Annotated in this window: 49 protein-coding genes and 1 pseudogene (2 of these 50 only partly in view); 31 read left to right on the top strand and 19 right to left on the bottom strand. The window is 73.9% G+C overall.

The window, feature by feature from the left end; translation table 11 throughout:
* From ACH4FX_RS33475 to ACH4FX_RS33460, 4 genes are all read left to right on the top strand, one after another.
* Positions 1-582 carry the final stretch of a sensor histidine kinase gene (locus ACH4FX_RS33475; RefSeq protein ID WP_398485198.1) on the top strand. 759 nt of this gene lie to the left of the window's left edge, so only the last 582 of its 1,341 coding nucleotides appear in the window; its start codon lies beyond the left edge, outside the window; its stop codon occupies positions 580-582.
* Complete coding sequence (locus tag ACH4FX_RS33470) at positions 579-1,259, top strand: response regulator (RefSeq protein WP_398485197.1); 681 nt, start codon at positions 579-581, stop codon at positions 1,257-1,259. Before ACH4FX_RS33475 ends, ACH4FX_RS33470 begins: the two co-directional genes overlap by 4 nt.
* A gap of 297 nt (positions 1,260-1,556) precedes the next feature.
* Positions 1,557-2,723, top strand: a complete 1,167-nt coding sequence (locus ACH4FX_RS33465) for an alpha/beta hydrolase (RefSeq protein ID WP_398485196.1) — start codon at positions 1,557-1,559, stop codon at positions 2,721-2,723.
* A gap of 146 nt (positions 2,724-2,869) precedes the next feature.
* The gene (locus ACH4FX_RS33460; protein WP_398485195.1) at positions 2,870-4,108 is read left to right on the top strand and encodes an acyltransferase; all 1,239 of its coding nucleotides are present in this window, start codon (positions 2,870-2,872) and stop codon (positions 4,106-4,108) included.
* Positions 4,109-4,176: 68 nt separating this feature from the next.
* Here the strand turns inward: ACH4FX_RS33460 and ACH4FX_RS33455 are convergent, their stop codons facing one another.
* Both ACH4FX_RS33455 and ACH4FX_RS33450 read right to left on the bottom strand, forming a co-directional pair.
* Positions 4,177-5,205: an aldo/keto reductase gene (locus ACH4FX_RS33455; protein WP_398485194.1), complete on the bottom strand. Its 1,029-nt coding sequence runs from the start codon at positions 5,203-5,205 to the stop codon at positions 4,177-4,179.
* A 6-nt stretch (positions 5,206-5,211) separates the two neighbouring features.
* Positions 5,212-5,685, bottom strand: a complete 474-nt coding sequence (locus ACH4FX_RS33450; RefSeq protein WP_398485193.1) for a MerR family transcriptional regulator — start codon at positions 5,683-5,685, stop codon at positions 5,212-5,214.
* A 230-nt stretch (positions 5,686-5,915) separates the two neighbouring features.
* Here ACH4FX_RS33450 and ACH4FX_RS33445 point away from each other — a divergent pair, with 230 nt between their 5' ends.
* A complete protein-coding gene (locus ACH4FX_RS33445) occupies positions 5,916-6,734 on the top strand; it encodes a serine hydrolase domain-containing protein (RefSeq protein WP_398485192.1) in 819 nt (272 codons plus the stop codon).
* Between the two features lie 47 nt (positions 6,735-6,781).
* On the opposite strand, the gene ACH4FX_RS33440 is transcribed toward ACH4FX_RS33445, so the two are convergent.
* Complete coding sequence (locus tag ACH4FX_RS33440) at positions 6,782-7,498, bottom strand: pirin family protein (protein ID WP_398485191.1); 717 nt, start codon at positions 7,496-7,498, stop codon at positions 6,782-6,784.
* A 31-nt stretch (positions 7,499-7,529) separates the two neighbouring features.
* On the opposite strand from ACH4FX_RS33440, the gene ACH4FX_RS33435 reads away from it, so the two are divergent.
* The 5 genes from ACH4FX_RS33435 (at position 7,530) to ACH4FX_RS33415 (ending at position 12,528) form a co-directional block, all read left to right on the top strand.
* A complete protein-coding gene (locus ACH4FX_RS33435) occupies positions 7,530-8,726 on the top strand; it encodes a PucR family transcriptional regulator (RefSeq protein ID WP_398485190.1) in 1,197 nt (398 codons plus the stop codon).
* 89 nt (positions 8,727-8,815) lie between these two features.
* Entirely contained in the window at positions 8,816-9,757 is a 942-nt protein-coding gene (locus ACH4FX_RS33430; RefSeq protein WP_398485189.1) for an ACP S-malonyltransferase, read from the top strand.
* Positions 9,758-9,770: 13 nt separating this feature from the next.
* The gene (locus ACH4FX_RS33425) at positions 9,771-10,817 is read left to right on the top strand and encodes a ketoacyl-ACP synthase III (protein ID WP_398485188.1); all 1,047 of its coding nucleotides are present in this window, start codon (positions 9,771-9,773) and stop codon (positions 10,815-10,817) included.
* 118 nt (positions 10,818-10,935) lie between these two features.
* Positions 10,936-11,184, top strand: a complete 249-nt coding sequence (locus tag ACH4FX_RS33420) for an acyl carrier protein (protein WP_398485187.1) — start codon at positions 10,936-10,938, stop codon at positions 11,182-11,184.
* Positions 11,185-11,262: 78 nt separating this feature from the next.
* Positions 11,263-12,528 carry a beta-ketoacyl-[acyl-carrier-protein] synthase family protein gene (locus ACH4FX_RS33415; protein WP_398485186.1) on the top strand — a complete coding sequence of 422 codons (1,266 nt, stop codon included), beginning with the start codon at positions 11,263-11,265 and terminating at the stop codon, positions 12,526-12,528.
* 72 nt (positions 12,529-12,600) lie between these two features.
* On the opposite strand, the gene ACH4FX_RS33410 is transcribed toward ACH4FX_RS33415, so the two are convergent.
* On the bottom strand, positions 12,601-13,476 hold the full coding sequence (locus ACH4FX_RS33410; RefSeq protein ID WP_398485185.1) for an NAD(P)-dependent oxidoreductase: 876 nt from the start codon (positions 13,474-13,476) through the stop codon (positions 12,601-12,603).
* A gap of 63 nt (positions 13,477-13,539) precedes the next feature.
* The gene (locus ACH4FX_RS33405; RefSeq protein WP_030597503.1) at positions 13,540-14,034 is read right to left on the bottom strand and encodes a DUF3145 domain-containing protein; all 495 of its coding nucleotides are present in this window, start codon (positions 14,032-14,034) and stop codon (positions 13,540-13,542) included.
* A gap of 326 nt (positions 14,035-14,360) precedes the next feature.
* On the opposite strand from ACH4FX_RS33405, the gene ACH4FX_RS33400 reads away from it, so the two are divergent.
* Both ACH4FX_RS33400 and ACH4FX_RS33395 read left to right on the top strand, forming a co-directional pair.
* A complete protein-coding gene (locus tag ACH4FX_RS33400; RefSeq protein WP_398485184.1) occupies positions 14,361-15,266 on the top strand; it encodes an SGNH/GDSL hydrolase family protein in 906 nt (301 codons plus the stop codon).
* 225 nt (positions 15,267-15,491) lie between these two features.
* Entirely contained in the window at positions 15,492-16,226 is a 735-nt protein-coding gene (locus tag ACH4FX_RS33395; RefSeq protein WP_398485183.1) for a DUF4097 family beta strand repeat-containing protein, read from the top strand.
* A gap of 54 nt (positions 16,227-16,280) precedes the next feature.
* Here the strand turns inward: ACH4FX_RS33395 and ACH4FX_RS33390 are convergent, their stop codons facing one another.
* Positions 16,281-18,896, bottom strand: a complete 2,616-nt coding sequence (locus ACH4FX_RS33390) for a beta-glucosidase (protein ID WP_398485182.1) — start codon at positions 18,894-18,896, stop codon at positions 16,281-16,283.
* A gap of 133 nt (positions 18,897-19,029) precedes the next feature.
* Between ACH4FX_RS33390 and ACH4FX_RS33385 the strand changes: the two genes are divergently transcribed.
* From ACH4FX_RS33385 to ACH4FX_RS33370, 4 genes are all read left to right on the top strand, one after another.
* Entirely contained in the window at positions 19,030-19,692 is a 663-nt protein-coding gene (locus tag ACH4FX_RS33385; RefSeq protein WP_398485181.1) for a TetR/AcrR family transcriptional regulator, read from the top strand.
* A 48-nt stretch (positions 19,693-19,740) separates the two neighbouring features.
* The gene (locus ACH4FX_RS33380; protein ID WP_398485180.1) at positions 19,741-21,117 is read left to right on the top strand and encodes a pyroglutamyl peptidase; all 1,377 of its coding nucleotides are present in this window, start codon (positions 19,741-19,743) and stop codon (positions 21,115-21,117) included.
* Positions 21,114-21,869, top strand: coding sequence for a carbon-nitrogen hydrolase family protein (locus ACH4FX_RS33375; protein WP_398485179.1), 756 nt, complete (start codon positions 21,114-21,116; stop codon positions 21,867-21,869). The genes ACH4FX_RS33380 and ACH4FX_RS33375 overlap by 4 nt, the downstream gene beginning before the upstream one ends.
* Before the next feature lie 99 nt (positions 21,870-21,968).
* The gene (locus ACH4FX_RS33370) at positions 21,969-22,715 is read left to right on the top strand and encodes a hypothetical protein (protein WP_398485178.1); all 747 of its coding nucleotides are present in this window, start codon (positions 21,969-21,971) and stop codon (positions 22,713-22,715) included.
* Positions 22,716-22,848: 133 nt separating this feature from the next.
* Here the strand turns inward: ACH4FX_RS33370 and rbsK are convergent, their stop codons facing one another.
* The 6 genes and pseudogenes from rbsK to ACH4FX_RS33340 all read right to left on the bottom strand — a co-directional run bounded on the left by rbsK (position 22,849) and on the right by ACH4FX_RS33340 (position 30,664).
* On the bottom strand, positions 22,849-23,748 hold the full coding sequence (gene rbsK, locus ACH4FX_RS33365; protein ID WP_398485222.1) for a ribokinase: 900 nt from the start codon (positions 23,746-23,748) through the stop codon (positions 22,849-22,851).
* Positions 23,749-23,755: 7 nt separating this feature from the next.
* Positions 23,756-25,848: pseudogene (locus tag ACH4FX_RS33360) on the bottom strand (substrate-binding domain-containing protein).
* Positions 25,838-27,469: a sugar ABC transporter ATP-binding protein gene (locus tag ACH4FX_RS33355; protein ID WP_398485177.1), complete on the bottom strand. Its 1,632-nt coding sequence runs from the start codon at positions 27,467-27,469 to the stop codon at positions 25,838-25,840. Before ACH4FX_RS33355 ends, ACH4FX_RS33360 begins: the two are co-directional and overlap by 11 nt.
* Entirely contained in the window at positions 27,466-28,542 is a 1,077-nt protein-coding gene (locus tag ACH4FX_RS33350) for a LacI family DNA-binding transcriptional regulator (RefSeq protein WP_398485176.1), read from the bottom strand. The genes ACH4FX_RS33355 and ACH4FX_RS33350 overlap by 4 nt, the downstream gene beginning before the upstream one ends.
* Positions 28,543-29,117: 575 nt before the next feature.
* Positions 29,118-29,546, bottom strand: a complete 429-nt coding sequence (locus ACH4FX_RS33345) for an organic hydroperoxide resistance protein (RefSeq protein WP_398485175.1) — start codon at positions 29,544-29,546, stop codon at positions 29,118-29,120.
* Positions 29,547-29,641: 95 nt separating this feature from the next.
* Complete coding sequence (locus ACH4FX_RS33340; protein WP_398485174.1) at positions 29,642-30,664, bottom strand: NADP-dependent oxidoreductase; 1,023 nt, start codon at positions 30,662-30,664, stop codon at positions 29,642-29,644.
* A gap of 87 nt (positions 30,665-30,751) precedes the next feature.
* On the opposite strand from ACH4FX_RS33340, the gene ACH4FX_RS33335 reads away from it, so the two are divergent.
* From ACH4FX_RS33335 to ACH4FX_RS33325, 3 genes are all read left to right on the top strand, one after another.
* On the top strand, positions 30,752-31,225 hold the full coding sequence (locus ACH4FX_RS33335) for a MarR family winged helix-turn-helix transcriptional regulator (RefSeq protein WP_398485173.1): 474 nt from the start codon (positions 30,752-30,754) through the stop codon (positions 31,223-31,225).
* A 71-nt stretch (positions 31,226-31,296) separates the two neighbouring features.
* A complete protein-coding gene (locus ACH4FX_RS33330) occupies positions 31,297-31,935 on the top strand; it encodes a disulfide bond formation protein DsbA (RefSeq protein ID WP_398485172.1) in 639 nt (212 codons plus the stop codon).
* A gap of 40 nt (positions 31,936-31,975) precedes the next feature.
* Positions 31,976-32,779, top strand: a complete 804-nt coding sequence (locus ACH4FX_RS33325) for a maleylpyruvate isomerase family mycothiol-dependent enzyme (protein ID WP_398485171.1) — start codon at positions 31,976-31,978, stop codon at positions 32,777-32,779.
* On the opposite strand, the gene ACH4FX_RS33320 is transcribed toward ACH4FX_RS33325, so the two are convergent.
* Positions 32,766-34,388, bottom strand: coding sequence for an MFS transporter (locus ACH4FX_RS33320; protein WP_398485170.1), 1,623 nt, complete (start codon positions 34,386-34,388; stop codon positions 32,766-32,768). The two genes, ACH4FX_RS33325 and ACH4FX_RS33320, sit on opposite strands and share 14 nt — an antisense overlap.
* Positions 34,389-34,547: 159 nt before the next feature.
* On the opposite strand from ACH4FX_RS33320, the gene ACH4FX_RS33315 reads away from it, so the two are divergent.
* Positions 34,548-35,531, top strand: coding sequence for a GntR family transcriptional regulator (locus tag ACH4FX_RS33315; RefSeq protein WP_398485169.1), 984 nt, complete (start codon positions 34,548-34,550; stop codon positions 35,529-35,531).
* Here the strand turns inward: ACH4FX_RS33315 and ACH4FX_RS33310 are convergent.
* Both ACH4FX_RS33310 and ACH4FX_RS33305 read right to left on the bottom strand, forming a co-directional pair.
* Entirely contained in the window at positions 35,497-36,732 is a 1,236-nt protein-coding gene (locus ACH4FX_RS33310; protein WP_398485168.1) for a PucR family transcriptional regulator, read from the bottom strand. The two genes, ACH4FX_RS33315 and ACH4FX_RS33310, sit on opposite strands and share 35 nt — an antisense overlap.
* 14 nt (positions 36,733-36,746) lie before the next feature.
* Positions 36,747-36,890 (bottom strand): hypothetical protein, encoded by a 144-nt coding sequence (locus ACH4FX_RS33305; protein WP_398485167.1) that lies wholly within the window; start codon positions 36,888-36,890, stop codon positions 36,747-36,749.
* 276 nt (positions 36,891-37,166) lie between these two features.
* Between ACH4FX_RS33305 and ACH4FX_RS33300 the strand changes: the two genes are divergently transcribed.
* From ACH4FX_RS33300 to ACH4FX_RS33260, 9 genes are all read left to right on the top strand, one after another.
* Positions 37,167-38,114 (top strand): DUF3068 domain-containing protein, encoded by a 948-nt coding sequence (locus ACH4FX_RS33300; RefSeq protein WP_398485166.1) that lies wholly within the window; start codon positions 37,167-37,169, stop codon positions 38,112-38,114.
* Positions 38,115-38,329: 215 nt separating this feature from the next.
* Complete coding sequence (locus ACH4FX_RS33295) at positions 38,330-39,511, top strand: glycosyltransferase family 4 protein (RefSeq protein WP_398485165.1); 1,182 nt, start codon at positions 38,330-38,332, stop codon at positions 39,509-39,511.
* A gap of 7 nt (positions 39,512-39,518) precedes the next feature.
* On the top strand, positions 39,519-40,244 hold the full coding sequence (locus ACH4FX_RS33290) for a class I SAM-dependent methyltransferase (RefSeq protein ID WP_398485164.1): 726 nt from the start codon (positions 39,519-39,521) through the stop codon (positions 40,242-40,244).
* Positions 40,241-44,713, top strand: a complete 4,473-nt coding sequence (locus ACH4FX_RS33285; RefSeq protein WP_398485163.1) for an alpha-(1->3)-arabinofuranosyltransferase family protein — start codon at positions 40,241-40,243, stop codon at positions 44,711-44,713. The genes ACH4FX_RS33290 and ACH4FX_RS33285 overlap by 4 nt, the downstream gene beginning before the upstream one ends.
* Positions 44,710-46,203: a condensation protein gene (locus ACH4FX_RS33280; RefSeq protein ID WP_398485162.1), complete on the top strand. Its 1,494-nt coding sequence runs from the start codon at positions 44,710-44,712 to the stop codon at positions 46,201-46,203. Before ACH4FX_RS33285 ends, ACH4FX_RS33280 begins: the two co-directional genes overlap by 4 nt.
* A gap of 68 nt (positions 46,204-46,271) precedes the next feature.
* On the top strand, positions 46,272-46,988 hold the full coding sequence (locus ACH4FX_RS33275) for a class I SAM-dependent methyltransferase (protein ID WP_398485221.1): 717 nt from the start codon (positions 46,272-46,274) through the stop codon (positions 46,986-46,988).
* Positions 46,966-47,952, top strand: a complete 987-nt coding sequence (locus ACH4FX_RS33270) for a hypothetical protein (protein ID WP_398485161.1) — start codon at positions 46,966-46,968, stop codon at positions 47,950-47,952. Before ACH4FX_RS33275 ends, ACH4FX_RS33270 begins: the two co-directional genes overlap by 23 nt.
* Positions 47,949-48,185: a Trm112 family protein gene (locus ACH4FX_RS33265; protein ID WP_398485160.1), complete on the top strand. Its 237-nt coding sequence runs from the start codon at positions 47,949-47,951 to the stop codon at positions 48,183-48,185. Before ACH4FX_RS33270 ends, ACH4FX_RS33265 begins: the two co-directional genes overlap by 4 nt.
* 37 nt (positions 48,186-48,222) lie before the next feature.
* Positions 48,223-48,849 carry a hypothetical protein gene (locus ACH4FX_RS33260; protein ID WP_398485159.1) on the top strand — a complete coding sequence of 209 codons (627 nt, stop codon included), beginning with the start codon at positions 48,223-48,225 and terminating at the stop codon, positions 48,847-48,849.
* Here the strand turns inward: ACH4FX_RS33260 and ACH4FX_RS33255 are convergent.
* Positions 48,829-51,261, bottom strand: a complete 2,433-nt coding sequence (locus ACH4FX_RS33255) for an ATP-binding cassette domain-containing protein (protein WP_398485158.1) — start codon at positions 51,259-51,261, stop codon at positions 48,829-48,831. The genes ACH4FX_RS33260 and ACH4FX_RS33255 overlap by 21 nt on opposite strands.
* 63 nt (positions 51,262-51,324) lie before the next feature.
* On the opposite strand from ACH4FX_RS33255, the gene ACH4FX_RS33250 reads away from it, so the two are divergent.
* Both ACH4FX_RS33250 and ACH4FX_RS33245 read left to right on the top strand, forming a co-directional pair.
* The gene (locus tag ACH4FX_RS33250; protein ID WP_398485157.1) at positions 51,325-52,383 is read left to right on the top strand and encodes a helix-turn-helix transcriptional regulator; all 1,059 of its coding nucleotides are present in this window, start codon (positions 51,325-51,327) and stop codon (positions 52,381-52,383) included.
* Between the two features lie 129 nt (positions 52,384-52,512).
* Entirely contained in the window at positions 52,513-53,544 is a 1,032-nt protein-coding gene (locus ACH4FX_RS33245; RefSeq protein ID WP_398485156.1) for a rod shape-determining protein, read from the top strand.
* Positions 53,545-53,667: 123 nt separating this feature from the next.
* Here ACH4FX_RS33245 and ACH4FX_RS33240 read toward each other — a convergent pair whose 3' ends face one another.
* The 3 genes from ACH4FX_RS33240 to ACH4FX_RS33230 form a co-directional block, all read right to left on the bottom strand.
* A complete protein-coding gene (locus ACH4FX_RS33240; RefSeq protein WP_398485155.1) occupies positions 53,668-54,264 on the bottom strand; it encodes a histidine phosphatase family protein in 597 nt (198 codons plus the stop codon).
* A complete protein-coding gene (gene trxA / locus ACH4FX_RS33235) occupies positions 54,257-54,673 on the bottom strand; it encodes a thioredoxin (protein ID WP_398485154.1) in 417 nt (138 codons plus the stop codon). The genes ACH4FX_RS33240 and trxA overlap by 8 nt, the downstream gene beginning before the upstream one ends.
* Before the next feature lie 118 nt (positions 54,674-54,791).
* Positions 54,792-56,968, bottom strand: the 3' portion of a protein-coding gene (locus ACH4FX_RS33230; RefSeq protein ID WP_398485220.1) for a molybdopterin-dependent oxidoreductase. The gene runs 532 nt beyond the window's last position; the window shows 2,177 of its 2,709 coding nt (coding positions 533-2,709); the start codon falls outside the window, past its right edge — the gene reads right to left on this strand; its stop codon occupies positions 54,792-54,794.

Raw genomic sequence — 56,968 nt, 5'->3', positions numbered from 1 at the left:
GCGGACAGCGCGCCGTACCGCATCAGCGGCATACCGGAAGCGGCCCAGGAGGAGTTCAGCACGATCGCGGCCACCGCGCGGGAGTCGCTGGCCGAGATGCGGCGGCTGCTGGGGGTGCTGCGCAGCGAGGAGACGGAACGGCACGGCGGTCCGGAGAAGGCGCCGCAGCCCGGCCTCGCACAGCTGCCGAAGCTGGTCGAGGGAACGGTGCGGGCCGGAGTGCCGGTGGAACTGGTGCTGCCCGACGAGCCGGTGGCCCTGGCGCCCGCGACGGACCTGTCGGCGTACCGCATCGTGCAGGAGGCGCTGGCCAACGTCGTGCGGCACGCGCCGGGCGCGCACACCCGCGTCTCCGTCACGGCCGACGAGGACGGCGGCCGGCTGACCGTCCTGGTCGTCAACAGCGCCCCGCCGCGCCCCGCCGCGCCGCTGGAGACCTCCGGTACCGGTCACGGCCTGGTCGGTATGCGCGAGCGCGTACGCCTGGTGGACGGCACCCTGGACACCGGCCCCCTGCCCGACGGTGGCTTCCGTGTCGCCGCACAACTGCCCATGACAGCAAAGGACCGTAACCCCGCATGACCACTCGGGTGATCATCGTCGACGACCAGGCCATGGTGCGCGCCGGCTTCGCCGCCCTGCTCGCCGCGCAGAGCGACATCGACGTCGTCGGTGACGCGCCGGACGGCGTGCAGGGCGTCGAACTGAGCCGCCGTACGCACCCGGACGTGGTGCTGATGGACGTCCGGATGCCGGAGATGGACGGGCTGGAGGCGGCCCGGCGGCTGCTGGACCCGCCGTCCGGCGTCGTGCACCGGCCGAAGGTGCTGATGCTCACCACGTTCGACGTGGACGACTACGTGTACGAGGCGCTGCGCGCCGGGGCGTCCGGGTTCCTGCTCAAGGACGCGCCGCCGGCCGACCTGATTTCGGCGGTGCGGGTGGTGGCGGCGGGCGAGGCGCTGCTCGCGCCGTCCGTGACGCGGCGGCTGATCGCCGACTTCGCCCGGCAGCGGCCCGCGCCGCGCAAGGACCGTACCGCGCTGCGGCTCAACGGGCTGACGCCGCGCGAGACGGAGGTGCTGGAGCTGATCGCCCGCGGGCTGTCGAACCAGGAGATCGCCGAGTCGCTGGTGCTCGCCGAGCAGACCGTGAAGACGCACATCGGCCGGGTGCTGGCCAAGCTGGGGCTGCGCGACCGCGCCCAGGCGGTGATCTTCGCGTACGAGTCGGGGCTGGTGTCGCCCGGGGCGAACTGACCGGCGGCGGGAACACGGGTGGGAGCGCGGGAGGCTGACGCGCCCCCGCCCTTTTTCGTTCCCGCCTTCTCGCGCTCCGCCACCGGCACGTGCCGTCGCCGCGCTGGTCGGCATGGGTGAGGATGGGGACAGCCCCCGTACGGCACCTGGGGGTGGCCGGTCGTGCTGGAGGACGAGCGCGGCCGGGACCCCCTACCCCGGTATCAGCGGGCAGTTGGCTCCGGGGTGTGACGTGCCGTCACCCGTCCGCTTCCTACGTTTCCCTCCGCCACACCAACGGAAGAGGGAGACCCCACCATGTCCAAGCTGCGCCGGTTCACGCAACGCGGTAGGCGCACGCTCGTCGCGGTCGCGCTGGCGGCGGCGGTCGTCGGCGGTACCGGCGGCTGGGCGGTGGGCTCCACGCAGGAGGCCGTCACCGGGCCCGCGCCCGGCGCCGCGGCCTGGCGCGCGGACCACTTTCTCGGCAAGCGGCTGCCCGACCCGGCGACCGTCGCCCCGGCCGAGGTCGCCCGGTTCTTCCGCTCGCTGAGCGAGGCGGAGCGGCAGGAGCTGGCGGCACGTCACCCGCTGACCGTGGGCAACCTCGACGGCGCGCCGCTCGCCCTGCGCTACCAGGCCAACGCCCGGGCGCTGAAGGCGGAGCGCGACCGCCTGCTCGCCCGCGCCACGGACCCCGCCGGGACCCTCCAGGACCACCGGGAAGCGCGCCGGCTGGCCGACCGCTACACCGAACTGCTGCGCCCCGGCCGGCAGATCCTCGCCTTCGACCCGCGCGGCCGGGGCCAGGTGGCCGAGGTGTTCGGGGACCTGGCGGCGGCGCAGCGCACGTCCGTGTTCGTGCCGGGCTCGGACATCGACCTGTCCTCGTCCGACCGGGCGCGCGACCCGTACGGCACGCCGTCCGGCATGGCCAAGTCGCTGCGGGCCCGGATGGCCGCCGAAGCGCCCGGCGTCCGTACGGCCGCCATCGCCTGGACCGGCTACACCACCCCGATGGGCCTCGGCCCGGACGCCGCGACCGGCCGCCTGGCGGAGGCCGGCGCCCCGCGCCTGGCCCGCTTCCTGGACGGTCTGGCCGCCGTCGGCGTCCCGGCCCCCGCCCTGCTGTGCCACAGCTACGGCTCGGTCGTCTGCGCCCTGGCCGTACCGCGGCTGGACCAGGGACGGATCGCCGACCTCATCGTCTTCGGCTCCCCGGGGATGCGGACGGACAGCGTGGCGGCGCTGCGCACCACCGCCCGGGTGTGGGCCGCCCGCGACGCGTCCGACTGGATCGGCAACGTGCCGCACGTCGAGTTCCTGGGCCTGGGCCACGGTACGGACCCGACCGACCCGGAGTTCGGCGCGCGCCGGGTGCCGGCGCGGACGGCCGAGGGCCACACCGGCTATCTCGCGCCCGGCACGGACTCGTTGCGCAACTTCGCCGACATCGCGCTCGGCCGCTACGCCCAGGTGCGCTGATGGGCACCGGACACGCACACCGCGGCCCGGCCCCGACCGTCCGCACCTTGCCGCGGCCCCGCCCCGCCGCTCCGCACCTCACGCGGCCCGGCGCCCGCCCCTCCCGAACTTCCCGTCCTGCCGGACCACCTCGGAAAGAGGTCCTCATGGCCACCCCGCTCCCGGCCCCGCTCCTGGCCCCGGTCCGCAAGGCCGTCCGCGCCATCGAGGGCCGTACGCCCGCCCACCGCGACCGTGCCATCGACGGTCTGCGTGCCCTCGCGCTGCTCGCCGTGCCGACCGGTCACTGGCTGCTCGGCGGCTTCACCCTCGACGCCGGCGGCGCGCTGCACAACGCCAGCCCGCTGTCCTCCTTCGCCGCCCTCGCCCCGGCCGGCTGGGTCCTCCAGATGCTCGGCATCTTCTTCCTGGTCGGCGGCTACGCGTCGGTGCTGTCCTTCCACCGCGCCGCCGGGCGCGGTGAGTCCACGGGCCGCTGGCTGCGGGCGCGCCTCGCCCGGCTGGGCCGTCCCGTCCTCGGCGTCACCGCCGTCTGGGCAGCGCTGATCCCGGTCCTGTCCGCGCTCGGCGTGCCCGAGGCCACGCTCCGTACGGGGGCGACCCTGGTCATCCAGCCGCTGTGGTTCGTCGGGGTCTACGCGGGCGTCACCGCGCTCACCCCGTACTGCGTGCGCGCGGCCCGCCGGATGGGCGCGTGGGCGGCGGCGCCGCTGCTGGCCGCCGTCGCCGTCGTCGACTTCCTGCGGTACGGGCCGTACGCCGACGCCATGCCGTCCTGGCTGAGCCTGCTCAACCTGCTGCCGGGCTGGATGTTCGCCTACCAGCTGGGCGTGGCCTGGGGCGAGCGGCGGCTCGGCCGGCGTGCCGCCTGGACGCTGCTGCTCGGCGGCACCGCGCTGTTCGCCGCGCTGCTGCTCTTCTTCCACTACCCGACGAGCATGGTCGGCGTCCCGGGCCAGGACCGCACGAACTCCCACCCGCCGTCGCTGCTGGTCCTCGCGCTGGCCGCCGCCCAGTCGGGCGCGGCGGTCCTGCTGCGCGACCGGATCGCCCGGCTGCTGCGCCGCCCCGCCCTCTGGGCGCCCGTGGTGGTCGTCAACCTCTGCGCGATGACGGTCCTGTGCTGGCACCAGACGGCGATGTTCTCGGCGGCCGTGCCCGCGTCGTTCCTCGGTGCCGTGCCCGGTCTCACGATGGCGCCGGACACCGTGGGCTGGGTCCTCGCCCGGCTCGCCTGGCTGCCCGTCTTCGCCGTCCTCCTGGTGCTGATCGGCCGGGTGACCCGCCGTTTCGAGGCGCCGTGGACCGGGATGACGGCGGTCCGGCGGGCGCTGGCGGGGGTCCTGGCGGCGGCGTTCGCGGTGTTCGCCCTGGGGCTGGCCTGAGCCGGGCCGGGAAGGCGTGGCGGGCGGTGCCGCCCCGGGGGACGGCACCGCCCGCCACGTGCCCGCCGTTACTCCCGGCCCGCCGAGGTGGACGTCATGTCCGCGTACCGGTCGCCCGCGACCTTGCCCGCGACCGGCTCCAGCCGCGCCAGCTCCTCCTCGCTGAGCACGATGCGCGTGGCGGCCGCGTTCTCCTCGATCCGGCTGCGCTTGCGGGTACCCGGGATCGGCACCACGGCCAGGCCGTGCACCTGCGCCTGCTGCTGCACCCAGGCCAGCGCGACCTGTCCGGGCGAGGCCCCGTGCGCGGCGGCGACCTCGCGCACCGGCTCCAGCAGGGCCGCGTTGGCCCGCGCGTTGTCGCCCGTGAAGCGGGGCTGCTGACGGCGGAAGTCGTCCGCGGCCAGCTCCTGGTCGGCGTTGACGAACGAGCCGGTCAGGAACCCGCGGCCGAGCGGCGAGTACGGCACGAAGCCGATGCCCAGTTCGCGGGCGGCCGGCACCACGCCGTTCTCCACGTCCCGGCTGAACAGCGACCACTCCGACTGCACGACCGCGATCGGGTGCACGCCCTGCGCCGCCCGCAGCTCACTGCCGGTGACCTCGCTCAGGCCCAGGTGCTTGACCTTGCCCTCGGCCACCAGCTCGGCCATCGCGCCGACGGTCTCCTCGATGGGGACGTCCGGGTCGCGCCGGTGCATGTAGTACAGGTCGATCTCGGTCACGCCGAGGCGGCGCAGGCTGGCCTCGACGGCCTGGCGGATGTAGGGGCGGTCGTTGCGGATGCTCCGTTTCGCCGGGTTCATCGGGTCGTCCGGGTCCGGGGCGATCGCGAACTTCGTCGCCAGCACGACCTCGTCCCGGTGGGCCCGGACGAACGGCGCGATGAACTCCTCGTTGTGCCCCATGCCGTACATGTCGGCGGTGTCGAAGAGTGTCACGCCCAGTTCGAGCGCCCGCTCCAGCGTCGCCCGCGCCTCGCCCGCGTCCTCCGTCGGGCCGTACGCGTAGCTCATGCCCATGCAGCCGAGGCCCTGGACGCCGACCCGCGGTCCGGAGGTGCCCAGCCGGACGGTGCCGATCTTCTCAGTGGTCATACGGTCTCAGACCCTTTCGGACGCCCGGCGGGCGTCAGCGTAAATTCCGATTTTGTGGTCGAGGACCTGGAGGGTGCTCTGCAGCTCGGTGATCCGCTGCCGTACGTCCTCGCGGTGCGCGGTCAGCAGCCGTTCCCGCTCGGGGAAGGTGTGGGCGCCCTCGCGCACCAGCTCGGCGTAGCGGACCATGTCCGCGACCGGCATGCCGGTCAGGCGGAGCTTGGTCACCAGGTCCAGCCAGTCCAGGTCGCGGTTGGTGAAGCGGCGCTGGCCCGTGTGCGTACGGTCCACGTGCGGCATCAGCCCGATCCGTTCGTACCAGCGCAGGGTGTGGGCGCTCAGGCCGGTGTGCTCGGCGACCTCGCTGATCGTGTACTGGTCGCGGCCGGTGGGCCGCGGGTGCAGCACCGTGCCCTTGCAGCGGGCGAGCCTCGCCGGCTCCCGGTCCGCCACCGTCCTGTCCGTCGCCGTCACCGTCATGCCGCGCCTCCCGTAGTCGCCGGATGTCCCCGGTACCGGGCCGCTTTCTCCCGGACTTCTCTCACGACGCCTTCAACGCTAGAGACTTGGAGTGCACTCCAAGCAAGCGAAGTCTTGACCCGGTCTTGGGGAGATCGGAAGGACCGGGGGGAGTGGGCCGGGCCCGGCGGCCACCCGCCCCCTCCCCGGCCCGGCCCGCCCGCGCCACCGGGGGCGTTAGGCTCGGTGCCATGTCCTTGCAGAGCCTTCGGATGATCGAGAACTGGCCGGTGCCGACCGCGGCCGCCGCCGTCGTACGGACCGACGGGACGGTGGCCGGCACATACGGCCCGCAGGAGCACCGCTTCCCGCTGGCCTCGGTCACCAAGCCGCTCGCCGCGTACGCCGCGCTGCTGGCCGTCGAGGAGGGCGCGGTCGAGCTGGACGAGCCGGCCGGTCCCCCGGGATCGACCGTGCGCCATCTGCTCGCGCACACCTCGGGGCTGGCCTTCGACGAGGACCGGGTGCAGGCCGCGCCGGGCGAGCGGCGGCTGTACTCGAACGCCGGATTCGAGGCGCTCGGCGACCACATCGCCAAGGCCACCGACATCCCCTTCCCGCAGTACCTGCGCGAGGCGGTCCTCGAACCGCTCGGCATGACCGCCACCGACCTGCCGGGCTCGCCCGCCAAGGACGGCGTCTCGACCGTCGCCGACCTGGTGCGGTTCGGCGCCGAGCTGCTGGCGCCGCGGCTGCTGGCGCCGCAGACGCTCGCCGAGGCGACGTCGGTGGTCTTCCCCGGCGTACGCGGCGTGCTGCCCGGCTACGGCATGCAGAACCCGAACGACTGGGGCCTGGGCTTCGAGATCCGCGACGGGAAGTCCCCGCACTGGACGGGTGCCGCCTCCTCGCCGCGCACCTTCGGGCACTTCGGCCAGGCGGGCACGTTCCTGTGGGTGGACCCGGACGCGGGCGCGGCCTGCGTGGCGCTGACCGACCGGGCCTTCGGCCCCTGGGCGATCGAGGCGTGGCCGCCGCTGACCGACGCGGTCCTCGCCGAGCTGCGCTGAACGCGCACGGCGGCGTGGCGGCCCCGGGGATACGCCCGGCCGGCCGCTCAGCCGTACGACGGTTCGCCCGGCATCTCCCAGATCAGGCACTCCGCGGCCCCCTCGGCGGCCAGCTCCAGGTCCGCCGCGTCCGTGATCCGCGCCGCGTCCCCGGCCGCCAGGCGCTCGCCGCCCAGCCGGACCGCGCCGCGCACCACGTGCACGTAGACCCGCGGCGCGTCCGGCACCGCCGACCGGGCGCCGTCGGTCAGCCGCCGCAGATGCAGCATCGCGGCGGCCCCGGGCACCGCGTACGGCGTCCCGTCGGCGATGCCGCGCACCACCTCGTACGCCGGTGCGCCCCCGAAGGCGGTCGGCGCGAGCCACATCTGCACGAAACGCAGCGGTGCGGCGCCGTCGTTGCGCTCCTCGTGCCGCACGCCGTCCGCCGCGCTGAGCCGCTGCACGTCGCCGGGGCGCACCACGGTCTCGTGGCCGGTGGTGGAGTCACGGTGGGTCAGCTCCCCCTCGACGACCCAGGTCACGATCTCGGTGTCGCGGTGCGGGTGCTCGTCGAAACCCGCGCCGGGCGCCAGACGTTCCTCGTTGCAGGCGATGAGCGCGCCGAAGCGCAGGTTGTCCGGGTCGTAGTGCGGGCCGAAGGAGAAGGCGTGCCGGGTCTCGATCCCGGCTGCCGCGTCGCCGCCCGGATACCGTTCGTCGCCTCTGTGTACGTGGATCACCCGACCACCGTAGTCCCCGCCCCCGAGAGCCCACCGCGCCATCACACCGCCCCGATAAGGCAGGCTTGTCCCCGTGTCTGAACCCGCATCGCGCGACCCGCACCCGCACCCGCATCCGCACACCGCGACGCTCCGTCGCCTGGAGAAGTCGTCCGGCAAGCTGGCCGCCAACGCCATCGCCCGCATGGACGCGCAGCTGCCGTGGTACCGCGCCATGCCGCCGGAGAACCGCTCCTGGATCGGGCTGGTGGCCCAGGCGGGCATCGCGGCCTTCACCGAGTGGTTCCGGCATCCGGAGACGCCCCAGGCCATCAGCACCGACGTGTTCGGCACGGCGCCGCGCGAGCTGACCCGGGCGATCACTTTGCGCCAGACCGTGGAGATGGTCCGTACGACCATCGAGGTCATGGAGGCCGCGATCGACGACGTGGCGGCCCCGGGCGACGAGGGGGTGCTGCGCGAGGCGCTGCTCGTCTACGCGCGGGAGATCGCCTTCGCCACCGCCCAGGTGTACGCGCAGGCCGCCGAGGCGCGCGGCGCCTGGGACGCGCGGCTGGAGTCGCTGGTGGTCAACGCGGTGCTCTCCGGGGAGGCGGACGAGGGCGCGGTGTCGCGGGCCGCCGCGCTCGGCTGGAATTCTCCCGAACATGTGTGCGTTGTGCTGGGTACGGCCCCGGACGGGGACAGCGAGCTGACGGTGGAAGCCATTCGCCGGGCGGCCCGGCACGCCAAGCTCCAGGTGCTCACGGGCGTCCTGGGCAGCCGCCTGGTGGTCATCGCGGGCGGCTCGGACGATCCGCTCAAGGCGGCGAAAGCCCTGATCGGACCGTTCGCGGCGGGCCCGGTGGTGGCCGGTCCGGTGGTCGCCGACCTGCTGGCGGCGACGCGCTCCGCGCAGGCCGCGGCGGCGGGCCTGAAGGCCTGTGCCGCTTGGCCGGACGCCCCCCGTCCCGTATTGTCCGACGATCTGCTCCCGGAGCGGGCGATGGCCTCCGACCCGGCGGCGCGTGAGCAGCTGGTGGAGGAGATCTACAGACCGCTGGAGGAAGCGGGCTCGGCTCTCCTGGAGACCCTGAGTGTGTATCTGGAACAGGCCAGCAGCCTGGAGGGCGCGGCGCGGATGCTCTTCGTGCACCCCAACACCGTGCGCTACCGGCTGCGACGTGTGACCGACGTCACCGGCTGGTCACCTTCGGACGTACGCTCCGCCTTCACGCTGCGCATCGCGCTGATCCTGGGGCGTCTGGCCGACGGTGACAGCCAACTCTAGACTTTTGTAGAACACCAACAATTCCCCTGATGGTTCTTCGTCCCTGTCCCCACGGGCGGGCGGGACCTCCCACAAGAGAGAGTGTGAGGGTGCTCGTACTCGTCGCTCCCGGCCAAGGCGCTCAGACGCCCGGCTTCCTGACCCCCTGGCTCGACCTCCCCGGAGTCGAGGACCGGCTTCGCGCGTGGTCAGCCGCCATCGACCTGGACCTGGTCCACTACGGCACGAAGGCCGACGCGGACGAGATCCGCGACACCGCGGTGGCGCAGCCGCTGCTGGTGGCGGCTTCCCTGATCTCCACCCGGCAGCTGTTCGCGGCCCCGGAGGACTTCTCCCGGCAGGTCGGCGCCGCCGCCGGGCACAGCGTCGGCGAGCTGGCCGCGGCCGCCCTGACGGGCGTGCTGTCCGAGGACTCCGCGCTCAGGCTCGTACGCAAGCGCGGCCTGGCCATGGCCGAGGCCGCCGCCGTCACCGAGACCGGCATGGCCGCCCTCCTCGGCGGCGAGCAGGACGTGGTCCTGCCGCACCTGGAGAAGCTGGGCCTGACCCCCGCGAACGTGAACGGCGCGGGCCAGATCGTCGCCGCCGGCACCGCCGAGCAGCTGGCCGCGCTGGCCGCCGACAAGCCCGAGGGCACCCGCCGGGTCGTCCCGCTGAAGGTGGCCGGCGCCTTCCACACCGTCCACATGGCCCCGGCCGTGACGGCCCTGGAGGAAGCGGTCGGGCAGCTCACGCCCGCCGACCCGCACACCCGGTACGTGTCCAACAAGGACGGCCGCGTCGTCACCGACGGGCAGGACGTGGTGCGCCGCCTGGTGGGCCAGGTGGCCAACCCGGTGCGCTGGGACCTGTGCATGGAGACCTTCAAGGAGCTGGGCGTCACCGGCATCATCGAGGCCAGCCCCGGCGGCACCCTCGTCGGTATCGCCAAGCGCGCCCTGCCCGGCGTCAAGACCCTCGCGCTGAAGACCCCTGAGGACCTCGACGCGGCCCGCACGCTGATCGCCGAGCACTCTGCCCCGGCCGAATAGGAGCCCCGAGAGCATGACCTCGAAGATCAAGCCCGCCAAGGGCGCCGCGTACGCGCGCATCATGGGCGTCGGCGGCTACCGCCCGACCCGTGTGGTGCCGAACGAGGAGATCCTCAAGCACATCGACTCCTCCGACGAGTGGATCCGCTCGCGCTCCGGCATCGCCACCCGGCACTGGGCCGGTCCGGACGAGACCGTGTCGGCCATGTCGGTGGAGGCGGCCGGCAAGGCCATCGCGGACGCCGGCGTCACCCCCGAGCAGATCGGCGCGGTGATCGTCTCGACCGTCTCGCACTTCAAGCAGACCCCGGCGATCGCCACCGAGATCGCGCACAGGATCGGCGCGGGCAAGCCCGCCGCGTTCGACATCTCCGCGGGGTGCGCCGGATTCGGTTACGGTCTCACGCTCGCCAAGGGCATGGTCACCGACGGCAGCGCCGAGTACGTGCTCGTCATCGGCGTCGAGCGGCTGTCCGACCTGACCGACCTGGAGGACCGGGCCACCGCGTTCCTCTTCGGCGACGGCGCGGGCGCCGTGGTCGTCGGCCCCGGCAAGGAGCCCGCGATCGGCCCGACCGTCTGGGGCTCGGAGGGCGACAAGGCCGACACGATCAAGCAGACGTTCGCCTGGGACGTCTACCGCCGCACCCCGGTGCCCGGCGGCGACGGCCCCGAGGCCCGGATGGAGCTGGACGCGATCCGCTACCCCGCCATCACCCAGGAGGGCCAGGCGGTCTTCCGGTGGGCGGTGTTCGAGATGGCCAAGGTCGCCCAGCAGGCGCTGGACGCGGCCGGGGTCAGCCCGGACGACCTGGACGTCTTCATCCCGCACCAGGCCAACATGCGGATCATCGACTCGATGGTGAAGACCCTCAAACTGCCGGAGAACGTCACGGTCGCCCGCGACGTGGAGACCACCGGCAACACCTCGGCCGCCTCGATTCCGCTCGCCATGGAGCGGCTGCTGGCGACCGGACAGGCCAAGAGCGGGGACACCGCGCTGGTCATCGGCTTCGGGGCGGGTCTCGTCTACGCCGCGACGGTCGTTACCCTCCCCTAGGCAAGATCTGCGCAGCGCCACCCGCTCGAACGCGTTCCGGCGGCTGTACGGAGCTTGAACCACAACCCGGAACTGCATATGTGCCAGTTCCCCGACACATCACCGAAGGAGCGCCATCATGGCCGCCACTCAGGAAGAGATCGTCGCCGGTCTCGCCGAGATCGTTAACGAGATCGCCGGGATCCCCGCCGAGGACGTCAAGCTGGACAAGTCCTTCACCGATGACCTGGACGTCGACTCGCTGTCCATGGTCGAGGTCGTCGTCGCCGCCGAGGAGCGCTTCGACGTGAAGATCCCCGACGACGACGTCAAGAACCTCAAGACGGTCGGCGACGCGACCAAGTACATCCTCGAGCACCAGGGCTGATCCAGGCCCGGCGCATGTCGCCACCCCGCGGTGGCGCCGTCGATTCTCAACCCCTCTACCTGTGGAGTAAGAATTCCCGTGAACGCGACCAATCGCACCGTGGTCGTCACCGGTATCGGCGCAACCACACCGCTGGGTGGCGACAGTGCCTCGACCTGGGAGGGGATGCTGGCCGGCCGGTCCGGTGTCAGCGCCCTCGACCAGGACTGGGCAGCCGACCTCCCCGTCCGCATCGCCGCCTCGGCGGCGGTCGACCCGGGAGAGATCATTCCCCGGGCGCAGGCCCGCAAGCAGGACCGCTCGGCGCAGTTCGCGCTGATCGCGGCCCGTGAGGCGTGGGCGGACGCCGGTTTCGAAGCCAAGGCCGGCGAGGACGGCGCCGTGGACCCGGACCGGCTCGGCACGGTCATCGCCTCCGGCATCGGCGGCGTGACCACCCTGCTGAACCAGTACGACATCCTGCGGGAGAAGGGCTCGCGCCGCGTCTCCCCGCACACCGTGCCGATGCTGATGCCCAACAGCCCGTCGGCCTACGTCGGCCTGGAGGTCAACGCGCGGGCCGGTGTGCACACCCCGGTCAGCGCCTGCGCGTCCGGCGCCGAGGCCATCGGCTACGCCGTCGAGATGATCCGTACGGGCCGTGCCGACGTCGTCGTCGCGGGCGGTACGGAAGCCGCCATCCACCCGCTGCCGATCGCCGCGTTCGGCAACATGATGGCGATGTCGAAGAACAACGACGACCCCGAGGGCGCGTCCCGTCCCTACGACGCGGACCGCAACGGCTTCGTGCTCGGCGAGGGCTCCGGCGTGATCGTCCTGGAGTCGGCCGACCACGCCGCCAAGCGCGGCGCGCGCGTCTACGCCGAGGCCGTCGGCCAGGGCATCTCCGCCGACAGCCACGACATCGTGCAGCCCGAGCCGTCCGGCAACGGCATCGCGCACGCCCTGCAGAACCTGCTCGCCCGCACCGACCTCAAGGCCGCCGAGATCGTGCACGTCAACGCGCACGCGACCTCGACGCCGCTGGGCGACCTGGCCGAGCTGAAGGCGCTGCGCAAGGTCTTCGGCACCGACGCCGACCACATGGCGATCTCCGCCACCAAGTCGATGACCGGCCACCTCCTGGGCGGCGCGGGCGGCGTGGAGACCGTCGCGTCGATCCTCGCGCTGTACCACCGGGTGGCGCCGCCGACGATCAACATCCAGAACCTCGACCCCGAGGCGGACGCGGACATCGTCCGGGACGTCAAGCGCGAGCTGCCCGCCGAGGGCACCATCGCGGCGCTGAACGACTCGTTCGGCTTCGGCGGTCACAACGTGGTGCTGGCCTTCCGGACCGTCTGACGGACCGGGCCGTCGCACCGGTGAAGGGGTCGCGCCGTCGGGCGCGGCCCCTTCCGCATGCCTGCCGCCGGGTCAGCCGGGGAAGCTGGCGAAGTACGCCGCCGCGCCGTCCTCGTCGCCGTGTCCCTGCTCCTCCGCGCGCCGGAAGCGCTCCGCCGCCGCCTGGGCGAGGTCCAGCCGTACGCCGGCCTGCTCGGCGGCTTCCGCGATCAGCCGGGCGTCCTTGCGCGCGGCGGACACCGTGAAGCTCGCCGGGTACTCGCCGGACAGGATCAGCTCCGACTTCATCCGGAGATAGGGCAGGTCGAGCGGCCCGCCCGCGACCGCCTCCAGGAGGGCGCGCGGGTCCACGCCGAGCCCCTGCGCGAGGGCGAGCGCCTCCCCCGCGCCGTTGATGACGGTGAGCACCCAGCTGTTGACGGCCAGCTTGAGGCGGCTGGCGGTGCCCGCCGCCGCGTTCTCGCCGGTCCACAGGGTGCGCTGTCCGACGATGCCGAGGACCCGCCCGGCCCGTTCCCGCACCTCCTGCGGCCCGGCCGCGAGCACCGTCAGCAGGCCCCGCTCCGCGGGTTCCCTGGTGCCGAGCACCGGCGCGTCGACGAAGTCCAGGCCGTGTGCGCGGGCGAAGGCGGCGAGCGGGGCGACCCCGTCGGCGCCGACGGTGCTCATCTGGAGCCAGAGGGTTCCGGCGCGCAGCGCGGGGGCGCTCTGCCTGATCGCGTCCAGGACGGCCGGTCCGTCCAGCAGGACGGTCAGGACGGCGTCCGCGCCGTCCACCGCCTCGGCCGGGGTGTCCACGACCCGTACGCCGTCGGCGGCGAGCGGGTCGGCCTTGGCGCGGGTGCGGTTCCACGCGCGGACGCCGAGGCCCGCGGCGGCGAGGTTGCGGGCCATCGCCGAGCCCATGATTCCGGTGCCGAGCACCGCCACTGAGATGTTGTCAGGCATGTCCGCACGCTACGGCTTGGAGCGCACTCCAGGACAAACGCGGCGCGGCGCCGCGGCGGGGCCTCAGACGACCTGGTGCAGCCAGCGGACCGGGGCACCCTCACCGGCGTACCGGAAGGGCTCCAGTTCGTCGTCCCAGGGCTTGCCGAGCAGCTTGGCGACCTCGGCCGCCAGCTCGGTCTCGCCGCCCGCCGAGCGGGCGAGCGCGGCGCGCAGCCGGTCCTCGGGGATGAGGATGTCACCGTGGATGCCGGTGACGGCGTGGAAGATGCCCAGTTCGGGGGTGGCGCTGTAGCGCTCGCCCTCGGCGGTGGCGCAGGGCTCGGCGGTCACCTCGAAGCGCAGCAGGTGCCAGCCGCGCAGCGCCGAGGCGAGCTTGGAGGCCGTGCCGGCCTCGCCCTGCCAGGAGAACTCGGCTCTCCACGTCCCGGGGGACGCCGGCTGGCGGATCCAGTCGAGGTTGACGCGCACACCGAGCACGCCCGCGACGGCCCATTCGACGTGCGGGCACAGCGCGCGCGGCGCGGAGTGGACGTACAGAACTCCACGTGTCGTCACCGGGACCTCCAGTACGGTTCGAGGTTCGCCTTCCCCAGCGGCCTCGTGCCCGTTCCGGTCGCGGCCGGGACAGCTGCGAACATTCTGCCCCAGTGATCACGTCGGCACCAGCATCCGAGGTTACCTACAGTAAACACCATTAGCCCCAATTTGCCGCAAAAGGGACAGTAAATGACGTGATGTAATGCGAGTGTGCCGACTGTGCCGGTGCCGTCGGGCGAGGACCCTACGGGCCACGGCACAAGCTACCGCGCAGCAGCCGCCGGGGGGTGACGTACCGTCGGTACCGGAACAGATATCACTCGCACGCCGGAGGGGGACAGAGGATGACAAGGGTCAATCGGCCCTTTCGGCCAATCAGGGCCCGTGCCGCCGCGCTCGCCGCCGGCACGGCGGCCGCGCTCCTCGTCTCCCTGGCCGGGTGCGGCGACCCGGGCGACGGCGGCCGGACGGGCGGCCGGACGGCATCGAGCCCCTCCCCCGCGCCCGCTTCGGCGTGGCGCACCGACCCGGCGTCCGTGGCCGCGCTCGGCGACTCGATAACCGTCGGGTTCGACGCCTGCTCCGCGCTGTCCGACTGCCCCGCCGTGTCCTGGGCCACCGGCACCGATCCGCAGGTGAACAGCGTCGCCCGGCGGCTGGTGAAGGACCCCGCCACGCACAGCTGGAACTTCGCGAAGACCGGCGCGCTGATGCGCGACCTGCCCGCCCAGGTCGACCGGGCCGTCCGCCAACGGCCCGAGCTGGTCACCGTTCTGGTGGGCGCGAACGACGCCTGCCGCAACGACGTCGGCGCGATGACCACGGAGACCGCCTTCCGCGCCGACTTCGAGGCGTCGCTGCGCAAGCTGCGCCGGGCCCTGCCCAAGACGCAGGTGTACGTCGCCGCCGTGCCCGACCTGATGCGGCTGTGGTCGCAGGGACGGCAGAACCCGCTGGGCAAGCAGGTGTGGCAACTGGGCATCTGCGGGTCGATGCTGCGCGACCCGGACGACCTGTCGAAGGCGGCGGACACCCGGCGGCAGACCGTGCGGGCGCGGGTGCAGGCGTACAACAAGGCGCTGGAAACGGTCTGCGAGCGGGACGCGCTGTGCCGCTTCGACCGCTCGGTCTTCGACTTCCGCTTCACCGGCGCCGAGTTGAGCGCCTGGGACTGGTTCCACCCCGGCCGGGAGGGTCAGCGGGAGCTGGCGCGGATGGCCTTCGAGGAGATCACCCGTAAGGGGACGTAGCGGACTGGACGGCGCGGCGCGCCGAGGTCGGACGGACCGGACGGCAGGGTTCCGTACGGCCTGGGGGCACCCCTTAAGGGAGGCCGCCGGGAGATCATTCCTGCTGGGGATCCGTACGGGTCGCGGGCCGCGGGAGGATGAGTGCCTGTCCGAACGGCGGTGCGCGGCGGCCCCGTACACCCCTCGGCACCCACCCACACCGCTCTCGTCCCGGGGGGACCCGTCATGACCGGACGCCGCGCCGCCACCAGGCCCGGACACCGCACCACCCGTACCGCCCTGGCCGCGGCGGCGCTCGTCACGCTGGCCGTCGCCGTCACCGGCTGCGAGCTGACCGAAAAGGTCACCCAGAGCGAGCGCACGTACACGGTGGACGGCCGGACCGCGAAGCTGGACGTGTCGACCCCGGGCGGCGACATCAGGATCGTCGCCGACGACGCGGCCGGCGACCGGGTCAAGGTGACCGAACGGCTCGAATACGGCAAGCACAAGCCCGACACCCGGCACTCCCTCCAGGACGGCAGCCTCAAGCTCACCGCGGACGACTGCGGGCGGGCCATGAGCAAGTGCAACGTCAACTACGAGGTACGGGTGCCGCGCTCGGTGGCGGTCACCCTCCGGACCGACGGCGGCGACATCGACGTCCAGGGGACGGCGGGCGCCGTCAGCGCCCGGACGAGCGGCGGGGACATCGCCCTCCGGGACTGCACGGCCAAGCAGACGGCCGTGGAGACCGACGGCGGCAACATCGACGCCCGCTTCACCGCCACCCCGGACCGGGTGGACGGCCACACCAGCGGCGGCCGGGTCTCCGTCCGCCTCCCCCAGGACCGCTACGCGGTGGACGCCACCACGGACGGCGGCGACCGCAGGGTCACCGGCACCGTGGACGGCAGCTCGCCGCACAAGATCAAGGTGCACAGCGACGGGGGCGATGTCGAGGTGCGGGCCGGCCGCTGAGCCGGGACCGGTCACCGGCCCGGCCGCGCTCCCGGCGCGCCCGTCCGTGCGCGGTCAGGCCACCGTGATCTGCGCGGTCAGCCGTCGGTCGGTGCTGCTGCGGGCCGCTTCGACGGCGTAGGTGCCGTCGACGAAACGGCGGGCGGCGGCCGTTTCGTCCCAGACCTCGAACGCGCGGCGGGGCAGGGCGATCTCCACCTCGGCCGTCTCGCCCGGGGCGGCCTCCACGCTCGCGAAGCCGGCCAGCCAGCGGTCCGGGCGCTCCAGCGGTACGTCGCCCGCCACCCTGGTCAGGGGCGCGAGGTAGATCTGCACGATCTCGCGCCCGGGGCGCGGGCCGGTGTTGCGCACCCGGACGCGGGCGCGTGCCGGGGTCGCCTCCAGGGACTCGTAACTCCAGTCGGTGTAGCCGAGGCCGTGCCCGAAGGGGTACGCCGGTGCCGGGCCCGCCTGTTCGCGCGCCCGGCGCTGCCACGCCCGGTAACCGATGAACACGCCCTCCTCGTAGCGGATCTCGCCGTCGACCGGGGTGACCTGGGTGACCGGTGCGTCCGCCAGGCGGGCGGGCCAGGTGGTCGGCAGCCGGCCGCCCGGCTCGTGCGCGCCCAGCAGGACGTCGGCCAGCGCCGCGCCCGCCTCCTGGCCCGGGAACCAGCCGAGCAGGACGGCGGGCACCTGGTCGCGCCACGGGAGTTCCACCGGTGATCCGGAGTTGACGACCACGACCGTGTACGGGTTCGCCGCGGCCACCCGGGAGACCAGTTCGTCCTGGCGGCCCGGCAGGGCCAGGTCCGCGCGGTCGAAACCCTCGGACTCGGTCTCCTCGGTGGTGGCCACGACCACGATCGCGGCGTCCGCGTCCGCGGCGGTCCGCACCGCCGCGTCGAGCTCGGCGTCCGGGTCGGGCCGCGGCTCCGCGTGGCCGAGCGCGAAGGTCAGTGCGGGCATGTCCGCGCCCAGTGCGGTGCTGCGCGGCACGAAGCACAGCGTCACGTCCAGGGGCTGATCCGCCGTCAGCTCCGCCTCCAGCCGGTGTTCCGCCGGGTTCATGAACGCCTCGAACGGGTCGTCCGTCCCCGGCGCGCAGGGGGCGTCGAACAGCACCCGGCCGCCGACGGTCAGGCGCAGCTCGCCGGTGCCGGAGACGGCGAAGGTATGGGCGCCGGACGTCCGCGGGGTGAAGCTGCCGGTCAGCTCCACGCGGTGCAGGTTGCGCCGTGTGACGCCGTCCGGGAACCGGCCCAGGGCCTGCACCTTGCCGTCGGCCTGCGGCTGTTCGGCGAGCAGCGCGCCGTCCGCGTCGTAGTAGCGGGCACACAGCTCGAAGCCCGCGCGGGCGTGCGGGACCTTCGTGCGCGGGTCGGCACCGACCGCGAAGGCGACTTCGGTCCCGGCGGGCAGGGCGGCGCGCAGGCCGTCCAGCGGGGAGACGATCCGCTCGGGGAAGACGGTGGCGGAGCCGCCGCCGAGCACCCGGGCGTCCTCGGCGGCGGCACCGATGACGGCGACCTTGCGGAGGGCGCGGGGGTTCAGGGGGAGGGCGCGGGGCGTGGCGGGGGCGGGCGGTGTTCCGGGGGCGTCCGGTTCATCGTGTACGGCCGGTTCATCGCGTACAGCTGGTTCGCCCCCTGTGGCCGACTCGTTCCGTACGAGCGGCTCGCCCCGTACGACCGGCTCGTTCCGTACGAGGACGAAGGAGCGGCGGGCGATCTCGCGGGCCAGGGCGCGGCCGTCGATGGCCTGCGGTACGTCCTCCGGGGCGACGGCGGCCGGGACGCCCTCCAGGCAGCCCGTGCGGGCGGCGAGCAGCAGCACACGGCGCACCGCGGCATCCACCTCGGCCTCCGTGACCCGGCCCGCCCGGACGGCAGCCGCGAGCGGCGGCCCGAAGACCGTGTGCGGCCCCGGCATCGCGAGGTCCAGTCCGCCGCGCAGGGCCCGTACCGTGTCGCGGGCCGCCGTCCAGTCGGAGACGTTGACCCCGTCGAAGCCCCACTCGTCCCGCAGGACGCCGGCGACCAGCTCGCGGTGTTCGGTCATCGTCGAGCCGTTGACCTGGTTGTACGCCGTCATGATGCCCCAGGGGCGGGCACTTTCGACGATGTGCTCGAAGGGGGCCAGGTACAGCTCGCGCAGCGGGCGCGGGGCGATCCGGTTGTCGACGGTGAAGCGCTCGGTCTCGGCGTCGTTGCCCACGAAGTGCTTGACGGTCGTGCCCACCCCGCCGTCCTGGACCCCGGCGACGTACCCCGCGCCGATCACGCCGGTCAGGTACGGGTCCTCGGAGAAGCACTCGAAGTGCCGGCCACCGAGCGGGGAGCGGTGCAGGTTGACGGTGGGCGCCAGGAGGACGTGCACGCCCTTGCGGCGCGCCTCCTGGGCGAGCAGCCGGCCCGCGCGGCGCGCCAGCCCCGGGTCCCAGGCGGCGGCCAGCGCGGTGGGGCTGGGGAGCGCGACGGACGGGTCCTCGGCGCCCCAGCCCTGGCCGCGCACGCCGATCGGCCCGTCCGACATGACCAGGGACCGCAGCCCGATCTCCGGGACGGCGGGCAGCGTCCAGACGTCCCGGCCGGACAGCAGCCGGGCCTTGGTGTCGAGGTCCAGCTTCCCCAGGGCCGCCTCGACGGCCGGGGCGACTGCCGTGGCGTAGGCGCTTCGGTGGTCGGTCATACGGCTCTCCTGACGTGGACGTACGGCTCCGGGACCCCGGCCCGATTGTGACCGCTCCACCTGGCGAACGGTAGGCATCGTTATCTTCTGGTTATCGTACGGGTGGGGCGGGCGGCGGGGTTACGCTCGGCCGGTGACTGCACGGGACCAGGCGTGGCGGACGGACCGCCGGAGCGGCGGCGGGCGCGCGGCGCAGCGCGAGGAACGGCGCGCGGCGATCCTCCAGGCCGCCATGGAGCTGATCGCCGAACGCGGCTACCGGGGCACCTCACTGGCCGCCGTCGCCGAGCGCGCCGGCCTCACCCAGCAGGGCCTGCTGCACCACTTCCCCAGCAAGGAGCTGCTGCTCGTCGGCGTCCTGGAGGAGCGCGACCGCTGGGACACGGCGTCCGCCGCCGCGGCCTCCGGCGTCCGGCGCACGGACACGCTGGCCGCGCTGGTGGACTACAACGCCGAACGGCCCGGCGTCGTCCAGACCTACACGGTCCTGTCCGGGGACAGCGTCACCGAGGACCACCCGGCCCGGGACTTCTTCGAACGGCGCTTCCGCCGCGTACGGGAGACGCTGGCCGAGGCGCTGCGGGCGGAGTTCGGCGACCGGCTGCCGGGCGGGCTGACGCCGGAGCGGGCGGCGCCGCTGCTGGCCGCCGTGATGGACGGGCTCCAGCTCCAGTGGCTGCTGGAGCCGGAAGAAGTGGACATGCCGGCGGCGTTCCGGGACTTCCTGGCGCTGCTCGGGGACACGGGAGCCGGGCGCCGGCCCCCGGAGGGCGAAGGGCCGGATACGCCGTCCTGAACGGATCAAGCCCTTCCGTCGGCAGCACGGCGCCGCTTTACTCACCCCATGAGACGCATACGTACCAGGCTGGGCGTGCTCGGCGCCGCGTTGCTGACCGCGGCCCCGCTCGCTCTCTCCGCACCTTCCGCCACAGCGGCCACCACCGGCACTGCCGGTGCTGCCGGTGCTGCCGGCGCCACCGGCACCGCTGCCCCCACCGCGGCACGGCAGCCGGCCGCCGGTACGCCGACCGCCGAGGAGCAGCGGCTGACGCAGCCCGTGCCGCAGGAGATCCTGCGGCGCAGCGGGTTCGCCGGGGTGGCCGGGACGTTCGCCGACGGGCTCGCGCGGGTGGAGTCGTACGGCGCGGCGAAACGGTACGTCACGGATGCGGGCCGCACGCTGTGGCGGCGCGCGGTGGACCGCGTCCAGGGGCGCGGACCGCAGGGCGGCGACCTGAGCCGGGACGACGACCGGCCGCTGTACTGGGCGCGGCTGGGGATGACCAAGGCGCTGCGGGAGTGGAAGCCGGACTTCCGGCTGTCCGACGGCCGGCGGGACACGCTGCTGGCGGCGCTGGAACGCGGTTCGCGCGGGCAGGACTCGATCGACCTGCCCGGCGGCCGGCGTCCCGGGACCCGGGTGCTGCGCGCCGTGGTGACCGGCTTCGACCCGTTCCAGCTGGACGCGGACGCCCGGCGCAGCAACCCGTCCGGGGCCGCGGCGCTCGCGCTGGACGGCACGACGGTCCGTACGTCCTCGGGACGGCTCGCCCGCATCGAGACCGCGGTCTTCCCCGTACGGTGGGCGGACTTCGCGGCCGACACGGTGGAACGGACGCTGCTGCCGTCCTTCCGGCGCGGGCCGCACCAGGTGGACCTGTTCACCACCATCAGCCAGGGCCGGCCGGGACGGTTCGATCTGGAGCGGATCAACGGCGCCTGGCGGGGCGGCTACCCGGACAACGCACGGGAGTCGCGGACCGGGACGGTGCCCGTGCCGAAGGGCGTGCCGACCGTCCGGCCGCAGCCGCAGTGGACCACCACGACCCTGCCGTACGCGCAGCTCACCGCGGCGCCCACCGGGCCGTTCCCGGTCCGGGACAACACGGCGGTGACCGAGATCCCGGCGGGCGGCACGGTGCCCGTCGACCGGCCCGACGGGCCCACGCCGGGCTCGGCGGCCCGCGCGGGCGGCGGCGGTGACTACCTGTCCAACGAGATCGGCTACCGGGCGACGCTGCTGCGCGACGCGCTGCGGCTGACGGTGCCGGGCGGTCATCTGCACACGCCGGTGCTCCAGTTCGGCGCCGGGAACACCGATCCGGTGACCGGCACGGTCACCGATCCGGACTTCGTACGGAACCGGAACGCGATCACCGGGCAGGTGCGGAACATCCTGACCGCCGCGTTGTCAGTGGCACCGGGCATGATGGGGAAATGATCGTCGCAGCAGCGCAGTTCCCGTCCGCCGCGTTGGACGTCGAGGCCAACGCGGCGCGCACGGCCGGCCTGATCACCGAGGCCGCCGGGCGCGGCGCCGAGCTGGTCGTCCTCGCCGAGCTGGCCCTGACCAACTACGAGCTCGACGCGATAGCCGCCGCCCCGGAGCGGTATGTCCTCGCGCCGGACGACCCGCGTCTGGCCCCGGTCCGCGACGCCTGCCGGGCGGCGGGCGTCGCCGCGGTGGTCAACTGCCCGGGGCGCGGCCCGTCGGGCACCGCGGCCGGGATGACGATCGCCACCTTCGTGTACGGGCCGGACGGCGCGCCGCTGGCCCGCTACGACAAGCACCACCTGCACGGCCGGGAGAACGAGCTGTTCACCGCGGGGCCGGCCGCGGGCGGCCGCTTCACCTTCCGCGGCCTGAGGTTCGCCCTCGCCACCTGCTACGACAACGCCTTCCCCGAGGTGGCGGAGCGGGCCGCGGCCGACGGCTGCCAGGTGTATCTGGCCAGCTCCTTCCACGACTCGGTGGACCGCACGGAGCGGTACGCCGCCCTGGCGCGGGACCACGCGCTCGACGTGCTGCTCGCCAACGCCACCGGCCCGGGCAGCCCGGGCGTCGCCTGCGGGCACAGCGGCATATGGGCGGCGGACGGGACGTGCCTCGCGCGGCTGACGGACGCAGCGGGCCTGGCCCTGGCCGAGGTCGGCCGGCGCCCGGCGGCCGGGCCGGACATCCGGCCGCGTTAGCCAGGTGTTAGCGGAGCGGCAGCCGGGCGCCAGCGGCCCCGGACAGAGTGGGTGACGTACCGAGGAGACACGACACCGACTGCCTGGGGGACCCCCGAAATGAGCTCCACCGCCACCGCCCGCACCGCCCGCCGCCGCACCCTGCGCGTCGCCGCCGCGGCCCTGACCGCAGCCGCCGCCCTCACCCTGACCGCCTGCTCCGGCTCGGACGGTTCCGGCACGAAGGCCGCGGGCCAGGCGGGTACGGGCCTGGTCGCCGCGGATGCCGGCGCCACGGACTCCACGGCCGCGGCCCCCGCCGCCGGCAAGCAGGCCCCCGGCACCAAGGCGGACACCGGCACCCAGGCCGGCACCACGTCGGGGGCCGGCACCACGTCAGGGACCGTCGGCAAGCAGTCGGGCGGCTCCCGCGCCGGCACGGGCAAGGGGGCGTCCCCGGTCCGTACCCAGCCCCTGCCGGACGGCAGCAAGGCCGAGATCTACCAGCGAGGCACCCAGCACTACCTCGCCAAGATCGTCAACCGTGGTTCGGTCCTGGGCACCCTGGAGGCGAACCAGCACGACGCCGGGCTCGACGCCAACGACATGTTCGTCGTGCTCACCTCGACCGGTCAGGTGCATTCCTGGATGGGCGGCGGCCACCGCGGCCCGGGCACGTTCAAGCTCGCGGGCGGCTGGACGGCCAAGGTCACGAAGACCGGCGAGCTCCGGTACCGTGCGGAGATCCTCGGGAACGAGGGCGCGGTGTACGGCACGCTGGAGGCGAACCAGCACGACACCGGGCTCGATGCCAACGGTGTGTACATCGTGCTCAGCGCCGGCGGCGTGATCAGCGCCCACCAGTGAGCGCCTGCCCGGCTGCGCCGCGGTGGCCGCCGTTCCCCTGACAACCTCCGCCTCCGCCACCCCGCCCCGGCAATGACGGGGCGGGGCAAGGGTGGGGGCGGCCCGAGTGCGGCGCCCCCGCCGCGGTCCCGGCTCAGGACGGGAGTTCGTCCAGCGTCGGGTAGGACGGCTGGGCACCCGGCTTGGTGACGGCGGCGGCGCCGACCCGTACGGCGAAGCGGGCCGCGTCCGGGAGGGAGTCGCCGCGGGCCAGGCGGGTGGCGAGAGCGCCGGTGAAGGCGTCGCCGGCGCCCGTGGTGTCGACCGGCTCGACCTTCACCCCGGCGACCCGTTCGCTCTTCCCCTCGCCGTCCACGACCAGCGCGCCGTCGCCGCCGAGGGTGACGACGACCGAGCGGGCACCCTGGTCGCGCAGCGCGCGGGCCCAGTCCTCCGGGGTGCCTTCGCCGCGGCCCGCGAGCTGCTGCGCCTCGTGCTCGTTGACGACGAGGGGGTCGGCGGCGGCGAGGAGTTCGGGGTCGAGGCGGTCGGGCGTCGGGGACGGGTTGAGGACGACCCGGGTGCCGGTCTCCGTGGCGGTGGCCGCGGTGGCCCGTACCGTCTCCATCGGGACCTCCAGCTGGAGGGAGACGGTGGCGGACCCGGCGATGACATCGCGGGCGGCGGCCACGTCCGCGGGGGTGAGCGCCGCGTTGGCGCCCGGGGAGACGACGATGCTGTTGTCGCCGTCCGGGCCCACGATGATCATGGCGGTGCCGGTACGGGTGCCGGGCGCGGCGATGACGTGCGTGACGTCCGTGCCCGCGGCGCGCTGCGCGTCCAGCAGCAGCTCGCCGTACGCGTCGTCGCCGACCCGGGCCAGCAGCCCGACCCGGCCGCCCAGCCGGGCGGCGGCAGCGGCCTGGTTGGCGCCCTTGCCGCCCGCCGACTCGACCAGGTCGGAGCCGTGCACGGTCTCCCCCGCGCCGGGCCGCCGCGCCACCCGGACCGTCAGGTCCGCATTGGCCGAGCCCACTACCAGTACGTCGTACATCTGCTTCTCACCCATCGAATTCCGCCGCGTTCTCGCTGTTCACCAGCACGACCGGCACCTTCACCTGTTTCGGCGGACGCTCACCGCGCGCCGCCCTGAGCGCCTGTTCCACGGCCTGCTTCCCGAGCAGCTTCGGCTGCTGGGCGACCGTGGCGGTCAGCGTCCCGCCGCGGACGGCGGCGACGCCGTCCGGCGTGCCGTCGAACGCCACGATCTTCACGTCCTTGCCCGCCCTGGCGCCGAGCGACTTGGCGGCGCCGAGGGCCATCTCGTCGTTGGCCGCGAAGACGCCGACGATGTCCCGGTGTGCCTGGAGCATATTGGACATCACGTCCATACCTTTGGTCCGGTCGAAGTCGGCGGGCTGCCGCGCCACCACCTCGATGCCCGGGTACCGCTTGATGCCCTCCTCGAAGCCCCGCCCGCGCTCGCGGGCGGCCGAGGTGCCGGGCTGGCCCTCCAGGAAGGCCACCTTGCCCTTGCCGCCGAGGGATTCGGCGAGCGTCCGCGCGGCGAGCCGGCCGCCCGCGACGTTGTCGGAGGCGATGGTCGAGCCGACGTCGCCGCCGTTGACACCGCGGTCGATGGAGATCACCGGCACCTTCGCCCGGTTGGCGACCCCGACGGCCGGTACGGCGGCGTCGGAGTCCACCGGGTTGATGATCGCCGCCTTGACGTCCTGGCTGGTGAACGTCTCCATCTGGTTGATCTGCTGCATGGGGTCGTTCTGCGCGTCGGTGATGTTGATGTGCAGGCCGCGCCGGTCCGCCTCGGCCTGCGCGCCTTCCTTGATGCCGACGAAGAACGGGTTGTTGAGGGTGGACAGGGCCAGGCCCAGGTCCGTGTCGCCGCCGCGGTCGCAGCCGGACAGCACGAGGGTGGCGGCCAGGGCGGCCGCGCCGAGCAGGCCGGTACGCCTTCCGATCGGGCCCGTACGGCTGCCGGTCGGACCCGTACGGCTGCCGGTCAGGCCCGTACGGCTGCCGGTCGGCCGCGTACCCGAACGCCCGCCGAGCCGCCCCGCGCCCCTGCCCGTACGCGTGCCGGTCGGCCCCATACGCCCGCCGGCCGGCTCCGTACCCGTACGCCGCCTCATCGCCCGCTCCGGCGCCGCAGCGTGTCCAGGAGCACCGCCAGCGCGATGACCAGGCCGGTGGCCACCTGCTGCCAGAACGCCGAGACGCTCAGCAGGTTGAGGCCGTTGCGCAGCACGGCGAGGATCAGCGCGCCGATGAGGGTGCCGGACGCCTTGCCGGAGCCGCCGGAGAGGCTGGCGCCGCCGATGACGACGGCGGCGATGGCGTCGAGTTCGTAGCCGACGGCGGCCTGCGGCTGGGCGGAGGTCAGCCGGGCCGCGAGCACGATGCCGGCGACCGCCGCGAAGAGCCCGGACAGCGCGTAGATGACCAGCTTGCGGCGCTTGACGTCGATGCCGGAGAGCCGGGCCGCCTCCTCGTTCCCGCCGATCGCGAACATCGCGCGGCCCGCGTACGTCCGGTTGAGGACCAGCGCCGCCATCAGCCCCATCGCGATCATGACCAGGACGGGGACGGGCAGCCAGCCGCCCAGCGTGTCCCCCAGCCTGCTGACCGAGGCCGGGAAGGCGATCGGCGAGCCGCCGGTGATGACCAGGGCGAGGCCGCGGCCGATGGAGAGCATCGCGAGCGTGGCGATGAAGGCGGGCAGCTTCCCGTACGCGACGAGCGCGCCGGAGACCAGGCCCGCCGCCGCGCCGACCGCCAGGCCCAGCAGGACGGCGGTCCACACCGGCAGGCCGGCGTCGGTCGCGGCCCAGGCGACCACGGTGGCGCTGAGGGCGGCCACCGAGCCGACCGACAGGTCGATGCCCGCCGAGACGATCACGAAGGTGACACCGAAGGCGAGGACGGCGGTGACCGACGCCTGGACGCCGACGTTGAGGAGGTTCTGCCCGTTCAGGAAGTCCCCGGACAGGGCCGCCATCACCACGACGAGGGCGATCAGGCCGCCCAGCGGGCCGTTCTTCAGGACGGCCCGGGTGAACCAGGGGCCGAACCCGGTACCGGGCGGGGCGGCGCCGACCGCCTCGGCGCCCGCTCCCGTCTTCACATCAGCGGACATCGGAGCCCTCCATCGCGCTCTCGTTCGTGTCGTGCGGACCGGACGCGCCGGCGCCGGACCGTACGGCCAGCTCCATCACCGCGTCCTGCGTCGCCTCGTCGGCGGACAGCTCACCGGCGAGCCGTCCCTGCGCCATGACCAGCACCCGGTCGCTCATGCCGAGCACCTCGGGCAGGTCGCTGGAGATCATCAGCACCGCGCAGCCGGCCGCCGTCAGCTCGTTGACCAGCTGGTAGATCTCGACCTTCGCGCCGACGTCGATACCGCGCGTCGGCTCGTCCAGGATCAGCAGCCGGGTGTCGGCCAGCAGCCACTTGCCGATGACGATCTTCTGCTGGTTGCCGCCGGAGAGGGTGCGGGCGGGCTGCCCGAGCCCGCTCATCCGCACCTTCAGCCGCGCGGCCACCTCGGCCGCCGCCCGCCGCTGGCCGCGCCGGTCCACGAGGCCGCCGCGGGTGTCCCGGCGCAGCCGGGCCAGCGTCAGGTTGTCCTGGAGCGAGGCGTCCAGGACCAGGCCCTGGCCCTTGCGGTCCTCCGGGACCAGGCCGAGCCCGGCCCGCATCGCGGCCCGTACGTCGCCGGGCGCCAGCACCCGCCCGTCGATCTCGACGCTCCCGGCGTCGTAGCGGTCCACGCCGAACACCGCCCGCGCGACCTCGGTACGGCCCGCGCCGACCAGGCCCGCGAGGCCGACGACCTCACCGGCCCGCACCTCGAAGTCCACGCCCTCGAAGACCGGGGCGCCGTTGGGGCCGTGCCGGGTCAGGCCGCGTACGCGCAGCAGCGGCGCGCCCGGTGCGTCCGGGCGCTGCCGCGGGTACTGCTCGGCGATGTCCCGGCCCACCATCAGCCGGATCAGTTCGTCCTCGCCGGTGCCGGCCGGGACCTCGGCCACCGAACGGCCGTCGCGCAGCACGGTGACCCGGTCGCCGAGGGCGCCGATCTCCTCCAGGTGGTGGGTGATGAAGATGATCCCGACGCCCTCGTCGCGCAGTTCGCGCACGATCGCGAAGAGCGTCTCGACCTCCTCGGAGGTCAGTACGGCGGTCGGTTCGTCCATGATCAGGACGCGGGCGCGCAGGCTCAGAGCCTTGGCGATCTCGACCATCTGGAGGCGGGCGATGCCCAGTTCGGCGACCGGGGCGTCCGGGGAGACGTCGAGGCGCACCCGGCGCAGCAGTTCGGCGGCGCGCGCCCGCATCGTCTTCCGGTCGATGAGGCGGAGCGCGGTGCGCGGCTGCCGGCCGAGGAAGATGTTCTCGGCGACGGTCAGCCCGGGGACGAGGTTGAACTCCTGGTAGATGGTGGCGATGCCGAGCCGTTCGGCGTCCTGCGCGGTGCGGACGTGGACCTCGCGGAGGTCCTCGTGGGCGCCGTCCGGGCCGCCGGCCACGAGGATGCGGCCGGCGTCCGGGCGGTGGGCGCCGGACAGCATCTTGATCAGGGTGCTCTTGCCCGCGCCGTTCTCGCCGAGCAGGACGTGCACCTCGCCCGCGCGCAGGCTCAGGTCCACGCCGTCCAGGGCCCGTACGCCGGGGAACGACTTCGTCACCCCCTCGACGCGCAGCAGTTCGCGGCCGGCCGGTGCGTCCTCCCGAACGTCGTCGTTGACGTCGGTCATGCGCTGCCCCTCTCCTGTCGGGTGTGCTCCTCCTGGGCCGTGTTCTCCTTCCGGCCGGTGGCCGGTGCGCCCTGGTCGCCGGCCGGTTCGCCGCAGGAACGGCGGGTGACGAGCCGGGCCGGCAGCAGTACGGAATCGGCCGGGCGGCCCTCGATCCGCGCCAGCAGGGTGCGCACGGCGGCCCGGCCCAGTTCGCGGGTGGGCTGGGCGATGGCGGTGAGCGGCGGGTCGGTGTGCGCGAACCACGGCACGTCGTCGTACACGACCAGCGCCACGTCGCCCGGCACCCGCAGCCCGCGCGCGCGGATCTCGTCCATCGCGCCGAGCGCCATCAGGTTGTCGGTGGCCAGGACGGCGTCGGGCGGTTCGGGCAGGTCCAGGAAGCCGCGCATCACCTGCCGGCCGCCGGTGTGCCGGAGGTCGGGCGTGGAGCCGACCCGCTCGTCCGGCAGCGCTATGCCGTGTGCGGCCAGGGCCGTACGGAAGAGTGCCAGCCGCTCGTCGCCGGTCGGTGTGCCGGCCGGAGCGACGATGATCGCAGGGCGCCGCCGGCCGAGGGCGGCGAGGTGCGCGGCGAGGGCGGTGAGCGCCGCGCTGCCGTCGGCACGTACGCAGGGCGCGTCGATGCCGGGCACGATCCGGTCGAGCAGTACCAGCGGGGTGCCGGAGGCGACGACCTCGCCCAGCATCGCGGAACCGGTGCCGGCCGAGCTGACCAGCAGGCCGTCGATGCGGCGGTCCAGCAGCGTACGGATGTAGTCGTCCTGCTGGCCGGGGCGTTCGGCGGCGTTGCCGATGACCAGGCTGTAGCCGAGGCCGCGGGCCGCGTCCTCGACGGCGTCGGCGAGTTCGGTGAAGAACGGGTTGGTCAGGTCGCTGATGACCAGGCCGAGGGCGCCGGTACGGGCGGTGCGCAGGGCGCGGGCGACGTTGTTGGGCCGGTAGCCCAGTTCCTCGACGGCGGCGAGCACCCGCTCGCGGGTCTCGGCGACCGGGCTGCGCCCGTTGAGCACCCGGGAGACGGTGGCCACGGACACCCCGGCCCGCTCGGCCACGTCCTTGATCTTCGCCATGGGCGCCCTTGCCCTTCCGTGAAGCCGGTCGAGGACACCGCAGCTCCTGGCGTCTCGATCGCACAGCGGTGTGTAATCGATTTCGTGTGGGCCATACGTAATCGATTACACGGCGGTGGCGTCAAGGAGTGGGAAGAGTGGCCTGCGTCACAGCGAAGGGGCGGGAGCGATAGTGGCAGGCCGGGCGGCCGGGGCGCCGGGAGGCCGGAACGCGCCCACGGGACGGCCGGGAACGGGGAGCGGCGGTGCGGCGGTGACGGCCGGAACCGGGGCCCGGGGCACATCCCGCCCGCACGGCCGGTACGGCGAGACCGGGACAGGGACGCGTTCGCACGGCCGGTGCCGCCCGACCGGAACGGCGAGACCGATGCGGCGAGACCGGAGCAGCGGCGCACCTGCACGGCCGCCCGCACGGACCGAGACGGAGCGCACCTCCACCCGTACGGGCCGACACCGCGCGCGCCTCCGCCCGCACGGAGCCGCCCGAGTCCAGGGCGCGCCCCCACCCACAGCCCCCATACGCCCAAGGGCCGCACCCCAGCACGGAGATGCGACCCTCGGTGTCGTGCGCCGGATCAGGCGACGGTCAGCTTGACGTCGATGTTGCCCCGGGTGGCGTTCGAGTACGGGCACACCTGGTGGGCCTTCTCGACCAGGTCCTTGGCGGTGGCCGCGTCCACGTTCGGGATGGCGGCGGTGATCTCGACGGTGAGACCGAAGCCGCCGGACGGGGTCTTGCCGATGCCGACCTTGGCGGTCACCCGGGAGCGGGAGACGTCCGCCTTCTCCTGGCGGGCGACGACGCTCAGCGCGCCCTGGAAGCAGGCGCTGTAACCGGCCGCGAAGAGCTGCTCGGGGTTGGTGCCGGCGCCGCTGCCGCCCTGCTCCTTCGGTGGGTTGACGACGACGTCCAGCTTGCCGTCGTCGCTGGCGACGCGGCCGTCCCGGCCGTTCTCGGCGGTGGCGACGGCGGTGTAGACGACGTCTACGGGCTGGATGGCCATAAGGAATCCTCCTGTGGTTCGCCGCGACTCGCGCCCACGGTCACGACGGCGTGGTGCCGAGCCTAGTGGCCCGGCCTGTTCGGCCCGGTGCCGGTTCAGTCCGTGAGATCGACGATCATCTTGCCGGTGTTGTCACCGCGCAGCAGGCCCAGGAAGGCCTCGACCCCGTTCTCGACGCCGCGGACCTTGGTCTCGCGGTACTTCAGCTCGCCCGAGCGCACCCAGGCCGACACCTCCTGGACGAACTGCTCCTGCAGGTGGTTGTGGTCGGCGACGAGCATGCCCTGGATGCGCAGCCGCTTGCCGATGACCATCGCCAGGTTGCGCGGCGCGGGGGTCGGCTCGGTGGCGTTGTACTGCGAGATCATGCCGCAGACGGCGACGCGGCCGTGGGTGTTGAGCACGTCGATGGCGGCCTCCAGGTGGTCGCCGCCGACGTTGTCGAAGTAGACGTCGATGCCGTCGGGGGCGGCCTTGCGGAGCTGCTCCTTGACGGACTCGTCCGACTTGTAGTTGAAGGCGGCGTCGAAGCCGTACTCCTTCGTCAGCAGCTCGACCTTGTCGTCGGAGCCCGCGCTGCCGATGACGCGCGCGGCGCCCTTGAGCTTGGCGATCTGGCCGACCTCGCTGCCGACCGCGCCGGCCGCGCCGGACACGAAGACGGTGTCGCCCTCCTTGAAGGAGGCGACCTCCAGCAGGCCCGCGTAGGCCGTCAGGCCCGGCATGCCGAGCACGCCCAGATAGGCGGAGAGGGGGGCCAGGGAGCCGTCCACCTTGGCGGTCCTGGCGGCGTCCACGACGGCGTACTCACGCCAGCCCTTGAAGTGCAGGACGTGGTCGCCGACCGCGATGCCGTCGGCGTTCGAGGCGATGACCTCGCCGACCGCGCCGCCCTCCATCGGCTCGTCGAGCTTGAAGGGCGGGCTGTAGGACTTCACGTCGTTCATCCGGCCGCGCATGTACGGGTCGACGGAGAAGTACAGGTTGCGGACGAGGAGCTGTCCCTCGCCGGGTTCGGTGACCGCGGCCTCGCGCAGCGCGAAGTCCTCCGGCTTCGGCCAGCCGTGCGGGCGTGCGACCAGGTGCCATTCGCGGCCGGACGTGGGCAGTGCGGACATGGGCTGCTCCTCCTAAATGCTTCAGGTCCTGAAACAACCATGCTCCTAGATATTTCATGTTGTCAAGCAATTCGCTATCCTGATGTCATGACTCCTCGCGCAGACCACCTGACCGTCGAGGTCGTCGAGCTCATCGGCACCGTCGTGGCCCGCTATCACGAGGAGTACGAGCGGGCGGCGGCCGAGCATTCCCTCACCGGAGCCCAGGCGCGCGTTCTCCGCCTCCTCTCCCGCGAGCCGATGCCCATGCGACGGATAGCCCGGTATCTGAAGTGCGAACCGTCGAACGTGACCGGGATCGTGGACCGGCTGGAGTCCCGGGGCCTGGTGGAGCGCCGTCCGGATCCGGCCGACCGCCGGGTGAAACTGGCCGCCCCCACCGAGACGGGCAGGATCACCGCCGAACGGCTGCACGACTCCCTGGACTTCGCCCGCGAACCGCTCGGCGAGCTGTCCGTCGCGGAACGCGCGCTGCTCAAGGGCCTGCTCCAGCGGATGCTGGGCGCCACACCGGAGCCGGGCGGGCCCGGCGAACGGGAACGAGGGCAAACGGCCGATTGATACCGGCCTGACGGAGAGGGCGTGGCGCATTTCATCCGGTCGAATGTTGCGATGCGAACTATCGTGGCGCCATGACTGCTCAGAATGCGCCTTCCCAGGACACCACCCGCCACACGGTTGACTTCTACTTCGACCCCCTCTGCCCGTTCGCCTGGATCACCTCCCGCTGGATCCTGGAGGTGGAGCGCCATCGCGATCTGGACCTGCGCTTCCGCGTGATGAGCCTGTCCGTCCTCAACGACGGCCGCGAGGGGCTGCCCGAGCAGTACCGGGAGCTGCTGGCCAAGGGCTGGGGTCCGGTCCGGGTCTGCATCGCCGCCGCCCAGGAGCACGGCGAGGGCGTCCTGCGCGATCTGTACACCGCGCTCGGCACGCGTCTGCACAACGACGACCGGGACGATTACGAGGCCGTCATCAAGGAGGCGCTCGACGAGGTCGGCCTCCCCGCGGAACTGGCCGCCGCCGCGGACAGCACGGCCTACGACGAGGCGCTGCGCAAGAGCCACCACGAGGGCATGGACCCGGTCGGCGAGGAGGTCGGCACCCCCACCCTCCACATCGACGGCGTCGCCTTCTTCGGCCCGGTGCTGACGGCGATCCCGCGCGGCGAGGAAGCGGTGCGGGTCTTCGACGGCGCCCGGCTGCTCGCCGGTTACGACAAGTTCTTCGAGCTGAAGCGGACCCGGACCGGGGGCCTGGACTTCAGCTGAGCACGGTCCGGTTGTCAGTGGCGGGACCTACCGTGGCGTCATGAAGGCTTCGACGTACGACCGCCACTGCGCCGAAATCGTCGCGCAGACCGAGCTGTTGTGCTCCCTCGTCGGCGCGGCGCACCACCTCAGGACCCCGGTGCCGACCTGCCCCGGCTGGAATCTCGGCCAGCTGCTGCGGCACCTGGGCGGCGCCCACCGCTGGGTCGAGGAGGTGGTGCGCACCGGCGCGACCGAGCCCCCGCCCGACGCCCACTTCCGCGACCTGTCGCCGTACGCCGACGAGGACCCGGTGCTGCTCGACGGCTGGCTGGGCGAGGGTGCCGCCCTGCTGGCGGAGACCCTGCGGGCGGCCGGGCCGGGCGCGGAAGCCTGGGTTCCGATACGTCGACTGGGCCCGGCCGCCGCGTTCTTCGCCCGCCGGATGGCCAACGAGACGGCGATCCACCGGGCCGACGCGTTCCTGGCCGCCGGTGCGGAGTTCACCCTCGACGAGCAGGTCGCCGCCGACTGCCTCACCGAATGGCTGGAACTGGGCTCGCAGCCCCAGACGCTCGATTACCGCCCGCAGATGCGCGAGGTGCTCGGCCCCGGCCGGACGCTGCGGTTCCGGGCCACCGACGCGGCGCCGGAGACGGCCGCCGACTGGCTGGTCGACCTGGCCGGCGCGGCCATCACCTGGCGCCGTGCCCCGCAGGAGGAGGCCGCCGTGACCGTGTGCGGCCCGCTGACCGATCTGTTGCTGGTCGTCTACCGACGGCTGCCCGCCGACAGCCCCGGCATCCGGATATCCGGCGACCGGGAGCTGCTGGACCTCTGGCTGGAGCGGGTCAGCTTCGGCTGACCGGGGCCGCCGGCGCGGCCGGAGCGTCCAAGGCGTCCGGGACATCCGAGGTGTCCCGCCGGAGCGCACCGTCCGTCGTCGGCTGCTGCGTCCGTACGCCCCTGAGCAGCACCGCCGCCAGCAGCGCCCCCAGCACCATCACGGCCGCCGCGCCGAGCAGTGCCGCATGCATCCCGTGGACGAACGCCGTACGGGCCGCCGTCAGCAGCGCCTCCCCCGCCCGGCCCGGCAGTTCCCCCGCGACTGCCGCGGCCCCGGCCAGGGTTTCCCGTACGGCCTCCGCCGCGCCCGCGGGCAGCCCGCCGGGCACGGACCCGCTGACGTCGCCGCGGTAGACGGCGGTGCCGAGGGTGCCCAGCAGCGCCAGGCCCAGCGCGCCGCCCAGTTCCGAGCCGGACTCCAGGACCGCGGAGGCCGAGCCCGCGCGCTGCGGCGGAGCGGCGCCGAGGGCCAGTTCGGTGCCGAGCGACATCACCATCACCAGTCCCGCCGCATAGACGCTCGCCCCCAGCAGCACGATCCACAGGGCCGTGTCCGCCTCCGCCCGCGACACCCACAGGAACCCGCCGGCGGCGGCCAGGAATCCGCCGGCGATGACGAAGGCACGGTCCATGCGCTGCGCGAGTGCGGCGGCGGCCGGGGCCATGCCGCCCACCGCGACGGTCGGCACCACGTTCCACAGGGCCGCCTCCAGCGGGCCCATGCCCCGTACGGACTGGAGGTACTGGGTGAAGAAGACCGCACTGCCGACCAGCGCGAACATCGCCAGCAGGTTCATCAGGACGGAGCCCGAGTAGCCGCGGTGCCGGAGGAGTTCCAGATCCAGCATCGGGTGCCGCGCGGTGCGCTGGCGGTGGACGAAGGCCGCGGCGGCCAGCAGGCCGGCGGCGACGGCCAGCGCGGGCAGTGCCGCGACGCCGTTGCGGGCCATCTCCTTGATGCCGTAGACGATCGGCAGCATCGCGGCCAGGGAGAGCAGCGCGCCCGCCAGGTCGAAGCGGCCCGCCGCCGGATTCTTGAACTCCGGCAGGAGCAGCGGCCCGGCCACGAGCAGCAGCACCATCGCCGGGGTGTTGATCAGGAACACCGACCCCCACCAGAAGTGCTCCAGCAGCACCCCGCTGAGCACGGGTCCGGCGGCGATGCCGCCCATCATGGCGCCGGACCAGACCGCGACGGCCCTGCCGCGCTGTCCGGCGTCGTGGAAGAGGTTGCGGATCAGGGCCAGGGTGGACGGCATGAGGGTGGCGCCGCCGATGCCGAGCACCGCGCGGGCGGCGATGAGCATGCCCGGGCCCTGTGCGTACGCGGCCAGCGCCGAGGCGATACCGAACAGGACGGCGCCGGAGAGCAGCAGCCGGCGGCGGCCGACGCGGTCGCCGATGGCGCCCATCGTGATCAGGAGCCCGGCGAGCACGAAGCCGTAGACATCGAGGATCCACAGCTGCTCGGTGCCGCTGGGCGCCAGTTCCGCGGAGAGGAACGGTACGGCGAAGTAGAGCACCGAGACGTCCATCGAGACGAGCAGACAGGGCAGCAGGAGCACCGCGAGCGCGGTCCACTCGCGCCGCCCGGCGCGGGGCGGTGGTGCGTACGGGGTAAACGTCATGGCAAGCAAGGTAGACAGGGCTTGCTTACACCGCAAACGTCCTGGCACATCTGGGCAGCAGAGGTGCATCACACTAGTGCACCGCAGTACGCTCCCCCGCGTCAGGACGCTCCTGCTACCCTCACAGACACCTGGTGCACTAGTACGGAGGTAGCCGCCGTGGACCGTTCGACCCCGCCCCCGTACCGCCGGATCGTCGCGGAGATCCGGCGGCGCATCGACAGCGGGGAACTGGCCGCGGGCGACCGCGTGCCCTCGACGCGGCGGATCACCCAGGAATGGGGGGTGGCGATGGCGACCGCGACCAAGGTGCTGACGACACTGCGCCAGGAGGGCCTGGTGCGGGCCGTGCCGGGCGTCGGCACGGTGGTCGCGGCCACCGGGACGCGCACGGACGGCGGTTCCACGCCCCGGCCGCGCAGCAGCAGCGGCGGTCACCATCCCCTCCCGGCAGGAGGCGGCCACCCTTCCGGCCTCAGCCGCGACCGCATCGTCCGGGCCGGTGTCCGGATCGCCGATGCCGAGGGGCTGCGCGCCCTGTCGATGCGCCGCGTCGCCGCCGAGTTCGGCGTCTCCTCGATGGCGCTCTACCGCCATGTGGCGAACAAGGACGAGCTGGTCATGCTGATGGCGGACGCCACCTTCGCCGAGGTCGAGCTGCCCGACCCGGCGCCGCGGCACTGGCGCGCGCGGATGGAGGCCGGCGCCCGTCTCCAGTGGAAGCTGTACCAGCGGCATCCGTGGGTGGCCCAGTACCTGTCGATCACCCGCCCGCAGCCGATGCCGCACGCCATGGTCCTCATCGAGTGGACGATGGCCACGGCGACGCAGTTCGACCCGCTGACCAAGCTGCGGCTGGCCCTGACCCTGATCAACCACGTCCGCGGCACGGCGGCCGCCCTGGAGGAGGACCTGGAGGCCGAGCAGCAGACCGGCATGGACCAGGAGCAGTGGATGGCGTCGCTGGAACCGGAGTACGAGCGGATCATCGGTTCCGGCGCGTTCCCCATGTACGAGGGGATCAATGACGTGGACGACGCGGGGATGCTGGGCCTGGACGCGATGTTCGAGTTCGGTCTGGCCCGGCTGCTGGACGGCTTCGAGCTGTTCAGCGAGGGCAGGGCGGGCGGCCCGGCACGCTGAGTTCGCCGCGCAGCCGCCGGGCCCGCAGCACCAGTTCCAGTTCGAAGCGGCGGTCCGGGTCGTCCACTTCGTCGCCCCACAATTCCCTTATCTGGCGCAGCCGGTAGCGCACGGTCTGCGGATGGACGCCGAGCCGGGCGGCCACCTCGGGCGCGCCGCCGCGCGTCTCCAGCCAGGCGAGCAGGGTCTCGGCCAGCCGGCGTCCGTGCGTGGGGCCGCAGTGCGCCAGCGGCTCCAGCCGCCGCCGGGTCAGGTCCTCGATCAGCTCCTCGGGCGGCAGCAGGACCAGCGCCTCGGTGTGCTCGGTGCAGTGCAGCAGCTGTCCGGAGGGCAGCAGGCCGCGCTCCATCAGGTCGACGGCGGCGCTCGCCCAGCGCAGGGACTTGGCCGCGTCGGCCAGGGGTACGGCCGGGCCGAGCGCGCCCGACCACCCGGCCGTGGCCCGCTGGAGCAGTTCCCGGCGCCCGGCGGCGTCCGGTTCCGGCACCACCATGCGGGGCCGTTCGCACTCCATGTCCAGCAGGACGTCCGCGCCGACGGCCGGTGCGACGGATTCGCGGGCCGGGCGCAGCAGTACGGCCACGGCGACCCGTTCGGGCAGCGCCCAGCCGATCCGGGCGGCGCGGTCCGTGAGCGCCGGCGGCGTGTGCGCGCGGGTCCCCGCCGCGAACAGCTGCTCCATGAGCCGCCGTTGGTGCCGCAGCCGCTCGCCCGCCTGGCGGGCCGCCGCCTCGGCGAAGCCGCGTACGGATTCGGCCACCAGCCCGTCCAGGTACTCGAAGCCGGATTCGGCCAGTTCGTACATGGCGGGGGCCGGGATCGCCACCTGCTGGCCGATCTCGGCCAGCCGCCGCCAGGCCAGCCGTACGCCCAGCCGGTAGATCGCCTGGAGGGCGTCCAGGCTGCGGCCCTGGATGCCCGCGCCGCGGCCGAACTCCTGGAAGATGCGCGGGTGGACGTGCGGAAGATCCAGTCCGGCGGACAGGTGCTCGACGAAGTGCTCCAGAGACTGCCGGATGCCGGTCAGGGCACGCGGCTCGCCGTACTCGTCCAGCGCGAGCGGCAGTTGCGGGTACTCCCGGCGGATCTCGGCCAGAATCCGCTGGGCGAGCGCCGGGACCTCGTCGAGGGCGCGGGCGGCGAACTCCCGTACCTGCGCCGGGGGTACGTCGCGCCAGGCCGAGCGGACGGTCTCCACCACGCCTGCGTCCTCCCCTACGGCGTCCGGTCGAAGGTCACCAGAGGTACGTTCGGCTGTTCGGGCGTGGCGTCCAGGACGGCGACGATGCCGAGGGCGGCACCGACGGCGAGGGCGGCGGCGGCCAGTGAGGTCAGTACGGCGGCGAGCAGTCTGTGCATGGCGCGGCGAGCCCCTTCGTGGCAGGTACGTCGAGGGTTGCGCAGCGCACCGGTCCGGCCCGGTCCGCGGACGGCCACGGGCGCGCGGAGCCGCACAGCGGCGGCGGCGGTGTCCCGCCGCGCCGGCCGGGTGCCGGTCCGCGTCGGCCGCGGTGCTTGCCGAGTGTGTGGGGGCATTGACGGCATGTCAAGCAGTCGCCTACGGTTCCCGCCCGTTCACCCGGACCACCGCCACGCCGCACGTGCACTGCCCCCGCCGCCCTCAGGAGTGCTCGTATGCGTAAGACCGCCTCACCCTTTTCCCTGGTCCTGCTGGGACTCGGCGTCTTCCTTCTGGTGCTCGCCCCGATGCTCGCCTGGTACGTCGCGCCACGCGCCCAGCGCACCCCGGTGGACGTCGATGTGACCACCGTCTTCACCGGCACCGGCAGCTACTTCGACGCCGAGACGCTGCGCACGAAGGACCGGCAGAAGATCACCATCACCCGGCACGTGCTCGGGGACGTGGCGGAGAGCAAGCGCAGCGGGCGGGCCGTGTGGGACGTGTCCACGACCGTGGACACTCCGGCGACGCTGGAGCTGAAGGATCCGCGCAGGGCGTTCCAGTGGACGGTGGAGCGCTGGGTGACCGACCGGCGCACCAACGCCCCGGTGCACTGCTGCAAGGAGGCGCCGACCCGCTTCGAGGGGGAGGCGTACCTGAAGTTCCCCTTCGACGTGCAGCGCCGGACCTACCGCTGGTGGGACAACACCCTGGGCGCCGCGGTCCCGCTCCGTTTCGCCGGCACCAAGCGGGTGCAGGGGTACGAGGGCTACCGGTTCACGGGGACCGTCGAGCCCACCAGGACGGGCAGCCGGCAGGTGCCGGGCCGGCTGGTCGGGCGGCCGGCGCAGGGCCAGGTCCAGGCCGAGGAGTGGTACGCGAACAGCGGTATCGAGCTGGTCGTCGAACCGCGTACCGGCCGCATCATCAACGCGTCCCTCTCCCCCCACAAGACGCTGCGGGCCCCCGGGGCGCGGACCGACGCGGTGACCCTGCTGCGCGGTACCGGGCTGGAGTTCACGCCCGCGACACAGCGCAAGCAGGTGGCGCTGGCGGACGCGGACAGCACCAAGCTGGCGCGGGTCGGCGAGACGGCGCCGGTCGTGGCGGCGGTGGCGGGCGGCGGGCTGACGCTCTTCGGGGTGGTGCTGGTGGTACGCGGGAGGCGGCGGTTCAGCTGATCCTGCGCGAAGTGATGAGGCGTCAGGCCGGACGGAGGCGGAAATTGTCACCCCGGTGAGTAGCCGCATCGAACAGGGCGGCGAACACTATCCAGCTCATGCACCCCCGTCCCGCACGCCCGCAGTCCCCCACGGCCGGCAGGTCCGCACGACTCAGTACGCAGTACGTCCCCCCACACAACTGGTACCGCACCCTGAGACGAGTTGGAGCGCACATGCCCCAGCACGTACGACCGTCCTTGTCCGCCGCACCGCCCACACCCCCCGTACCACCGGCATCACCCGTCCAGCCCGCCCAGCACGCTCCGGCGCTCCCCCACCGCATCGTCTTCCTCGCCCGCCGCGACCTGGGCAACCCCGCCGCCGGCGGTTCCGAACTGCTCGTCGACCGCCTCGCCCAGGGCCTGACCGCGCACGGCCACGAGGTCACCCTGCTGTGCGGCGGCCCCGCGGCCGACCACGGCTACCGCGTGGTGTCCGCGGGCGGCGACGCCGGGCACTTCCTGCGCGCCCCCCGCCGGCTGGCACGCCGCGTCGGCGCCTGCGACCTGCTGGTCGAGGTCTGCAACGGCATGCCGTACCTGGCCCCCCTGTGGCACCGCGGCCCGACGCTGTGCCTGGTCAACCACGTCCACACGGACCTGTGGGGCCTGCGCTACCCGGCGCCCGCCGCCCGGCTCGGCCGCCGTCTGGAGCACTGGGCGCTGGCCGGCACCCACCGCGGCAACCTCATGGTCGCGGTGTCCGGCTCGACCGCCGCCGCGCTGCGCGGGCTCGGCGTGCCGCGGGACCGCATCCGGCTGGTGCACAACGGCGTGGCCGAGCCGGGGCCGCTGCTCCCGGAGTCGCCCGAGCCGCTGTTCCTCGCCATGGGCCGGCTGGTCGAGTACAAGCGCGTCGACCTGCTGCTGCGCCTGTGGGAGCGGGTACGGCCGGTCACCGGCGGCCGGCTGGTGATCGTCGGGGACGGCCCGGAGCGCGCCCGCCTGACCGCCATGGCCGGCCCGGACGTGCACTTCACCGGCCGGATCAGCGAACAGGACAAGCACGAACTGCTCTGCCGCGCCTGGCTGCTGCTGCACCCGTCGCTGGTCGAGGGCTGGGGCCTGGTGGTCATGGAGGCCGCCGCCCGGCACACCCCGACGGTCGGGTTCGACATCCCCGGCCTGCGCGACTCGGTGGACGACGGGACGACCGGCCTGCTGGCCCGCGGCGAGAGCTCCTTCGCCGCGCACTGGTGCACGCTCGCGCTCAGCCACCCGCGCCGGGCGGCCCTGGGCGCCGCCGCCGCACGGCGGGCCGCCCGGTTCCGCTGGAGCGCCACGGTCCACAGCTTCCGGGCGGTGGCCGCGGAATCGTACGCCCGGGCCCGCCTCGACCTCCCCGCCGGGCGGTGATGCTGAGGTGCGGGACCCCTCCCTGCGCAGATCACTCACCCTCTTCCGCGCCTTCCTGCGCGAACAGCACGACCCGGAGTGCTGTTACGGCCTGCTCGCGCGGGACGCCGCCGACCAGATCGAGCGGTACGAGCCCCTCGCGGGCCGTGTCGTCGCGGACGTCGGCGGCGGCAGCGGGCACTTCACCGAGGAGTTCCGGCGCCGCGGCGCGCACGGCTTCCTCTTCGAGCCCGACCCGCGCGAGCTGGCCGCCCGCGGCCGTACACCGAGGGGCGCGGTGCTCGCCGACGGGTATCTCCTCCCGCTCGCCGACGGCACCGCCGACGTGTGCTTCTCCTCCAACGTCCTGGAGCACGTGGCGGACCCGCAGACCTTCCTCAGCGAGCTGGTACGGATCACCCGGCCCGGCGGCCTGATCTACCTGTCGTTCACGAACTGGCTCTCCCCGTGGGGCGGGCACGAGACGGCGCCCTTCCACTACCTGGGCGCCGGGCGGGCCCGCGCGCTCTACCGGTGGCGCACCGGCCGGGCCGCCAAGCACACCGTCGGCGAGAACCTCTTCCCGCTGCACGTCGGTCCGACGCTGCGGCGGATCCGGTCCCGCGACGACGTACGGATCGTGACGGTCCGCTCCCGGTACGCGCCGTTCCTCGCCGAAACGATCCCGCGCCTGCCGGGCGTACGCGAAGTAGCCACCTGGAACCTCCTCCTCATCCTGCGGCGGTTGCCATGACCCAGACGCTCGTGTCCAGCTCACCGGGTTCCCCGGACGCCGGCGGCACCCCGGCGTCCGCGCCGGGCGCGCCACCGCCCGGCCCGCCCCGGTCCCGGCGCTGGCTCCTGGCGTTCTGGGCCGTCGCCTTCGTGCTCTTCCTGGTGCCGTCCTTCGGGCGGATGACCTTCGAGACCAAGCTGGGCGTGACCACCGACCCCTGGCGGTTCCTGAGCGACCTCGGGCAGCTGTGGCACGACCGGGCCGGCTTCGGCGGCATCACGGACCAGTACGTCGGCTACGCGTTTCCGTCCCTGCCGTACTACGCCCTGGCGGACCTGGTGCACCTGCCGGTGTGGCTCGCCGAGCGGCTGTGGATGTCGCTGATCGTCACCACCGCCTTCTGGGGCGCGCTGCGGCTGGCCGAGCGGCTGCGCGTCGGCTCCCCGCCCGCCCGGCTGCTCGCCGCCGCCGCGTACGCGCTGTGGCCGACCTTCACCATGCTCATCGGCTCCACGTCCGCCGCGGCCCTGCCCGGCGCGCTGCTCCCGTGGGTGCTGCTGCCGCTGACAAGCCACCACGCCCCGGCCCGCCTGGCCGCCACCCGGTCCGCGCTGCTCATCCCGTTCATGGGCGGCGTCAACGCGGCCTCCACCCTGGCCTCGCTGCTGCCCGCCCTGCTGTACGTGCTCTCGCGCACCGGCCCCCGGCGCAGATCACTGCTGGTGTGGTGGGTTCCGGGCGTCGTCCTGGCGACCGCGTGGTGGGCGGTGCCGCTGCTGCTGCTCGGGGTGTACGGCGAGAACTTCATGCCGTACATCGAGCAGGCGGACACCACGACCGGCACCATGTCGGCGACCGAGCTGCTGCGCGGCGCCGGCAACTGGGTCGGCTACCTGAACTTCGGCGAACCGTGGCTGCCGGCCGGCTGGACCATGGCGGCCGGGGCCGGGGCGATCTTCGGGACGGCGCTGGCCGCCGCGCTGGGCCTGGCCGGGCTGGCCCGCCGGGACGTGCCGGAGCGGCGCTGGCTGCTGCTGACCGTGCTGGTCGTGGCCGGCATCTGCCTCACGGGGTACGCCGGTTCGCTGGGCGGCCCGTTCCACGGGCTGTGGCAGGACTGGCTGAACGGCTGGCTGCGGCCGTTCCGCAACATCTACAAGTTCCAGCCCGGCCTGGCGCTGGCGCTCGCCTTCGGCCTGGCGCACCTCGTCGGGGTGGCCGGTGAGCGGCGCGGCACCCGGCGCGTGCCGGGGCGCCGGTACGTGCCCCTGGCCGTCGCGCTGCTGACCGTCCCCGCCCTCGCCCTGCCGTACGTCAACGGCACCGTCCTCCAGCCCGGCGCGTTCAAGCAGTTGCCGTCCGCCTGGGAGCGGACCGCCGACTGGCTCAAGAAGAACACGCCCGACAACCGCGCCCTGGTCGTCCCCGCCACCGCGCACGGCATCTACACCTGGGGCTCCCCCATCGACCACCCCCTGGACGTGCTGGCCCGGTCGCGGTGGGCGCAGCGTGACTTCGTGCCGTTCGGCACACCGGGCGTACGGCGCGCGCTGGACGCCGTCGAACAGGCCCTGATGACCGGCTCCGCGGTGCCGGGGCTGCGCGACTTCCTGGGCCGGGCGGGCCTCTACGACATCGTCGTACGCAACGACCTCGACCCGGACCAGATCGGGTACGTACCGACGCAGACCGTCAAACGCACGCTGGAGGCGTCCGGCTACCGTAAGGTGGCCGCGTTCGGGCCGCTGACCACGGACGGGAAGATCGCCCCCGGCACACCCGTGCAGATCCAGGGCCTGTACCCGCGCCAGCGCTCCGTGGAGATCTACGAACCGGTGGGCACCCCGCGGCCCGGCCCGGTCACCGCCCTGCCGGTGGCGGACACGGCGCAGGTGAGCGGGGGGCCGGAGGCGCTGCTCCCGCTGTCCGCCGACCCCTCGCTGCGCCACCGTCCGGCCGTGCTGACCGGCGACAACCACCCGGGCGTCGGCACCCCGCCGCTCCAGCTGACCGGCGACGGGCTGCGCCGTGCCGACACCCGGTTCGGCCTGGTCAACTCCAATACGTCCTACACGTACACGCCCGACGAGCGAAACCACCCGGACAGCGTGCAGGACCCCGGGCGCCCGCCCCGGCAGATCCTGCCGACCCGGGGCATCGCGCACCAGACCACCGGCGTGCTGCGCGGGGCCTCCGCCGTCACCGCCTCCAGCAGCGGCAACTGGCTCTTCCACCTGCCGCAGTACGACCCGGTGCACGCCTTCGACGGCGATCCGGACACCGGCTGGGCGGAAGGCAGCGCGGGCGAACCGGTCGGCCAGTGGCTGCGGATCGGCTTCACCCGGCCCACGTCCGTGCCGTCCGCGATCTCGCTGACGCCGCTGCCCGGCGACGGGATGCGCGCGGCGCCGACCTCCGTACGCGTCCAGACCGACCGGGGCGGCGTGACGAGCCAGCTGCTGACCAACGGCAAGCAGCAGCGGGTCCGGGCACCGGCCGGCACCGCGAAGTGGCTCAAGATCACCATCACCGGGTCGCAGACCCCGCGCGCCGGGCTGTCCGGCGCGGGCTTCGCCGAGGTGTCCATACCGGGCGTGCAGGTCACCCGGATGCTGCAACTCCCGGCGGACGCCGAGAAGTCGACGGCACCGGCAGCGACGTACTCCCTGCACCGCGGCAGCGACCCCGGCGGCCTGTCGCCGGTCTCCGCGGAAACCGGGCTGCACCGGCAGTTCCGGACCGGCACCGGTGGGTCGTACCGGGTCTCCGCACGGGCGGTGGCCGTACCGGGACCGGAACTCGACCGGCTGCTGGACCGGTCGGCCCCCGGGAAGAAGAACCGGATCACCGCCACTGCCGACTCGACCGCCTTCGGCTCCGGTCCCTCGGTCAGCCCCCGCAATCTCGTCGACGGCGACCTGACCACCGCCTGGATCGCCGGTGACCAGCCGACGCTGCGCCTGCGCTGGCCCGGCAAGCGGGCCATCGACCGGATCGTGCTGGCCGCGGCGGGCGGCGTCTCCACCCGCCCCGAACAGATCCTGGTCAACTCGCCCGACGGCGCGGCGACCGCCGGGGTCGACGAGAACGGCTGGGCCCGCTTCGACCCCATCACCACCGACCGTCTCGACATCACCATCAGCAAGGTCAAGGAACTCACCGTCCACAACCCGGTCGCGGGCGAGGCCCTGCAACTTCCGGTCGGGCTGAGCGAGGTGTACGTCCCGGCGCTGGACGACCTGCGGACGCCCCCGCCCTCCGCGGGCGACCGGTTCTCGCTCACCTGCGGCGCGGGCCCGCCGCTCGCCGTGGACGGCGAGCTGCACGCCACCAAGGCGTCCGGTTTCGTCCGCGACCTGACCGAACGACGGCCCGTCACGGTCGAACTGTGCGCGGGCGCGGCCCGCGGCGGGCGGCTGGACCTGCCGTCCGGGCAGCACCGGGTGGAAGCCGGCGACCAGGGACCGCTGGCGCTGACGGACGTCACCCTCACCCGGGGCAGCGCCCCCGCGCCCGCCACCGAACGGCGGACCGTGACGGCCCGTGACTGGGCGGGCGACCGCCGCACCGTCCAGGTGGGCACGGGCGGGGCCGCGTACCTCCAGATGTACGAGAACGCCAACGACGGCTGGCGCGCGACGCTCAACGGGCGCGAACTGTCGCCGGTCCGCCTCGACGGGTGGCAGCAGGGGTTCCTGATCCCGGCGGGCGAGAGCGGCATGGTGCGGCTGACGTACGAGCCGTCCACGACGTACGACCTCGGGCTGTTCGGCGGCGCGCTCGGCATCGTGCTGCTCATCGGCTCCGCACTGGTGCGCCGCGCGCCGCGCACCCCGCCGGAGCCGCAGGCGCCGCCCGCGCCGTCGTGGGTGCTGGGGGTCGCCGTCCTCACGGTGGTGGTGGCGCTGGCCGCCGGGCCGTACGCCGTGATCGTGCCGCTGCTGGCCCTGCTGGCCCGGTTCCGGCCCGGACTGCTCGTCCCGCTCGCGCTGCTGGCCATGGCGGGGGCGGGAATCACGGCGGCCCTCGGCGCGGGCGAGCACCCCGCCGCGGACGACGGGGCGTTCAGCGCCGTGGCGCAGGCGCTGGCCCTGCTGGCGCTGGCGGCGGCGGTGGTGACGGTACCGGCCGCGGTGGCGCGGCGCGGGGCGCATGCGGGGGCGGGGGCCGGGCCGGGGTCGGGAACGGGGTCGGGGTCGGTACCGGACCAGGGGGTGGCTGGGGCCGCGGCGCCGGTGGAGGCGGGGGCTCGGGGGCCGGGGTCGGGGGGTCGTAAGTCGGGTGAGGGGGCTCGTAAGTCGGGGGGCCTGCCGCCGCTGCCGCGACGCCGGCGGCGACGGGCCGCGCCGCCGGGCGGTGCGCCGCCGGGCCCATCGGATTCGACGGATCAGTCGGCTCCAACCGGACCATCGGACTCGACGGGCCCGCTGGGTCCAACGGACTCAACAGGCCCAACGGACCGGAGCGGGGAGGGACCCAACCGATGACCGCACTGCAACCGGCACGGCGGGAACCCGCCGGGGACGGGCCGCCCGGGGCGGTGGGCCGGACCGTACGGCGCATCCCGTTCCCGGTGGTGGACGAGATCACCCGGCACTGCCTCACGGCCGACGAGCCGGAGACCGTGCACATCGAGGTGCACCTGCCCGGAAGGCCGGACCCCGCCCGGCTGCGGGCGGCGTTCCGGGAGGCGCTGTGCCGCCACCCCCGCATCCTGATGCGCCAGGCCCCGCACCGCTGGTGGCGGCGGCGGTACGCGTGGGAGCTGACCGGCGTCCCGGACGTGGACCCGGTCGTCTATCCGCCGCCCGGCCCGGACGCCCTCGACCGGGCCAGGGAACGGGCGTTGGCCGATCTGCCGCCGCTGGACGCCTCACCGCCGGTACGGCTGGAGGTGATCGAGCGGGTGGCGGACGGGAGCGGTGAAGGAGCCGGGGACGACGGCGGGTCCGGAGCCGATGGCGGGCCCGGCGGCACCGGTGGCTCCGGCGGCGGAACGGTCCTGCTCATCACCATCAACCACACCGCCCTGGACGGCCCGGCCTGCCTGCGGGTGCTGGCCACCGCCGCCCAGCTCTACGGCGGCGCCGACAACTCCCCGGCCGCGCCGCCCGTCCGTGCGGCCGGGCCCGGCGCGGGCGGGCCTCCGCAGGACGCACCACCGCCCGGCGGGCGCGGCCTGGTGCGGCCCGTACGGATCGCCGCCGACCGCGGGCCCCGCCCGGCCGCCCGCGGCACCGGCAACGGCATGCTCATCACCGAACTGCCCGTACCGGCCCGCCCGCCCAGGACCGGCGGTCCCGCCGCCTACACCGTCAACGACCAACTCCTAGTCGCCACCTGCCTGATGGTCGCCCGCTGGAACCGCCTCCACGGGCGGCCGAGCGGCCCCGTCGTCATCACCATGCCGGTGGACGACCGCCCCCGCGGCACGGACATGCCCATCGGCAACGGCACCCGGCTGGTCTCCGTCGGCTTCGGGGCGACCGAGCGACAGGACGCCGCGCTGCTCACCGCCGAGCCGCCCGACCCGGCGGCGGTCGCCCGGCTGCTACGGGCCACCGCCGCCCGCACCCGGTCGCTGAAGTCCGCCCCGGGATCACAACTCGGCCTGGGCGCCTCTCTGTTGACCGCGCCGGTGCTGCCGGCCGGGTTGCGTGGCGCCGTCACGCGTGCGCTGCGTACGGCCGCCGCTCCGCTGGCCTCCACCACCCTGCTGTCCAACATCGGCCGCATCCCGTATCCCCTCGACTTCGGTGACGCGGGGCGGCCCACCGCCGTGTGGTTCTCGGCCCCGGCCCGGATGCCGCGCGGCCTGACCGTCACCACCGTCTCCGTCGGCGGGCGCATCCAGCTCGCGCTGCGCTGGTCGCACGCCCTCCTCGACGACACGGCCGGTGCCCGTCTGGGCACCCTCTTCGCCCAGTCCCTCGCGGCCACCTCCTGGACACCGGAGACCGAAGGAGACGTACCGTGACCCGGCCGCCGGCCACCGCCGCGGCGGACCGCGCGCCGCGCCCCGCCGCGCCGCCTCCCCCGGGCGGCCTGCGGGAGTTCTACGAGAACCCCGCCGTGCCCGTCGCCTCCGGTGCCGACCGCAGCCGGCGCCAGGCGCTGATGCTGGCCCGCGCCCTGGGTCCGGCACGCCCCGGCGCGCCCGCGGCCACCGTCCTGGACATCGGCTGCGGCGACGGGAGCGCCGCGGCCACCGCGGCCGCCGTGCTGCCCGGTCACCGCATCGTCGGCGTCGACTGGTCGCAGGACGCGCTGCGCCGTGCGGCGGCCCGCATCCCGTACGTCGTACGCGGTGAACTGGGCGGTGGCGGGCTGCCGTTCGCGGACGCCACCGCCGACGCCGTCCTCTTCAGCGAGGTCGTCGAGCACCTCGTCGACCCCGACGCGGCCCTCGACGAACTGCGCCGGGTGCTGCGCCCCGGCGGTCATCTGATGCTCTCCACCCCCAATCTCGCCGCCTGGTACAACCGCGGACTCCTGCTCGCAGGGGTCCAGCCCGTCTTCTCGGAGGTGAGCATGCGAGCCGTACACGGTCGGCCCGGCACTCAGGTCGTCGGCCACCTGCGCCTCTACACCGCCCGCGCCCTGCGCGGCTTCCTGACGGCCTGCGGCTTCGAGGTCGTACGGATCGCGGGCGCGCCGTACCACGACGTGCCGCGTCCGCTGCGGCCCCTGGACCGCGCCGCCTGTCGCCTGCCGTCGTTGGCCTCCATCCTGCTCGTCCATGCCCGCCGGAGAAGGGAGTAGGGCGGTGCTGTGGTGGGGCGTGGCGTCCGCGCTGCTCGCCAACGTCCTGTACAGCACCGGGTTCGTGCTGGAGAAGCGCGCCCTGTCCGCGCTGCCCGCGCTCAGCACCCGGCAGCCCGCCCGGCTCGTCCGCCATCTGCTGGGCAGCCCGCTGTGGCTCGGCGGTTCGCTGGCCCTCGCCGCCGGTTTCGCCGCCCAGCTCGCGGTCTACCGCACCCTCCCCATCGCCGCCGCGCAGGGCATCTTCGTCTCCGGTCTGGTCCTGCTCCTGCTCCTGTCCTCCGTCTTCCTGGGCGAGCGCACCAGCGGCCGGGAGCGCCGGAGCATCCTGGCGATCCTGCTCGCCCTGGGCATGGTGGTCGGTTCGCTCCAGGGCAACGGCGCGAGCACCGTCACCCGCACCGCCCCCACCGGCACCCTGCTCGCCATCGCGCTGCCCTCGCTGGCCGCCGGGCTGTGGCTGTACGGCGCCGCCGAGCAGCGCGCCAAGCGCCGCCACCGCCAGCCGTCCTCGGGCGTCCCCTACGGTGTGGCCGTCGGCCTGCTCTACGGCGTCAGCTCGCTCGCCGTCAAGGGCGTCTCCGGTCTGCTGGACGCGCACGATCCGGCGGGCGCCGTCCGTGCCCTGTTCACCTCCCCGTATCCGTATCTGCTGCTCTTCACCGGCGCGGTCGGTCTGGTGCTGTCCCAGACCGCGCTCCAGCGCTGCCGTGCCTCCCTGATCGTTCCCGTCTGCACCACCGTCACCTGCATGTACACCGCGGTCTGCGGCACGGTCGCCTTCGGCGAGCCGCTGCCCGCCGACCCCGTACGCCTCGCCCTGCGCCTGGGCGGTACCGCGGTCGCCGTGCTCGTCCTGCTCACCCTGCCCCGCCAGGACGCCGGTGCCCCGGACCCGGCCGCGGAACGGGACCGGGCAACGGAGCCGGAGCCCGCCGCCCCCTCCCAAGGAGCCGACCCGTGAAACCCGACGACCCGCTGCTGAAGATCCTCGTCTGCCCGATCGACAAGGGTCCGCTGCTCCTGCTCCAGCCGGACGACGTGCTCTACAACCCGCGGCTGCGCCGCCGCTATCCGATCGTGGACGACATCCCCCAGCTCCTCCCCTCCTCCGGTGAACAGGTCACCGAAACCGAACACGAAGCCATCCTGCGCCGGCTGCCCCCGGACGAACGCCCACCCGACGAGCCCCGATAGGACCCGCCCGCCCGCACCGTCCGCGACCATGTCCATCATGAACCCCACCACTGACAACGGACCTTCCGGCGGCCCCGGCGACGGGCCTCCCGGCCCCGGTGGGCCCGCCGACGGCCGGCGCGCCTTCCAGCTCGTCCTGCTGCGCCGGATGGCCGACCACCAGCCCGGCCTGGTCGAGGACGCGCTGCGCACGCTCGGCGCCTCGCGCGCCGACCTGCGCGAGGCCAACCGCCGCTGGCAGGCATGGGCCCACTCGCCGCGGTCGCGCGGCGCGGTCCAGCGCTACCGCACGCTGCTCGGCCGGCCCGAATCCGTCACCGCCCGCCGCATCGGCGATCTGACCTGCGAGGCGCTGACCTGGCCCGTACCGCTCTGGCCCGACCTGCGCTTCGAGGTGCTCACCGGCCCGCAGGGCACCGCGTGGAACGCCTGGCTCGTCCGGGCGCCGGGCGCCCCCGGCCCCACGCTGCGTACGACCGACGACCTGGTGCCCTGGTCCTGCACGGTCGACGAGGTGGCCCGCGCCTTCGCCCCGGCCCGGCCCATGGAAGGCACCGCCCCCACCCGCTGGCGGCTCGCCTTCACGGCGCCCGACGCGCGCGGCGAACGCCGGGACATCGTCGCGGAGTTCACCTGGGGGCTCCTACAGCGCACCGTCGAGTGAGGCCCGCAGGCACACGGCGGTGGCCGAGCCGCGCGCTGCCACCAGGTCACGCGGCGTCCCGGCGAACACGATCTCGCCGCCGCGCCGGCCGCCGCCGGGCCCCAGGTCGACCACCCAGTCCGCCCGCTTCACCACATCGAGGTCGTGCTCGATCACCAGGACGGTGTTGCCGCCGTCCACCAGCCGGTCCAGCAGGTCCAGCAGCCCGTCCACATCGGTCATGTGCAGCCCGGCCGTCGGCTCGTCGAGCACGTACACGCTCCCCGTACGGTGCAGCCGGGTGGCCAGTTTGAGGCGCTGCCGCTCGCCACCGGACAGGGTGGACACCGACTGCCCCAGCGTCAGGTACCCGAGCCCGACCTCGACGAGCGCCGTCAGCTTCCGCACGATCCCGGCGGCCTCGTCGGTGCCGGCCCGCCCGGCACCGGCCACAGCCGGTCCGCCGCCTGCGAAGAACGCCACCGCCTCCTCCCCCGTCATCTCCAGCACGTCCGCCACCGACCTGCCCCCGAAGGTCAGCCCGAGCACCTCGTCCTTGAAGCGCCGCCCCCGGCACGCCTCGCAGGTGGTGGTCACCGGGTCCAGATACGCCAGGTCCGTGGTGATCTCCCCGCGCCCCCGGCACACCGCGCACGCCCCCGCCGCGTTGAAGCTGAACAGTCCCGCCGGCACCCCGTTCGCCCGCGCGAACAGCGTGCGCACCGCGTCCATCACCCCGAGGTACGTGGCCGGTGTGGACCGCGCGGACACCCCGATCCCGGACTGGTCGACCACCACCGCCTCCGGGTGCGCGCCCACGAACGCCTCGGACACCAGCGTGCTCTTCCCGGACCCCGCCACGCCCGTGACCACCGTGAGCACCCCGGTCGGCACGGAAAAGTCCACGCCCTTGAGGTTGTGCAGCGTCACGTCCCGTACGGTCAGCCAGCCACCCGGCGTACGGACGCGCTCCTTCACGCCGGTCACCCGACGCAGCCCGCGCCCGGTGGGTGTGCCGGCCGCCGCCAGCCCGCGTACCGTCCCCTCGAAGACCACCTCGCCGCCCCGCGCCCCGGCCCCCGGGCCCATGTCCACCACATGGTCCGCGACGGCGATGACGTCCCGGTCGTGTTCGACGACGAGCACCGTGTTGCCCTTGTCCCGCAGGCGCACCAGGAGGTCGTTGAGCCGGCGCACGTCGCTGGGGTGCAGCCCGGTGCTCGGCTCGTCGAAGATGTACGTCATGCCCGTCAGGCTGCTGCCCAGGTGGCGCACCGTCTTCAGCCGCTGCCCCTCGCCGCCGGACAGCGTGGCGGTCGGCCGGTCCAGGCTCAGGTAGCCGAGGCCGATGTCCGTCAGCCGGTCCAGCGCGGTGACGGCCCGCGCCGCGATGGCCGCGCCCACCGGCTCCTCGGCCGGGTCGATGCCCCGCAGCACCGCGCTCAGCTCGGCGACCTCCAGGGCCGCCAGCTCGGCGATCGACCGCCCGGCGACCCGCGACTTCAGCGCCGCCGCGGTCAGCCGGGCCCCCTGGCACTGCGGGCAGGTCCCCTCCCGTACGAAGCCGCGCACCATCTCCCTGCTCTTCTCGGGGAGCGCCGACAGGCCCCGCTTCACATACCGCCGGTCGAAGTTCTCGACCAGTCCCTCGTACGTGTTGTTGTAGGCGCGCTCGCCGCGCTTGACCTTGAAGCCCTTGCCGTACAGCAGCAGGTCCCACTCCTCGGGCCCGTACCGGTCCAGCGGCTTGTCCGGGTCGAAGAGGCCGGAGGTGGCGTAGATCTGCCAGCCCGCGGTGCCGACGGCGAGCGGCGGGAAGCGGATCGCGCCGTCGTTGAGCGAGCGGCCGGTGTCCAGGAAGCGGTCCAGGTCGATGCTGGTGGTGCGGCCCAGCCCGGCACACTCGGGACACATCCCGGCGGGGTCGTTGAAGGAGTACGCGGTGGCCTCGCCGGCGGACGGGACGCCGCAGCGCGAGAACAGCACCCGCAGGACCGCGTAGATGTCGGTCAGCGTGCCGACGGTGGAGCGGGCGCCTCCCCCGACGGGCCGCTGGTCCACGACGATCGCCGGGGCGAGTCGCTCGATGGTGTCCGCCTTGGGCCGTTCGTGTTTGGGCAGCTGGTTGCGTACGTACCAGGTGAAGGTCTCGTTGAGCTGGCGCTGCGACTCCACCGCCACGGTGTCGAGCACCAGCGAGGACTTGCCCGAGCCGGACACGCCCGTGAAGACGGTGATGCGCCCCTTGGGAATCCTGAGATCCACGTCCTTGAGGTTGTGCTCGCGCGCCCCGGTGACGGTGATGCAGTCGATGCCGGTGTCCCCGTCCGTGACGGTGGCGCGGGCGGTGGCGCGGTCACGGTCGGTGATCCTGTCGCGGTCGGTGGCGCGGTCGCGGTCGGCCCTGGTGCGGTGGGCGTGCTGTGCTCCCATACGGGCCACGCTAGGCACCAATTAGGTCAGAACATGGCCGCCTTCTGCGGCACCCTGGAGCCCATGAGCGACACCCCGGCCCGCCTCCTCCAGCTCCTCACGCTGCTCCAGACCGGCCGCGAGCGGACCGGCGCCGAGCTGGCCGAACGGCTGGGCGTCAGCCCGCGCACGGTCCGCCGCGACATCGAGCGGCTGCGCGGCCTCGGCTACCCCGTCGCCGCGGCCCTCGGCGCCATCGGCGGCTACCGCCTCGCCTCCGGCACCGCCATGCCGCCGCTCCTCCTGGACGACGAGGAGGCCGTCGCCATCGCGGTGGGCCTGCACACCGCGGCGGGCGGCACGGTCGCCGACGTGGCGGAGACCTCCGTACGCGCCCTGGCCAAGCTGGAGCAGGTGCTGCCCGCGCGGCTGCGGGACCGCGTCACCGCACTTCAGGAGGCCACCGTCCCGCTCTACGGCCTGCTCACCGGCGGCGGTGACGCCCCGGTCACCGACCCCGCCGTGCTGACCTCCCTGGCCACCGCGTGCCGCCGCCGCGAGCGGGTCCGCTTCGCGTACGCCGCGGCCGACGGCGCCGCGAGCCAGCGGCACGCCGAGCCGTACCGCCTGGTCAGCGCGGACCACCGGTGGTACCTGGTCGCGTACGACCTGGACCGCGCGGACTGGCGCACGTTCCGGATCGACCGGATCACCGGGACCCGGCCCACCGGCGCCCGCTGCGCACCGGACCGCCGACCGCCCGCCCCGGACGCCGCCGCGTTCGTCGCCGAGTCCATCACCAGCCACCGTGCCCGGCACCGCGCGCTGGTCACCCTGCACACCGGCATCGAGGACGCCGCCCGCCGCCTCCCCGCCGGCACCGGCCTCCTGGAACCGCTCACCCCCGGCTCCTGCCTGCTGCGTACGGGAGGTGACGCGCTGGACTGGCTCGCGTACCGGCTGGGCTTCCTCGGCGTCCCCTTCGAGGTGCACGAACCTCCCGAGCTGATCGCCTACTTGCGCGACCTCGGCACCCGCCTGCTCGACGCCGCCCGCCCACGGGAACCCGACGGCCCGCACGGCTCCCCGGCCCCTCCCGACGCTTCCGGACCACCCGCCCCCACCGCCCCACCAACCCCGTGATCCCGCACGTCCCCCAACCGGACCTTCCCAGCGCGCACCTGACGACCCGTTGGCACACGATGGCTTACGGGTGGCCGCCGGCGGCCACCCGTCCCGTACCGCCGAACGCTCCTCGGGGAGGCACCCGCCATGACCGCCAGCCTGGCCCAGCTGCACCGTTGCTCGGTCGCCGTCGACCTGGGCGAAGCCCGCACCCGGATGTACGTCAAGAACCAGGGCCTGGTGGTGAACCAGCCGACCGTCGCCGCCGTCAACATCCGCACCGGCGCGCTGATCGCCGTCGGGGACCACGCGGAGGTGATGGACGGCCGCACACCGGACCACATCCGCGTGGTGCGCCCGGTCTCCGGCGGCACCGTCGTGGACATCGACATGGCGCAGCGGCTGCTGCGCAACCTGGTGGACGACAAGCTGCGCAAGGCGTGGCGGCGCAGACCCACCATGCGGGCCGCGATCTGCCTGCCGTACGGCAGTGAGCCGCTGGCCCAGCGGGCCGCGGTGGAGACCCTGAACGGGATCGGCGCCCGCCGGGTGGAGATGGTGGACACCCTGGTCGCCGCGGCCGTCGGCTGCGACCTGCCGGTGGAGCACCCGGAAGCCACCATGATCGTGGTGTGCGGCGCGGGGACCACCCAGATCGCGGTGCTCTCGCTCGGTTCGATCGTCGCGGCGGAGACCGTCCCGGTGGGCGGCAACGCCATCGACCACGCCGTCGTGCAGCACCTGAGGCTGCATCACAAGCTGATGCTGCCGGGACAGTCCGTACGGCCGCTGCACCTGATGCTCTCCGACAACGGCGACCTGGCGGCGGGCCCGACCGAGGTGCACGGCCGGGACGTGGTCAGCGGGCTGGCCCGCTCGGTGCTGGTGGAGACCGAGCCGGTGCAGCGCGCCATCGCCTCACCGCTGACCGGCATCCTGGACGGGATCGGCTCGGTACTGCGCCGCTGCCCGCCGGACCTGGTCGCGGACCTGGGCGAACGCGGCATCATGCTCGCGGGCGGCAGCGCGCTGATCCCCGGCCTCCAGTCGATGATCCGGCAGGCCACGACCATGCCGGTGCACATCGCGGACCGGCCGGACACCTGCGCGGTACTGGGGCTGGGCGACATGATCGAGGGCAAGGTGGAGCCGCTGCACCTCGACCCGATGGCCACGTGAGCGGCCCGATGATCACCTGGGCGAGCCGCTGGCGCCGGGCAGTCCGATGACCACCCGGACGATCCGGCAGCGGCCCGCGGGAGCGCGTACGGGGCACACCCTTCGGGCGCGCCCCGCCGCCGCTCACAGCGTCCGGGTGTTCCAGCCCACCACCGCGGGCCGTCCGTGCTCCTCGCCGAGCACGCCCACCGTGCCCGTCTCGAAGGTGAACAGCGCGCCCGCCGACGGCGGCAGCCCCAGCCGGCGGGCCGCCAGCACGCGCAGGAAATGCCCGTGCCCGACGAGTGCCACATCGCCGTCGGCCGTGCGCAGCTCCTCCTCGACGCGGCGCAGCACCCGGTCGGCGCGCGCCCCGACCTGCTCGGGCGACTCGCCAGGGTGCTCGGGCGGCCCGGCCGCCACACCGTCGGTGAACAGGAACCAGTCGGGCCGGGTCCGGTGGATCTCGTCGGTGGGGATGCCCTCGTAGCCGCCGTAGTCCCACTCGGTCAGGTCGGCGTCGATCCGGACGTCCGGCAGTCCGGCCAGCTCGGCGGTGTCACGGGCCCGCCGCAGCGGGCTGGTGACCACCGCCCCGATCTTCCGGGCCGCGAGGACCGGCCGCAGGGAGCGGGCCTGCTCCTCGCCGCGGGTGGTGAGCGGCAGGTCGGTCCAGCTGGTGTGCCGGCCCGTCCTGCTCCACTCCGTCTCGCCGTGGCGGATCAGCAGCAGTTCATTCACCGCCGCCCTGCGCCTCCTGCTGCGCGGGGGCCTGGCCCTGCTGCTCCTGCTTCTGGGCCTCCTCGACGGAGGCGCGGACCTCGTCCATGTCCAGGTTGCGGGCCTGGCCGATGACGTCCTCCAGGGCGGCCTCCGGCAGGGCGCCCGGCTGCGAGAACACCGCGATGTTCTCGCGGACGATCATCAGCGTGGGGATCGACTGGATCTGGAAGGCGGCGGCCAGCTCGGGCTGCGCCTCGGTGTCCACCTTGGCGTACACCAGATCGTCGTTCTTCTCGGACGAGCGCTCGAAGACCGGGCCGAACTGCTTGCACGGACCGCACCACTCGGCCCAGAAATCGATCAGGACGAAATCGTTGCCGGAGACGATCTCGTCGAAGTTGTCCTTGGTGAGCTCTACCGTGCTCATGCGTACTTCCCTGCTTCCGGTTCCGGTCTGTTTGTCCGTCCCGCTGCGGTAACGGGTTCATCTCATGACCTATTCCGCACGCCGGACCGTCCCGCACCCCTGCCCAGCAAACGCCGTCCTATCCATGCGAATTTTCGCGACCGTCCGGCGGGGTCCGGACGGCCGCGCCGGACAGCACCCGCCACACCCGGTCCCGGGCCAGCGGCAGCCGGGTGAAGCGCACCCCGGTGGCGTCCCGGAGCGCGTTGGCCAGGGCGGGCGCGACCGGATTGAAGGGGCTCTCGCTCATGGACTTCGCGCCCGCCGGGCCGATCGCGTCGGCGGTCGGCGCGAAGCGCACTTCCGTACGGGGCACGTCGGCGAAGGCGGGCAGCCGGTACTCGCGGAACGCCGCGGTACACACCCGGCCGCGCCCGTCCAGCCGTACGTCCTCGAACAGCGCCGCCCCCAGCGCCTGCGCCACCCCGCCCTCGACCTGCCCCCGGCACTGCAGGGGATTGAGCACGGTGCCCGCGTCCGCCACGTGCACACTGCGCAGGATGCGGATCTCGCCGGTGTCCGGATCGACCGCAATGCGGAACCAGTGCGCGTTGAAGGCGACCGTACGCGGCGTACCGGCGAAGTGCCCGAACCCGGTCAGCGGCCCGTCGCCGCCCCCGCGCGCGGCCCGGTCCCGGATCAGCGCGGCCAGGGACCGGGCCGCGCGCACCACCGCCTTGCCCGTCACCACGGTCCCGGCCGAGCCGAAGAGCCCGGTGTCGTGCCCGACCGCGTCGGTATCGGCCTGCCGCACGGTGATGCGGTCTTCGGCGGTGCCCAGCTCGGCGGCGGCGAGCTGGCGGTACGTGGTGGTGCTCCCGCTGCCGGCTTCGGTCGTGCCGACCGCCAATTCGTATGTGCCGTCGGCGGTCAGCGTCATCCGGGCGTCGGCGAAGTGCCCGTATGGCCCACCGGCGGCGATCGACGACAGCGCGCTGCCCTCGCCGACCAGCCAGCCTTCCGGTGCGGCCGGTCCCGCGGCCCCGGACGCCTCGCGCAGTGCCTCCATGCACGCGTCGAGGCCGTAACTCCCGATGCGCAGGTCCGAATCCTCGCCGACCACTGTCACCAAGTCGTCGCCGGGGCGCACCACGCTGCGCTCGCGCAGCAGCAGCGGGTCGATGTCCAGCCGCCGCGCCAGTTCGTCCAGCGCGCTCTCCAGCGCGAAGACGATCTGCCCGATGCCGTACCCGCGGAATGCACCGGCCGGAACGGTGTGGGTGTAGACGGCGTAACCGTCCACCTTCTTGTTCGGGCAGCGGTAGAGGGCCAGAGCGTCACCGCAGCCGCGCAGCAGAACGGCGCGGGCGTGATTGCCGTATGCGCCGGTGTCGGACACCACGTGCAGCTGGAGCGCGGTGAGCGTGCCGTCCCGGCGCGCGCCGGCCTTGATCCGTACGGTGAACGGGTGCCGGGTGGTAGCGCCGGTGAACTGCTCTTCCCGTGTGAACTCCAGCTTCACCGGCCGTCCGGTGCGCAGCGCTGCCAGCGCCACGATGTCCTCGACGAGCATCTCCTGCTTGCCGCCGAAGGCTCCGCCGACCCGGCCCGCGACGACCCGCACCGCCGTGGGCGGCAGATCCAGCAGCGTGCAGAGGGAGCGGCGTACGAGATACGGGACCTGAGTGCTGGTCCGGACGACCAGCCGTCGGCCCGGACGGTCACTTCGCTCGCCGCCCTCGCCGCTCTCGGCGTCGGCTGCACCCGCGACCGGCTCGAAGAAGGCGAGCGCGCCGTGCGTCTCCAGGCTCGCCTGCTGGGCCCGCTGCGTACGGAACGTCTCCTCGTACACCACATCGGCCGCGGCGAAACCCCGCTCCACGTCACCGGCCTCCCCATGCACCTCACCCGCCACGTTCGCCCCAGGCCGCGCGATCCCGGCCCACTCCCCCTTGTCGTGCACGACCGGGGCGCCCGGCCGCATCGCCTGCTCGGGGTCCAGGACCGCGGGCAGTACCTCGTACGTCACCACGACGCGGCGGCAGCCCTCCTCCGCCGCCGCCTCGCTGTCCGCGACCACCGCGGCCACCCGCTGGCCCACGTGGCGGACCGTGTCGTCCAGGAGACGGGTGTCGTACGGGTCGTCCTCCGGATGCTCGTGCTGAGCGGTCGAGAAGTACCGGCCGGGTGCGTCGCGGTGGGTGAAAACCGCGTACACACCCGGCACCCGCAGCGCGGCACCGGTGTCGATGGCGGTGATCCGGGCGTGGGCGTGCGGCGAGCGCAGCAGCTTCATGTGCAGCAGGCCGGGGAAGG

It is taken from the genome of Streptomyces sp. NPDC018019 (genome assembly GCF_044327805.1).
Taxonomy (GTDB): Bacteria; Actinomycetota; Actinomycetes; order Streptomycetales; family Streptomycetaceae; genus Streptomyces.
The sequence above is the reverse complement of the archived record's forward strand: the minus strand, read 5'-3'. Positions and strand labels throughout refer to the sequence as shown.

Coding starts and splice junctions, on each gene's coding strand:
- ACH4FX_RS33470 (WP_398485197.1), top strand. CDS start 579: ATGACCACTCGGGTGATCATCGTCGACGACCAGGCCATGGTGCGCGCC.
- ACH4FX_RS33465 (WP_398485196.1), top strand. CDS start 1,557: ATGTCCAAGCTGCGCCGGTTCACGCAACGCGGTAGGCGCACGCTCGTC.
- ACH4FX_RS33460 (WP_398485195.1), top strand. CDS start 2,870: ATGGCCACCCCGCTCCCGGCCCCGCTCCTGGCCCCGGTCCGCAAGGCC.
- ACH4FX_RS33455 (WP_398485194.1), bottom strand. CDS start 5,205: ATGACCACTGAGAAGATCGGCACCGTCCGGCTGGGCACCTCCGGACCG.
- ACH4FX_RS33450 (WP_398485193.1), bottom strand. CDS start 5,685: ATGACGGTGACGGCGACGGACAGGACGGTGGCGGACCGGGAGCCGGCG.
- ACH4FX_RS33445 (WP_398485192.1), top strand. CDS start 5,916: ATGTCCTTGCAGAGCCTTCGGATGATCGAGAACTGGCCGGTGCCGACC.
- ACH4FX_RS33440 (WP_398485191.1), bottom strand. CDS start 7,498: ATGGCGCGGTGGGCTCTCGGGGGCGGGGACTACGGTGGTCGGGTGATC.
- ACH4FX_RS33425 (WP_398485188.1), top strand. CDS start 9,771: ATGACCTCGAAGATCAAGCCCGCCAAGGGCGCCGCGTACGCGCGCATC.
- ACH4FX_RS33420 (WP_398485187.1), top strand. CDS start 10,936: ATGGCCGCCACTCAGGAAGAGATCGTCGCCGGTCTCGCCGAGATCGTT.
- ACH4FX_RS33410 (WP_398485185.1), bottom strand. CDS start 13,476: ATGCCTGACAACATCTCAGTGGCGGTGCTCGGCACCGGAATCATGGGC.
- ACH4FX_RS33400 (WP_398485184.1), top strand. CDS start 14,361: ATGACAAGGGTCAATCGGCCCTTTCGGCCAATCAGGGCCCGTGCCGCC.
- ACH4FX_RS33395 (WP_398485183.1), top strand. CDS start 15,492: ATGACCGGACGCCGCGCCGCCACCAGGCCCGGACACCGCACCACCCGT.
- ACH4FX_RS33390 (WP_398485182.1), bottom strand. CDS start 18,896: ATGACCGACCACCGAAGCGCCTACGCCACGGCAGTCGCCCCGGCCGTC.
- ACH4FX_RS33380 (WP_398485180.1), top strand. CDS start 19,741: ATGAGACGCATACGTACCAGGCTGGGCGTGCTCGGCGCCGCGTTGCTG.
- ACH4FX_RS33375 (WP_398485179.1), top strand. CDS start 21,114: ATGATCGTCGCAGCAGCGCAGTTCCCGTCCGCCGCGTTGGACGTCGAG.
- ACH4FX_RS33370 (WP_398485178.1), top strand. CDS start 21,969: ATGAGCTCCACCGCCACCGCCCGCACCGCCCGCCGCCGCACCCTGCGC.
- rbsK (WP_398485222.1), bottom strand. CDS start 23,748: ATGTACGACGTACTGGTAGTGGGCTCGGCCAATGCGGACCTGACGGTC.
- ACH4FX_RS33355 (WP_398485177.1), bottom strand. CDS start 27,469: ATGACCGACGTCAACGACGACGTTCGGGAGGACGCACCGGCCGGCCGC.
- ACH4FX_RS33350 (WP_398485176.1), bottom strand. CDS start 28,542: ATGGCGAAGATCAAGGACGTGGCCGAGCGGGCCGGGGTGTCCGTGGCC.
- ACH4FX_RS33345 (WP_398485175.1), bottom strand. CDS start 29,546: ATGGCCATCCAGCCCGTAGACGTCGTCTACACCGCCGTCGCCACCGCC.
- ACH4FX_RS33340 (WP_398485174.1), bottom strand. CDS start 30,664: ATGTCCGCACTGCCCACGTCCGGCCGCGAATGGCACCTGGTCGCACGC.
- ACH4FX_RS33335 (WP_398485173.1), top strand. CDS start 30,752: ATGACTCCTCGCGCAGACCACCTGACCGTCGAGGTCGTCGAGCTCATC.
- ACH4FX_RS33330 (WP_398485172.1), top strand. CDS start 31,297: ATGACTGCTCAGAATGCGCCTTCCCAGGACACCACCCGCCACACGGTT.
- ACH4FX_RS33325 (WP_398485171.1), top strand. CDS start 31,976: ATGAAGGCTTCGACGTACGACCGCCACTGCGCCGAAATCGTCGCGCAG.
- ACH4FX_RS33320 (WP_398485170.1), bottom strand. CDS start 34,388: ATGACGTTTACCCCGTACGCACCACCGCCCCGCGCCGGGCGGCGCGAG.
- ACH4FX_RS33305 (WP_398485167.1), bottom strand. CDS start 36,890: ATGCACAGACTGCTCGCCGCCGTACTGACCTCACTGGCCGCCGCCGCC.
- ACH4FX_RS33300 (WP_398485166.1), top strand. CDS start 37,167: ATGCGTAAGACCGCCTCACCCTTTTCCCTGGTCCTGCTGGGACTCGGC.
- ACH4FX_RS33295 (WP_398485165.1), top strand. CDS start 38,330: ATGCCCCAGCACGTACGACCGTCCTTGTCCGCCGCACCGCCCACACCC.
- ACH4FX_RS33285 (WP_398485163.1), top strand. CDS start 40,241: ATGACCCAGACGCTCGTGTCCAGCTCACCGGGTTCCCCGGACGCCGGC.
- ACH4FX_RS33280 (WP_398485162.1), top strand. CDS start 44,710: ATGACCGCACTGCAACCGGCACGGCGGGAACCCGCCGGGGACGGGCCG.
- ACH4FX_RS33270 (WP_398485161.1), top strand. CDS start 46,966: ATGCCCGCCGGAGAAGGGAGTAGGGCGGTGCTGTGGTGGGGCGTGGCG.
- ACH4FX_RS33260 (WP_398485159.1), top strand. CDS start 48,223: ATGAACCCCACCACTGACAACGGACCTTCCGGCGGCCCCGGCGACGGG.
- ACH4FX_RS33255 (WP_398485158.1), bottom strand. CDS start 51,261: ATGGGAGCACAGCACGCCCACCGCACCAGGGCCGACCGCGACCGCGCC.
- ACH4FX_RS33250 (WP_398485157.1), top strand. CDS start 51,325: ATGAGCGACACCCCGGCCCGCCTCCTCCAGCTCCTCACGCTGCTCCAG.
- ACH4FX_RS33245 (WP_398485156.1), top strand. CDS start 52,513: ATGACCGCCAGCCTGGCCCAGCTGCACCGTTGCTCGGTCGCCGTCGAC.
- trxA (WP_398485154.1), bottom strand. CDS start 54,673: ATGAGCACGGTAGAGCTCACCAAGGACAACTTCGACGAGATCGTCTCC.